Genomic DNA, 57671 nt, shown 5'->3' with positions numbered 1-57671 from the left:
TTTTCATGATATTTTCACTAGCATCCATTTCTTCTAAACTTTTTTTAAACGCAGAATCGTCAGGTAATAATTCTTTTATTTCGTCAGTTGTTAAAAGATTTATTCCATCTACTTTTTCAGCTATATATCCCATGTAATTATCTCTTGATAATTCTCCACTTACAACTATATCAATTCCTACTTTGTCTAAAAGTTTAATAACTTTTTTTGTTTCTTCAAATACTTTTTTTTCAAAATCTTCTTTTAAATTAGGATTAGTTTTTAATTTTTCCTTTAATTCTAACAGTTCTTTACTTCTTGGCATACTACCTACTAAGGTGGTAGCAAAAGGTTTTATATCTTTCATCGTATTTCCTTTCTTAAAAAAAAGAGAGTTTTTTAAAAAACTCTCTTACTAATTTAATAAACTAATTTTATGGTTCTATAATTATATTTCCACTATATAAAATATCAACTACTTCACCCATAGTAGTAACTTTACCAACTTCAAGGTATTCATCTAATTCATAGTAGTCTAAACATATACCGCAAGAAAGAATTTCAACACCTTTTGCTTTTAGTTCTTTAAGGTCAGATAAAACTTGAGAACCTTTAGCTGCAAGTTTTACTCCTTCTCCATAAAAAATTATATGTTCAGGTAAAGTTTCTTTTGTTGTAAGAGTGTGAATAAACCCTTTTAGTAAATTTTCAGATAGTTCTTTTTCTCCTACCCCCATAGATGTGCTTTTAATAACAATTTCATATTTTGACATATTTATTACTCCTTAATATAAATATTATCTCCCTATGAAAATGTTATCAAAAAAAATATTTTTTGTCAATCGCTTACTTAAAGTTGAGGAATATTCTAAATTTTCAAAAAAAAACCTATATTTTTATTAAAGTTTTAAAGTTATAAATAATAAAAATTTATTATATTTTGCTTTATAAATACTTGACCTTAAGGGTGTTAGGTTTTAAAATAACATAAAAAGGAGGGATTTTTTTGTTAATATTAACTAAAGAAGATATAGTAAGTTTTTTTAATATGAAAGATGCTATAGTTGCAAGTGAGAAAGCTTTATCAATGTATTCTAATAATAAAACTTTTATTCCACTTAGAACTAATATAAGAGATGAAAAAAATAATGGAGAAGTCTTATATATGAGTGGTAACACTTTTGGTGAAGTAGAAAGTAGTGGTTTAAAAATAGTTTCTGTATATCCTGATAATGCTAAAAATAATTTACCAGTAGTTCCTGCAACTATGGTTTTGGTAGATAGTAAAACGGGAGTAGTGTGTTCTATATTGGATGGAACTTATTTGACTGCTTTGAGGACTGCTGCTCTTCAAGGTCTTGCGACTAAAATGCTTTCTAATGAGGACGCTAAAGTAGCAACAATTATTGGAGCAGGAGGTCAATCCTTTATGCAAGTAGTTGCTATGATAGAAGTTAGAAAGTTAGAAAAGTTATATATTTTTAATTTTAATAAAGAAAGAGCAAATAAGTTAAAAGAAAAAATTGAAAATTATTTAAAAGAATATAAAGATAATTATAATTTAGAAATTGTTATTTCTAATAATGTGGATGAAGCAGTAAGTAAATCAGATATAGTTACTACTGTAACTACCAGTAAAACTCCAACTTTTAATTTTAACTATGTAAAAAAAGGAACTCATATCAATGGAATAGGGTCATATACAAAGGAAATGATAGAACTTCCAGAAGAATTAATAATTAATGCAGATAAAATTTATTTTGACACAAGTGATGGGGTACTGTCAGAGGCTGGAGATATTATAAATCCATTAAAAAATGGGAAAATGATGAAAGTAAATTTACAGGAGAATTAGGAAGTTTAATTAATAAAAAGATAAGTTCAAGAGAAGATAGGGATGAAATTACAGTTTTTAAAACAGTAGGAAGTGCAGTTCTTGATTTAGTAACAGCCAAATTTATTTATGATAAAGCAAAAAAAGAAAAAATAGGAAAAGAAATTAAATTTTAAGTTATAAAAAATTATTTTAAACTTGAAAAATAGGTTAAAATATAATATAATAATTATTACATTTAATAAATAAATGCGATGAGCCGATAAGTAGAATAATAGCGTACCGAATACAGAAAGGAAATCATTGATGAGAGATTTCTTCTAAGCTATCATTCGAAGTAGCCGGTGAGCATCTAAGATAAAAAATAAGTCTTAGACGTAATAGAGCGATAATCTTAAATGAGCTAATATGTTAATGTTAGAAATAAAGGTGGTACCACGGATATTTTCGTCCTTTAGGGTACTGCATTAAAGTTATTTAGTATCAAGTTAATATATAGTAGTAACCCTAGTTAATAAACTAGGGCTTTTTTTATATTTTATACTAGGAGGTAATTTTATGATAAAAATGGGTGCAAAATATAATCCAAAAGAAGTAGAAAGTAAAAGATATAGCTGGTGGTTAGAAAAAGAAGTATTCAAAGCTAATAATAAAAGTAAAAAACAACCATATACAATTGTAATACCACCACCAAATGTAACAGGTAAATTACATATAGGTCACGCTTGGGATACAACACTTCAAGACATTTTAACAAGATATAAGAGATTAAAAGGATATGATGTGCTTTACTTACCTGGTATGGATCATGCAGGAATTTCTACCCAAGCTAAAGTAGAAAAAAAATTAAGAGAAGAAGGTATTTCTCGTTATGATTTGGGACGAGAAAAATTTTTAAAAAAAGCTTGGGAATGGAAAGAAGAATATGCTTCTTACATCAGAAGTCAGTGGGCTAAACTAGGGTTAGGACTAGACTATTCAAGAGAAAGATTTACACTAGATAAAGGACTTAATGATGCTGTAACTAAAATATTTGTTGACCACTATAAAAAAGGAATAATATATAGAGGAGAGAGAATTATAAATTGGGATCCAGCTCAACGTACAGCTTTATCAAATATAGAAGTTATATATAAAGATGTAGAAGGAGCTTTTTATCACCTTAAATATTTTTTAGCAGATGGAAGTGGTAAATATCTTGAGATAGCTACGACAAGACCGGAAACACTATTTGGAGATACCGCAGTTGCAGTACATCCAGATGATGAGAGATATAAAGATTATGTAGGGAAAAAAGTAATTTTACCAGTATTAAATAAAGAGATTCCCGTAATTGCTGATAAATATGTAGAAAAAGACTTTGGTAGTGGGGTAGTAAAAATAACTCCAGCACACGACCCTAACGATTTTGAAGTAGGAAATAGACACAATCTTGAAAGAATAGTAGTAATGGATGAAGAAGCAATAATGAACGACAAAGCAGGTAAATATAGTGGATTAGATAGATTTACTTGTAGAAAAAAACTTATTGCAGACCTTCAAAAAGAAGGAATTTGTTTTAAAATAAAAAAACATATCCACTCTGTAGGACATTCTGAAAGAAGTGGAGTAATAGTAGAGCCATACCTTTCTAAACAATGGTTTGTTAAAATGAAGCCATTAGCAGAAAAATCATTAGAAAATCAAAAAAATATAGAAAATAAAGTTAATTTTTATCCTAATAGATTTGAATCTACATTCACAACTTGGATGGAAAATGTTCAAGATTGGTGTATTTCTAGACAACTTTGGTGGGGACATAGAATTCCAGCATGGTATCATAAGAAAACTGGTGAAATATATGTTGATGTAAAACCACCAAAAGATATAGAAAATTATGTCCAAGATGAAGACGTACTTGATACTTGGTATTCATCAGCATTGTGGCCATTTTCAACTTTAGGGTGGCCTGATACTAAAAAAGAAGATTTAATTAGATATTATCCTACAGATTGTTTAGTTACAGGGTATGATATAATTTTCTTCTGGGTATCAAGAATGATTTTTCAAGGATTAGAATTCACTCAAAAAAGACCCTTTAAAGATACTCTAATTCATGGTTTAGTACGTGATGAAAAAGGAAGAAAAATGAGTAAATCTTTAGGAAATGGTGTTGATCCTATGGAAGTAATAGAAAAATATGGTGCCGATAGCCTTAGATATTTTTTAGCAACAAATTCTACACCAGGGCAAGACCTACGTTATTCAACTGAAAAAATTGAATCATCATGGAATTATATTAATAAAATATGGAATGCATCTCGTTTTGTAATAATGAATTTAGAGGATTTTAAATTTGATGATTTAGAAATTAATAAAATTAAAAACTTATCACTTGCAGATAAATATATTCTTACTAAATATGAAAAAACAATTAAAGATTATGAAAGATTGCTAGAAAAATATGAATTTGGCGAAGCATCACGTATTCTATATAATTTTATCTGGGAAGAATATTGTTCTTGGTATATAGAAACTGCAAAAATATCACTAAATTCTGAAAATCAAGAAACAAAAAAAACAGCACAATCTGTACTTGTTTATGTACTTGAAGGTTCACTAAAAATGTTACATCCATTTATGCCATTTGTAACAGAAGAAATATATTCTCATCTGCCTCATACAGAAGAAAGTATAGTAACAAGTAAATTTCCAAAAATAGAAGAAAATCTAATTTTCGAAGAAGAAACAGATAAAATGAAGCTTATTCAAGAAGTAATCATAGCTGTACGTAATATAAGAAGTGAAGTAAATGCACCTATGTCCAGAGAAATTCCTATAAAAATAAAATATGAAAATGAGGAAATAAAAAATACACTCCTTGAAGGAAAACTTTATCTAGAAAGATTTGCAAAACCAAGTAAATTAATAATAGAAAAAGAAATAAAAATACTTAAAACGGACATAAGCAGAGTGTTAGATGATTTAGAAATATATGTTTCTTTAGCAGATTTAATAGATATAGAAAAAGAAAAAGAAAGATTAGAAAAAGAATTAGAAAAATATCAAAAAGAAATTGATAGAGTATCTAAAAAACTTAATAATAAAAAATTTGTATCTTCTGCACCTAAAGAAATAGTAGATAAAGAAAAAGATAAGGAAAAAAATTATATTAATAAATATCAAATAGTAAAAGATAGAATAAAAGTTTTGAATAATCTATAAAATAAAAAATAAAGCTAATTTTAAAATTTATATTTTAGTAAATTTCTATTATTTAATTTTAAATATTAGCTTTTTATTTTTGAAAACATAGAATATCAATCTAGGGATAATTTGATATTTTTAGTTTTAATTTCTCATTTTTAATAGTATAATAATAATCAGATAAAGAGGTAATTATGGAAGAAAAAGATTGTTTATACTTATATGAAGATGAAAAAATAAGATTTTCATTTACTAAGAGAGATGTAGATGGTAAGAATATTTTAAAATTGAAAAATATTTTAAAAAAACATGGATATCATGTAGAATATTTATCTTATGTAAAACAAATTCATTCAAATTTAATAAAAGAAGTAACAAAACACAATATTCAAATATTAACAGAAGCTGATGGCATTATTACTAATGATAAGAATATACCAATAGTAATTTTTACGGCTGATTGTGTACCGATTATTTTTTATGATAAAATTAATAAAGTTGTTGCTTTAGCTCACGCAGGCTGGAGAGGTACTTATAGTGAAATAGCAAAAAAAGTGGTAGAAAAAATGCTAAATAAGTATAATTGCAAAAGAGAAAATATTAATGTATTTTTTGCACCACATATCAGACAAGATAACTATGAAGTTTCATTAGAATTAATAGAAAAATTTAGAAAATTTAATATACAAGATTATTTTAAGGTAATTAATAAAAAATATTATTTGAATCTTGAAAAAATAAACAAAGAAAATTTATTGAAATCAGGCATTTTAGAAAAAAATATAAAAAGCAGTAAGCTTTGTACAGTAAGGAATAACGATAAATTTTATTCATATAGAAAAGATAAAAAAACAGATAAAAGAATTGCAACAATAATTGAATTAAAATAAAAAAAAAGGAAAAATAATTTATGAAATATATAGTGTGTAATACAGAACAATCAGTATTTAATAGAGTATATGATGAATTAGAAAAATATATAGAACCAGGAGCAGTTTTTTCATTTTCAGAAAAAATATTAGATACTCAATTTTCTAAAAGAATAATAGAAGAACATAAAAATGGTAAATATAGTTACAAACACATTATTTTCCTTGGACAAAAAGAAATATCTGGTATAGAAAAAGAAGAAGATGTTGGTTTTTATAGAATTATGAAGAGAAATTTTTATAAACCTTTGGATGTAGATTATAAAAATATTTTCTCGCCAGAATATATAAACGAAAAAGATATCAATAAATATAAGGAAATAATAGATGATAATAAAATAGATGTAGCACTTATTTTTTTAGATAAAAACGGTTATATTTTAAATTATAATGAGGTTACAAAAGAAAATGAGGATGTGCATTTATTTAAAATTTCTAAAGAAAAAAAACAAGAGATAAAAAGAAAATATAATATTGATGCTAAAAGTGATAAGATAATTACTATAGGTTATGATTGTATTATGAAAGCTAATAATATATTTCTAATAGCTATAGGAGAAGACAAAAAAGATTATGTAAAAAAATTATTTGATGAAGAAGAAGATAAAAGTATTTTAACTTTAATAAAAAAACATAAAAATTTAGTTATTTTTACTGACAAAAATGCTTCTTATAAAACAGAAATAGAAGTAGATAAAATGATGAAAGAAAGAAAAAGAAAAAAAGAATTAGAAGAAAAAAGGAAATCAGAGCTAAGGTTAAAAGAAAATTATGGAAATTAATGATTATAGACATATAAAAGATTATGATTTTTCAGATAAGATATTTAAAAATTTTATAGCAGTTAGTTTTAAAATAGAGAAAATAGTTGAACCTTATGATTTCTTAACACTATTTCATAAGAATATTGGAGAGAGATTTGCTTTAAAAACTCCAGATAAGAAAAATGTTATAGTAGGTATAGGAAATTGTTATAATTTTAGTTTAGATACTAATGATTTTTTAACAAATTATAACAATAATAGCGTTGTTTTAGAATTTCAAAATGTAATGTCACAAACTACTCAAATAAAGATAGATGATTTTACAAATGATTACTTTGGAATTTATGGTGGAGTTTCAAGTGGAGATAATAAAAATTATCAAGAGTGGATAGATTTTAGTGATACAACTTTTAAAATACCAAATATTTTAGCTGTTTTTGAAGAAAAAGAAATACTTTTTACTTTATTTTTTAAAAAAGAAGTAGAAAAAGATTTTTCTGAAATTTGGCATGAAAGAATATCTTTTTTAGAAAGAATAAAAAATAAAGAATATTTGCCTTTAGAAGAAACAAAACTTGATCAAGTTAGAGAAATTTATCCAGAAATTTTAGAAGATAACATTAAATCAGCATTAGAAAAAATAAAAAATAAAAATTTTAAAAGAATAGCTTTATCAAGGAAAGATCAACTTGTAGTAGAAAGTAAAGTTTTTTTACCAGCTATTATGAAGTATTTTATGGAAAAAAACTTATATTTCATAGCATATGAATCTAAAAAAAGTATGTTCATTACTAGTAATCCATTGCTTTCGTTTTCTTCAGATTTGGAATTTTTGAAATTATATTTGTATCTCCAAAAAGAAAATTTATTTAATGGTTTTAATTATATAGATTTCAAAGAAGATGATATAGAAAAAGATTTTAAATTACGTCTTGAAGAAAAAACAGAATCATTTTTCACATTAGAAAAAGAAAAAATTTTAATAGGAAAAAACTTAGATATATATTCTGTATTTAAAACAAAAACAAAAGGAATAAATGAAGATATTAAAAAATTAAGTCTTTTATATCCTATAACTATAATAAAGGGACATCCTATTAAAGAAACAGAAGAATTTTTAAAAGAAAAGGAAAATATTGGTTATGGTTTTTGGTACTATCCTTTTGGATTTATAAATCATAAATTTGAATCTAATTTTTATACTTGTGGTAACATGATGGTGGCTTTCGACAAAATAATCACTTTATTTTCTTCTGTATTTGTAGATGAAGATGAAAATTACGAAAAGATAAAAGAAACAAGTGATAAAATAGTTGATAAAAATTTGAAATTATTTAAATAAAAACAGAGGCTATAATGAAAAAATTATTAACAAATAATGTTTTGGGAATTACTTATACATTTATCGGAGCTTCATTATGGGGACTTAGTGGAGTTTTAGGAGAATACTTACTTAATATTTCTAAGATTAATTCAAGTTGGGTAATAACAAACAGAATATTTTTTTCTGGGCTGATTATGATTTTTTATTTGTATTTAAAAAATAAAAATAAAATTTTTTTAATATACAAAAATAAGAGAGATGTATTTTCTTTATTAAAATTTTCTTTTTTAGGTCTTTTAGTATGTCAAGCTACATATTTTTTATCAGTAAAATATACAAATGCTCCTACAGCAACCATTTTACAATATATAGGTCCAACTATAATAATGTGTTATTATTGTATTTTTAAAAAAAGATTTCCATCATTTAATGAGATTATAGCAATATTGTTTTCTTTTTTAGGAACTATAATAATAGCGACACATTGTGATATTAAGAATATTCAAGTGTCCTTAATAGGAATATTTTGGGGCATTTTTTCAGCTTTTGGACTAGCATTATATAGCGTGCTATCTTTAGGACTTATAAAAAAATATGGAGCAATATTAGTTGTAGCATGGGGATTTTTTATAGCTGGAATAGTTAGCGAATTTGGAACTTTTAATTTTTATTTACCAAAAAATTTTACATTATTAGATTTTTTTGCTTTTTTAGGAGTTGTTATTTTTGGTACTATTTTATCTTTTTCATTTTATCTTGAAGGTGTGCAAAAAATAGGGGCAATAAAGGGAAGTATAATAGCTTGTTTTGAACCAATAGCTGCTATTATTTTTTCATATTTATTATTAGAAGCAAATTTAACTGTTTACGATTTTATAGGTGTATTATTTATTTTAGCATCAGTTTTTATACTGAATATAAGAGCAAGTAGGAGAAAAAATGATTTATAAAAGTTTTGATGATTTATATAATAGTATGACGACCAAGGAGTTGACATTACAAGCAAAAAAGTTGGGTGTTAGTAGATATTCAACATTAAATAAAAAAGAATTAGTTTTATCTATATTAGAAAAAGAAATGGAAAATGAGGGGAATTATTTTTTAACAGGAGTTTTAGATGATATTCATCCGGAACAAGGATATGGATTTTTGAGGACTGTTAATTTTAGTAAAGGAGAAGTTGATATTTATATATCAAGTTCACAAATAAGAAGGTTTGAATTAAAAAAGGGCGATAAGGTAACAGGGAAAGTAAGAAAACCTAAAGAAAATGAAAGATATTATGGTTTGCTACAAGTAGATTTTATAAATGGAGTGAACGCTGAAGAAGTAAAATCCCGTACTCATTTTCAAGCACTAACACCAATATATCCAAATAAAAAAATAGTTTTAGAAACTACAAAAGAAAAGCTTTCTACTAGACTTATAGATCTTTTATCCCCAATAGGATTCGGGCAAAGAGGTCTTATAGTAGCACCACCAAAAGTGGGGAAAACAACTCTTATTAAAGAAATTGCTAATGCAATTTCTAAAAATTATCCAGATAAAAAATTAATAATACTGTTGATTGATGAACGACCAGAAGAGGTGACTGATATGGAAAGATCAGTAGCAGGAGCAGAAGTTGTAAGTTCTACCTTTGATAAGAAACCAGAAAATCACGTAAAAGTAGCAGAATTAGTTATAGAGTACGCAAAAAGATGTGTTGAGTTAGGTCAAGATGTAATTATTCTCATGGATAGTATAACTAGACTTGCAAGAGCATATAATATAATATCTCCTAGCAGTGGAAAAGTATTATCTGGGGGGATTGACCCTTACAGCCTTCATAAACCAAAATCATTTTTTGGAGCTGCAAGAAATGTAGAAGGAGGAGGAAGTTTGACTATTATAGCAACAGCACTTATAGAAACTGGGTCAAGAATGGATGATTTAATATTTGAAGAGTTTAAAGGAACAGGAAATATGGAACTTGTATTGTCTCCTGAATTATCAAAAAAAAGAATATATCCAGCTATAGATTTTTTGAAAACTTCAACAAGAAAAGAAGAATTACTTTTAACAAAAGATGAATTAGAAGTTATGCAACAAACAAGAGATAAACTTTCAGATATAAGTGATCCAATTATTGGAATATCAAAATATTTAAGAAAGTATGATTCTAATAGAGAATATGTAATAGAGATGAAAAAAAATATAAGAAAATAGAGGTTATATGAAATTATTATACGAAATATTAGATTATAATAAAAAATTTGTAAATAATAAATACTATGAAAAGTATCAAACAGAAGATAAATATCCAAGTAAAGAGGTTGTTATTTTGACCTGTATGGACACCCGTTTGGTAGAATTAGCCACAAAAGCACTTAATTTTTCAACAGGCGATGTAAAAATCATAAAAAATGCAGGGGCAATACTAAGTCATCCTTATGATTCTGTTATGAGAAGTTTGATTATAGCGGTATATTCTTTAAAAGCTAAAGAAATAATAGTTATGGGGCATAAGGATTGTGGAATGCAAAATATAAACACAAATGATTTGATAAAAGCTATAAGGGAAAGAGGAGTGTCTGAAGACACTTTAAATGTTTTAAAATATTCAGGAATAAATTTAAATGAATGGCTTCATGGTTTTGATAATGTAAATGATAGTGTAGAACACGATGTTAAGTTAATAAAAAATCATCCTTTATTACCAAACGAAGTTAGCGTTCATGGATTGGTAATTGATCCAACAAACGGTGAACTGACAGTTATAAAAAATGGTTATGATGATAATCAATAGGATATAAAAAATATATTTTATATTTTTAAAAAAAATTTCAAAAAATACTTGACAAAATAAATTATAAGTAGTAAACTCTTAAACATAAAAATAATATAAACGTTGAAGAAGAAAAGTAATATATAATTTAATTATAGCGAGTCGACGACGGTGCAAGGTTGATATTAATTATATACGAACGTACTTTGGAGTTAATTTTAAAAAAATTGGTATTTCTGCCTTAAAGAATTTGAGTGGATATATTATTATATCAATAAGAGTGGTAACGCGGATATTTCGTCTCTTTAAATCTTTAAGATTTAACGAAGTATCGGTGTTTTTTTTATAGTTATAATTATTATTTATTGCATTTATAATTATTGTATAAAAATATATCAATAAGAGTGGTAACGCGGATATTTCGTCTCTTTGAAAATTTCATTTCAAAGAGGCGTTATTTTTTTTATAAATTACAAATTTTCAACGAGGATCAGGAGGTATAAATGAAAAAAATATGTATAATATTGATATCTTTTTTACTATTACTAACTACAACAGGTTGTGGAAACAAAAAAGATGTAAATCAATTAGATAGTATTAAAGAAAGAGGGAAAATTAGTTTAGGAGTCGCTCCAGACTACGCACCATATGAATTTTATTTAGCAAAAGATGGAAAAGTAGAAGTGGTTGGAGCAGATATTCAACTAGCAGAAGAAATAGCAAAAGAGTTAGGAGTAAAACTAGAGATAGTTCAATTGTCATTTGATGCCCTATTACCAGCTTTATCGTCAGGTAGAGTAGACATGGTTATATCAGGTATGAACCCTAATGAAAAGAGAAGAAAAGTAGTAGATTTTTCTGATATATATTTTGCAGGTGGTAGTGCATTTTTAATAAATAATGATAGAGAAGATATTAAATCAATAGAAGACGTAAAAAAAATGAAAATAGGAGTTCAAAAAGGAGCTGTTCAAGAAAAATTTTTACTAGAAGAAATTAATATTCCAAGAGAAAATCTTCAATCATTAGCAGATGTACCTAGTGTAATACAAGATTTAAAAAATAAAAATATAGATGCAGCATTTTTAGCTGAAGATGTTAGTAAAATAGCTTTACACAAAGAAAAAAGCTTAATATTTAGTAATTTTAAATTTGAAAAAGATGCTGAAGCAGAAGGAATGGCAGTTGCATTTAGAAAAGGAAACAACAAAGATTTAATAGAAAAAATAAATAAAGTAGTAAATAAACAATATTCAGAAAAAATATTTGAAAATGAATTAGAGAAATATGCTACATTAGCAGCTGAATATCAAGAATTAAAATAAAGGAGAATAATAAAATGTTTAATTTTTTATCAGAATATAATGGAATGTTTATAGATGCTACAAAGGTAACTTTATCGGTTTCATTAATAGCATTATTAATAGGATTAATTTTTGGAATAATTTTATGTGTTTGTAAGATTGGAACTATAAAAATATTTAAATGGTTAGCTACTATATATGTAGAAATTATAAGAAATACACCAATATTAGTACAAATCATGATTATATATTTTGCTTTACCAGAAATAGGTATATTATTATCTCCTTTTGTTGCAGCAGTAGTAGCTTTATCTATAAACTCTGCAGCTTATGTAAGTGAGATTTTTAGAGCTGGAGTTAACGCTATAGATAAAGGACAAATGGAAGCGGGACGTTCATTGGGACTAAGTTATGGTCAAACTATGAAATTGATAGTATTACCACAAGCCTTTAAAAATTGTTTACCAGCATTAGGAAATGAATTTATATCTTTAGTAAAAGAATCATCAATAGTATATTTTGTAGGTGTAGCTGATATAATGTTTGCAGCAAATGCAATAAAAAATGCCACATATGAAACGTTTGGACCATATTTAGTTGCAGCAGCAATATACTTTATAATAACAACAGTTTTATCACAAATTATAAAAACATTAGAGAGAAAATTAGAAAAATAGGGGGATAATTATGCTAATAGAAGTAAAAAATTTGAAAAAAAATTTTAAAGATAATGAAGTTCTGAAAGGTATAAATTTTACTGTAAATAAAGGAGAAAAAGTTGTAATAGTAGGTTCTAGTGGTAGTGGTAAATCTACAGCATTAAGATGTATCAATTTATTAGAACATCCGACATCAGGAGAAATATTATATCATGGAAAAAATATAATGGATGCCAGTTATGATGTGAATAAATTAAGAAGTAAAGTAGGAATGGTATTTCAAAATTTTAATTTATTTAATAATATGTCAGTTTTAGAAAATATTATATTAGCTCCGAAAACATTAAAATTAGATACAGAAGAGAATTTGAGAAAAAAAGCTATTAAATTACTAAAAAGAGTAGGTTTATCTGATAAAAAAGATGCGTACCCTAATTCTCTATCAGGAGGGCAAAAACAACGTGTAGCTATAGCTAGAGCATTAGCAAATGAACCAGAAGTCTTACTATTTGACGAACCTACCAGTGCGTTAGATCCTGAGATGGTAAATGAGGTATTAGATGTTATAAAAGAATTATCATTAGAAGGATTAACAATGATTATAGTAACTCATGAGATGGGATTTGCAAAAGAAGTAGCTGATAAAGTTTTATTTATGGATTCTGGAATTATCCTTGAAGAAGGCAAACCAGAAGAATTATTTAATAATCCAAAAGAAGAAAGAACAAAAATATTTTTAAGCAAAGTATTATAAAAAAAATTAAATTGTTTTAAAGTTAAAAAACTTATGTATATTTTATTTTATTCCAAATAAAAGATAAATTTAAAATACACATAAGTTTTTTTATTATTTAGAATAAATATAAAATATAATAGTAAAAAATAATTTAGTTTGAAAAATAATAAAATTTATAGTATAATTTGTTAAAAGTCAATTTTAGTCAGTATGAGGAGGTGATATTAGTGAAAGAAAATAATATGACTGATATAATCGAAGAATATATAAAAAAATTACTATCTGAATCAAAAGAAGATTTTATAATAATAAAAAGAAGTAATTTAGCAGAAAAATTTGATTGTGTCCCTTCTCAATTAAATTATGTTATAAAAACAAGATTTTCAAAAGCACATGGATTTATAATAGAAAGTAAAAGAGGAGGGGGAGGTTTCGTAAGAATAACTAAAATCACTCTAAATGACGATTATGGCTATATAGATTTTCTAATTGAAGAAATCAAGCAGTTAAATGCGAAAGAAATAGATTATGAAAAGATTATAAAAATTTTAAAAACAAAAAAATATATTAACTATTTTGATTATTTAATAATTAATAATTCATTATTAACAATAAAGAAAAATTTTATAGAAACAGTAAAAGAGCTTAAAAATAATGAAAAAGAAATTCTCTTTTTGGAAAAAATAATGACAAATAATATAAAAGAGTTTTTTCTTAATTTTTTATCTAATATTAAATATGCTAAGGAGAAAAAGTAATGTATATAAGATTTAGTGAATCTGCATTAATTGTCTTAACTAACGCAAAAGAAGAATCAAAAAATTTAGGGTTAAAGGCAGTAGGAACAGAACATTTATTATTGGGAATTTTAAATATTAAAAATAATTTGGCTATAAAAATTTTAAATAAACACAACATAACCTATAATAACTTTAAAGAAGAAGTTAAAAAATTCTATGAAGTAGAATTAAAAGGTACAGATTTTTTTAACAATATAATGAAAAGAATAGACTATACAACAGGAGCAATAAATGTTATAGAAAAAAGTCAGTCTTATGCTGACAAAAACAGAAGTTTTGCAGTCGCAAGTGAACATCTTTTGTTATCGTTATTAAATCAACAAGAAACAACAGCAGTAAAAATTTTAAAAAATATTTTGAATGTAGATATACAGCTTATAATAGATGAATTAGAAGTAACATTAAAAGAAAATCAAGGTTTATTTTCTAAATTATACGATTCATTCAGAAACATAGAAGAAGAACAAGAAGTTTTACCTAGAACAGATCTTTTAGATTCACTAGCGAAAGATTTAACAAAAGAAGCATCAAATAATAAACTAGATCCTGTATTATCTAGAGATAAAGAAATAACAAGAATGATTGAGATATTAAATAGAAGAACAAAAAATAATCCTGTTTTAGTCGGTTCTCCCGGAGTAGGGAAAACAGCAATAGTAGAGGGTCTTGCAGAAAGAATAGTATCTAAAAATGTTCCTTCTAATTTAATAGGTAAAAGAATACTGGTTCTTGATATGGGATCTTTATTAGCTGGGACAAAATATAGAGGAGAATTTGAAGAAAGATTAAAAAATATATTAAAAGAAATAAAAGAAGCAGGAAATGTAATCTTATTTATTGATGAAATTCATACTATAATAGGAGCGGGTTCAAGTGAAGGAAGTGCAGATGCATCTAATATTTTGAAACCAGCATTATCAAGAGGAGAAATCCAATTGATAGGGGCTACTACTACAGATGAATATAGAAAATATTTTGAAAAAGATCCAGCATTAGAAAGAAGATTTCAACCTATAAAAGTAGAAGAACCTACTATAGAAGATACAATAAATATTTTAGAAGGTTTAAAACACAAATATGAAGAACATCACAATGTAGAAATAACAGATGAAGCAGTAGAAGCAAGTGTTAAATTAAGTAGCGTTTATATAACAGATAGATTTTTACCTGATAAAGCTATTGATTTGATAGATGAGGCTAGCTCAAAAGTTAAATTGCGTCACTACAAATCCCCAGAAAAATTAAAAGAATATGAAAATAAACTAAGTAAGCTTAATATAGAAAAAGATAAAGCAGTACAAAATCAAGAATTTGAAATAGCAGCCAAAAAACGTGATGAAATAAATGAAACTATAAACAAAATAGAAAAATTTAAAATAATTTGGCAAGATAGTTTATCAAAAGAAAAAATAAAAATAAAAAAAGATCATATAGCAGAAGTTATAGGAGCATGGACAGGTATTCCTATAACAAAAATCACTCAATCAGAGGGAGAAAAACTACTTAATTTAGAAAAAATTCTTCATAAAAGGGTAATAGGACAAGAAAAAGCTGTAATAAGCTTGGCTAAATCTGTAAGAAGAGCAAGAAGCGGATTTAAGGATAAAAACAGACCTATAGGTAGCTTTATATTCTTAGGCCCTACTGGTGTAGGTAAGACAGAACTTGCAAAAAGTTTATCTGAAGCTTTATTCGGCTCTGAAGATAATATGATAAGAATTGATATGAGCGAATATATGGAATCTCATTCTATAAGTAGACTAATAGGAGCACCTCCTGGATATGTAGGATATGACGATGCTGGACAATTATCAGAAAAAGTTAGACAAAAACCATATTCTATAATATTATTTGATGAAATAGAAAAAGCTCATCCATCAATATTTAATATTCTATTACAAGTTTTAGATGATGGAAGATTAACAGATAGTAATGGAAGACATATTGATTTTAGAAATACAATAATAATAATGACTTCTAATGTAGGAGTAAATGAATTAAAAGATCAGAAATTTGTAGGATTCGCAGCAAGTGAATCTATAAAAAATGACTATAAGAATATTCAAAAAACAATGATGGAAGCATTAAAAAAACAATATAGACCAGAATTTTTAAATCGTATAGATGATATAGTAGTATTTAAGACACTAGAAAAAGAAGATTTAGAAAAAATTTCTTTACTTATGATAGATTCATTATCAAAAAGATTAAAAGATAGAAATATAACAATAAAATTGTCTAAAAAAGCTATGGATAAAATAATAGAAGATGGTAATGTCAAAGAATACGGAGCTAGACCACTTAAAAGAAGTATTCAAAAAAATATAGAAGATTTGCTTAGTGAAGAAGTGTTAAAAAATCCTGAATTGTCAGGAGTTATAAATATTGACTATAAAAAAGATAAATTTTTTATAAAGGAAAAATAATTTATGCCAAGTAAAATTTCAATCAAATTTGAATGTATGTCATGTGGATATCAAACTATTAAGTATTTAGGAAAATGTCCTAACTGTGGTAAATGGAATAGTTTTGAAGAAATTAAAGAAGTAAAAACAAGAAAAAAAGATTTAAATATTGAAAATGAAATACTTCTAAAAAAAGATAATGTGAATGTAGCAAAATTAAAAGATATATCAACAACAGATGTTCCTAGAGAAGACACAGGTAGTAAAGAATTTAATAGAGTTTTAGGTGGAGGAATAGTTCTAGGATCATTGGTACTAATAGGAGGAGATCCCGGTATAGGAAAATCTACAATTTTGTTGCAAACAATGCATTATTTATCTGAAAAATCTAATGTATTATATGTATCAGGTGAAGAATCAGCAAAACAGATAAAAATAAGAGCTGATAGAATGGGTAATAGTACGGATGATTTGTATGTTTACTCACAAACAGATTTAAATATGATATATGAAATTATAAAAAAAATAAATCCTAAATTTTTAGTTATAGATTCTATTCAAACTATGTATAATCCAAATCTTGAAAATTCTCCAGGAAGCGTCACACAAGTAAGAGAATGTACCCATCAACTTATGAAAATAGCAAAAAATATGGGAATAGCTATTTTTATAGTGGGTCATGTTACAAAAGAAGGATCTATAGCTGGGCCAAGAATGTTAGAACATATGGTGGATACTGTTTTATACTTTGAAGGGGAAGAAAATCATAGTTATAGAATACTAAGAAGTGTTAAAAATAGATTTGGGTCTACTAATGAACTAGGGATTTTTGAAATGCAAAGTAAGGGACTTGTTGACGTTGTTAATCCATCTCAAATATTTTTAGAAGAAAGAAGCAAAAATTTATCTGGAGCAACAATAGTATCAACTATGGAAGGTACAAGACCTTTATTAGTAGAGATACAGTCACTTACAACCCCTACTGCATTTAATAATCCAAGAAGAATTTCATTAGGATTAGAGTATAATAAATTAGTTTTACTCATGGCAGTATTAGAGAAAAAAGCAGGATATCTCTTGCAACAACAAGATATTTATGCAAAAGTTGCAGGAGGGCTTAAAATACAAGATCCAGCAGTAGATTTAGGTATAATTATTGCAGTAGCATCTAGCTTTAAAGACAAAGCAATAAATATGTATGACTGTTTTGTTGGAGAAGTGGGTCTTACAGGAGAAATAAGAAGAGTTAGTAGAATAGAAAAAAGAATAAAAGAAGCTAGGAAACATGGTTTTAAAAGAATATTTATACCTTATAGTAACAAAAATATAATAGAAGAAGAAAAAGGTATAGAAGTTGTTACAGTAAAAAATGTAACAGAATGTTTAGATAAAGTTTTTAGTGATATATTTTAGATTAGCTTAATTTTAACTAAAATAATAGAAAATTCTATTATTTTAGTTTTTATTAAATTTTTTTAAAAAAAAATAAAAAAACATGATATACTAATTGTAATGAAAAAAATATTTAAGAAAAGAGGTGAAGATATGCTAAAAAAAATAATAATCATTATTTTTGCTTTAATAGGAATAACTATAGGAACAATATCTTCAAATATGGTTTTTAATAATTTATCAGAACAAAGCTTAATTAGTGAAACAAAGCTTAAAGCAATAATTATAATTTCTATTACGCTTATTTTTGTATTGATGTCTTTATTATTCTCTGGTAAAATGATATCTTTTTTAAAAACTGTAGAAGATAAAATAGTAAAAATACCTATATCAAAAGTACTTTTTACAACTATTGGATTAATATTAGGGTTATTAATAGCTACACTTTTGACAACGGCAATAGATTCAATCTTGACAATAAGATGGTTAGAATCTATAATTTCTGCACTTTTTTATATAGTATTTGGATATTTAGGATTTATTATAGGATTTAGAAGGAGCACAGAAACATTAAATATATTTTTAAATAAATTTAATATGCAGAAAATAAAAAATGATAAAAAATTAAATATTCAAAAAAAAGTTTCAAATAAAGTAATAGACAGTAGTGCTTTAATAGATTCTAGAATACAAGATATATCTAATACAGGTTTTTTAGAAGGAAAGTTGATAATACCAGAATTTGTATTAAAAGAATTACAACTAATTTCTGATTCTGAAGATCCTTTGAAACGAGCAAAGGGAAGATTAGGACTTGAGTGTATAGAAAATTTACAAAAAAATAATGATATAGATGTAATTATAGACAGTAATTATAAATACAAAGAACATATGCTTGTTGATGATTTAATAATAAATTATGCAAAAACAAATAAATGTTCGATAATAACAACAGATTATAATTTAAATAGGATAGCTACGGTACAATCAATAAAAGTTTTAAATGTTAATGATCTTTCAAATGCTGTAAAACCTATGTTGTCATCAGGAGAAAGAATTACTGTAAATATAAAAAGAGAAGGGAAAGAGTCAAACCAAGGTGTAGCCTATACAGAAGATGGAACAATGATAGTAGTAGAAAATGGGAAAAAATATGTAGGCGAAAACAAAGAAGTAGAGGTTCAAAGCGTACTTCAGACATCATCTGGAAGAATTATTTTTACAAAATTAGTGTAAAGTTTGATTTTTGATAATACATATGTTATTATAAACATTGTCTAAGTTATAGGAGGATATTATGCATACTTTTTTAATGACATTAACAATAATAAGTAGCATTTTAATTATAGTAGTTGTGATGTTACAAGAAAGTAAATCAGGTGGTTTATCTGGTCTTACTGGTGGAGCAGAAGAATTATTTGGTAAACAGAAAGTAAGAGGAGCGGAATTAGTATTACAAAGAATAACAATATTTTTAGGAATAATATTTTTCTTATCATTACTATCTCTTACATGGTTTAATATATAAAGATAATTAAAGCCCAAAATGTAATTTTATCATTTTGGGCTTTAATTTTATTAAGGAGCGGTTAAATGGAAGAAAAGTTAAAAAAAATATTTTATGAATTTAAAATTCTAAATATTGAAAAGATAAAAGAATATTTAGATATAAAAACAGGAAAAGAATTTGTAAAATTAATAAAAATTTTAGAAAAATTAACAAGAGAAAATTTTATTATCCAATTAAAAAATGAAAAATTTGTTTATTTTGATAATTTTTTAAAATTAGAAGGAATAATAAAAATAAATAAAAAAGGCTTTGGTTTTGTCTATTGTGATGATATTTCAGAAGAAGTTTATATAGCAAAAGAAAATTTAAATTCTGCATTACCTCAAGATAAAGTAAAAATAATAATAGAAAAAAATTATAGTAAAAAAGGCAGTTTAGAAGGAAAAGTAATAGAAATATTAGAAAGAGGATTAAAATATACAGTAGGTACATTAACTAAGGCCAAGCTATTTTCTTTTGTAAAAAGTGATGATAATAGCATTGATAGGCATATAAAAATAGAAAAAAAATATACTAAAAATTTAATAGATGGAAGCAAGGTTATAGTAGAGATAACAGATTTTGCTAATTCTGATGATAGTTTACATAAAGGGATAATAATAAAAACAATAGGACATAAAGATGACCCGGGAATTGATATATTATCTACAGCTTATAAACATAAAATTCCTGTAGAGTTTAAAAAAGAAGTAATAGATGAAATAAATAAAATATCCGAAAAAGTAGAAAATTATGATTCATATGTAGATTTGAGAAGTGAACATGTTGTTACTATAGATGGAGAAGATTCTAAAGATTTAGATGATGCAATTTCTGTAATAAAAAAAAGCGATGGATATAACTTAAAAGTATTTATAGCTGATGTAAGTAGATATGTTAAAGAAAATTCATATATTGATAAAGAAGCAATAAACAGGGGATGTAGTGTTTATTTGTTAAATACTGTAATTCCAATGCTGCCAAGAAAATTATCTAATGATTTATGCTCATTAAATCCAAATAAAGAAAGATATACTATTTGCTGCGAAATAGATTTTGATAAAAATGCTATAATAAAAGATTATGAAATATATCCAGCAATAATAGAATCAAAAGGAAAATTAACGTATAGCAAAGTTAATTCTGTTTATAGTAACGATAAAGATATATTAATTGAATATAAAAATCACTTAGAAATGCTAAAAACTGCAAAAAAATTATCTGAAAAAATAAGAAAAAATAGAGAAAAAAGAGGAGCGATAGAATTTTTAAAATCTGAATCTAAAATAATTTTAAATGATAAAAATGAAGTTGAAGATATAAGATTAAGAGAAAGAGGAATAGCAGAAAAATTAATTGAAGATTTTATGATAAGTGCAAATGAAGTAGTAGCAGAACACTTTTATTGGTTAGATTTACCTTTTATATATAGAGTGCATGAAAAACCTAAAATAGAAAAATTAAGAGATTTTTTTGATATTTCTGCTAGTTTAGGATATAGAAGTAATGTTAATATTAAAGAAATAAAACCTTACATGTTGGCTAATATGTTGTTAAAATTTAAAGATACCAAAGTAGAAACTATGCTATCAACAGTACTATTAAGAACAATGAACCAAGCAAAATATACAAATAATAATATTGGACACTTTGCACTGTCATCAAAATATTATACTCATTTCACATCTCCAATAAGAAGATATCCAGATTTATTAGTTCATAGAATGATAAGAGAATTTATTTTTAATAAAAAAATTATTAAAAACAAAGATGAATTATATGAGTCTATAGGAGAATTAGCAAAATTAAGCACAATGTGTGAAAAAAGAGCAGTAGATTGTGAAAGAGAAGTAGAACAAATAAAAAAATGTGAATATATGATACAATACCAGAATTGCATATTTGAAGGTATAATATCTTCTGTCACAAAATTCGGTCTTTTTATATCCCTAGAAAACACAATAGAAGGTCTTTGTCACATAAAAAACATTACAGATGACTACTACGAATTTGATGAAAAAAAACTGTTGCTAATAGGAAAAAGAAAAGGTAAAATATATAAAATAGGAGATAAAGTTAAAGTTAAGGTTATTGATGTTGACATAGAAGAAAAAAATATAGATTTTAAAATTATAAAAAATAAAGAAAAATTCATCAATAGGACGAAAAAAATAAAGAAAAGAAAGAGAAAATAGCTATGGATGATTTAAAAATAATTTCTAATAATAAAAAAGCAAAACATGATTATTTTATAGAGGATACGATTGAAGCAGGTATAGTTTTGACAGGAACAGAAATAAAATCTATAAGACAAGGTAAAATAAATTTAAAAGATTCATATTGTCAAGTGAGAAAAGGAGAAGTTTTTGCTTACAACATACATATATCTCATTTCACAGAAGGAAATAGATATAATCATGACCCCCTTAGAGTTAGAAAATTGTTGTTAAAGAAAAAACAAATAAAAATTATAGCAGAAAAGCTATCAGAAAGAGGTATAAGTATAATACCACTGAAGGTATATATAAAAAGAGGGTATGCCAAAATACTTATATCTATAGCTAAAGGTAAAAAAAATTATGATAAAAGAAATACTCTTAAAAAGAAAGAAGCAAACAGAGAAATAAAAAGAATTTTGAAAGAGAAACAAAAGTATTAGATAGAAAAATTTAAATTTCTATCTTTTTTTTTACATATTTATCTGTATTATTTGTTATAGTCCACTTTTAGAAAAATAATTAAATAAACATAACAATATAAATGAGTCCTGTTGTTATACACCAAAGTTTTAAAAAATGAAAAAGCTTTAAATATTGTAAAAACACAAAAGAAAGGCTTTACAAAATGTAAAAAAAAATGTAAAATATAACAAGACAATAAAAAAGGGAAATAGAGGAGGATAATTTATGGAAAAATTTACACAAATGTTACAGCCAGTAGCAGATAATATATATATTTCAGCACTAGTTGCACTTATCCCTATTGTTTATTATTTAGTTGCCTTGGCTGTATTTAAATTAAAAGGATGGCTAACGGGTCTTACAACATTGATTGTAGCAGCTATTGTAGCCGTAATCTTTTTCAAAATGCCAGCAACGTTTGCAGTTATGTCGTCACTGCAAGGGATTGTTTATGGTATTTTACCTATAGGATGGATAATATTAGCATCTGTCTTTCTTTATAAAATGACAGTAAAAACAGGACATTTTAATATAATAAGAGACAGTGTTACATCATTAACAGATGATAGACGTATCCAAGCTATACTTATAGCATTTTCATTTGGTGCATTTTTGGAAGGTGCAGCAGGATTTGGAGCACCAGTTGCTATAACTGCATCTCTGTTGGTTGGATTAGGTTTTCAACCACTTTATGCCGCTGGAATATGTTTATTAGCTAATACAGCACCGGTTGCATTTGGAGCTGTAGGGGTACCGGTTTCAGTTATGGGTAATTTAGCAACATATGTTGATGGAACACCTATACCAGCAACTGATATAGCAAGAATGATAGGGCATCAATTACCTGTGGTTTCTATATTTATTCCATTTTATTTAATAATAGTAATGGCAGGATTTAAAAAAGCTATGGAAGTATGGCCAGCACTATTGGTAGCAGGTGGATCTTTTGCTATTGCTCAATATGCAAGTGCTAGTTTCTTAGGCCCTGAACTTCCAGATATAATATCAGCGTTATTTTCATTATTATGTACTGTAATATTACTACAATTTTGGAAACCAAAAACAACATGGAAATTTAAAAATGAGCCAAAACAAACTATAGAAACAGTTAAACATTCTTCTAAAGAAATAGCTACAGCTTGGGCACCATTCATTGTTTTGGTAGTTGCAATATTTATTTGGACATTAGCACCGGTAAAAGCATTCTTTAAAAAATTATCTATAGTTATAGATGTACCTTTTATACATAATAACATTGTAAACTCAGTATCAGGAAAAGTAGTAGCAGCACAATATAAATTTGATATACTTGGAGCTGTTGGTACTTCAATATTGGTAGCGGCGTTAATAAGTAAGTTTATAATAAAAATTTCTTGGAAAGATACTTTTGAAACTTTTATAGAAACATTTAATGAAATAAAAATGGCATTACTAACTATTTGTTTTGTTGTAGGATTTGCTTATGTAATGAATGCATCTGGTATGACTAATACTATAGGAAGTGCTTTAGCAGCAACTGGAAAAGCATTCGCATTCTTCTCAGCAGGTTTAGGCTGGATAGGAGTATTTATAACTGGTTCAGATACTTCAGCAAACTTATTATTTGCAAAATTACAACAGGTTACAGCACAACAAACGGGTATGGATTCATTGCTAGCACTAGCAGCTAACTCTTCTGGTGGGGTAACAGGAAAAATGATATCACCACAATCAATAGCTGTAGCAGCAGCATCAGTTGGGCTTGTTGGAAAAGAACCAGAGTTATTAAGATTTACAGTAAAACACAGTTTATTCTTACTATTGTTAGTATGTATTTTGGTATACTTACAATCAACAGGAATATTAGGATGGATGATTCCAACACATCCGTAAATATTTTTAGAAAAATAAAAAAGAAAAAATATCTTAATTATTTTAAGATATTTTTTTTAATTTTTTCAAAAAAAATATCTGTATATATACATATAAGTAATAATTATGTTAAAATAAGATGATTGCATAAAATAATATAAGGAGAGATAGCAGTGAAGGAAAAAACATTTTATATAACAACACCTATTTATTATCCTAGTGGTAATTTACATATAGGACACGCATATACTACAGTTGCGTGTGATGCTTTAGCTAGATATAAAAAAAGTCAAGGGTTTGATACTTTTTTTCTAACAGGAACTGATGAACATGGACAAAAAATTCAAACAAAAGCAAAAGAAAAGGGAATAACTGAAAAAGAATATGTGGACTATATGATAAAAAATATAAAAAAATTATGGTCTGCTATGGATATTAAATATGATAAATTTATAAGAACAACAGATGTATATCATGAAAAAGCTGTAGCAAATATTTTTGAAAAATTATTAAAAAAAGGTGACATTTATCTAGGTGAGTATGAAGGATGGTACTCAGTAAGCGATGAAGAATACTTTACCGAAACACAGTTAAAAGAAGTCTTTAGAGATAAAAAAGGGAAAATGATAGGAGGTATTGCTCCTAGTGGCAATGAAGTAAAATTAGTAAAAGAAGAATGCTATTTTTTCAAAATGAGTAAATATGCAGAAAAATTAGTAAAATATTATGAAGAACATGGTGATTTTATTTTACCAGAAACCAGAAAAAACGAAATGCTAAATAATTTCATAAAACCTGGATTAGAAGACCTTGCAGTCACTAGAACATCTTTTGACTGGGGAGTGAAAGTAAAATCTAATCCAAAACATGTTATATATGTATGGATAGATGCTTTAGTAAATTATATAACTGCCTTAGGTTACGAAACAGGAGATAGTGAAGAATTATTTAAAAAATACTGGCCATGTAATGTTCATGTTGTAGGAAAAGAAATTGTAAGATTTCATGTTATTTATTGGCCAATATTACTTATGGCATTAGATTTACCTTTGCCAAAAAAAATATTTGCTCATGGATGGCTTTTAATGAAAGACGGAAAAATGTCTAAATCAAAAGGTAATGTCGTAGATCCGTATATGTTAATAGATAAATATGGGCTTGACAGTGTTAGATATTACTTAATGAGAGAAGTTCCATTTGGTCAAGATGGAATTTTCACTCCTGAAAGTTTTATAGAAAGAATAAATTCAGATTTATCTAATGACCTTGGAAATCTTTTAAACAGAACAATAGCGATGATAAATAAATATTGTGATGGAGTGATTCCAGCATTTATTAAAACAGATAACGAAATAGATAAAAGCTTGATTTCAGCCTCAAAAGAAGTAGTTGAATCATATGAAAAATACATGGAAAACATGCAATTTTCAAAAGCTTTAGAAGAACTTTGGAAATTTATATCTAAAACTAATAAATATATAGATCAAACTACTCCATGGATATTAGCAAAAGATGAATCTAAAAAACAAGATTTAGATAAAGTTATGAACTATTTAGCTGAAAGTTTAAGAATAATTAATATTTTAATAGAACCATTTTTAACAAATGCTACAAAAAAAATAAAATATCAATTAAACATACCTGAAAAATTGTGTGAATATTCTTCAGTTAAAAGATTTGGCCAATTTGATGGAACAGATAAAGTTATAGAAAAAGCAAGTCCGATATTTCCACGTTGGGAAAAAGAAAAAGAAGTAACATATATAAAACAAAATATGTCTAAAAAAGCATTGGAAAATTTAGAAAAAAAACAAGAACAAAAAGAAATATCAATAGATCAATTTTTTGAAACTTCATTAAAAGTAGCAGAAGTACTAGAATGTGAAAAAATAGAAAAAAGTTCTAAATTACTTAAATTCAAGTTGAATTTAGGAGACCATAATAGACAAATAGTTTCAGGTATAGCAAAATACTATTCGCCAGAGGACTTAATAGGTAAAAAATTAGCGGTTGTAACTAATTTAAAACCAGTTAAACTTTGTGGTGAGATAAGTGAGGGAATGATACTTTCGGCAGAAAAAGATGGAATTTTAAAAGTAGTAGAGATAAGTAAAGAAGTTCCCAACGGAGCAACTATAAAATAATTTTTTAATAATATAATATAGCCCTAAAAAAGAATTTAGTATTCAGTATTTTTAGGGTTTTTTTAGAATTTAGTAAATTTTAAAAAGTAATAAGTTCGTTGATAAAATAGTCTTTTTATGCTATTATAGTAGATAAATATTTTAGTGGAGGAATATATGACAAAAATAACAAAAGAGCAAGTTGAACATATAGCAGAACTTGCTAGACTTGAAATAAAAGATGATGAAATAGAAATGTATACAAAACAACTAGAAAAAATAGTCGGATTAGTAGAAAATCTATCAGATGTAGACACAGAAAATATAAAACCAACTTATCATGTGCTAGATTTAGTTAATGTTTTTAGAGAAGATGTTGCTAAAAAAGGACTAGCTAGAGAAGAAGTACTAAAAAATGCTTATGAAACAGAAGCAGGACAATTTAAAGTCCCAACTATAATAGAATAATTATTAAGGAGAAATAAATGAGTTTAATTTACGAAAGTATTGAAAGTTTAGAAAAAAAACTTAAAAATAAAGAAATTAAGCCTACAGAATTATTAAAAGATTCATTAGATAGAATAAAAGAAACTGATGATAAAATAGGTTCATTTTTAAAAGTAACAGAAGATTTAGCAGTAGAAAAAGCTAAACATTTAGACAATTTACAAGAAAAAGGGGAAATAAGTGGGTCACTATTTGCTATACCAATGGGTATAAAAGATAATATTGTGACAAAAGATATAGAAACAACTTGTGCATCAAAAATATTGGAGGGATTTATTCCTATATATGATGCTACAGTCATGAATAAATTAAAAAAAGAAAACCCGATATTAATGGGAAAATTAAATATGGATGAATTTGCAATGGGTGGTTCTACAGAAACATCTTATTATAAAAAATGTAGAAATCCTCATGATTTACAAGCAGTACCTGGAGGCTCATCAGGAGGTAGTGCTGCATCTGTAGCATCTGGACAAGTATCATTTGCACTAGGAAGTGATACAGGAGGTTCGGTAAGACAACCATCATCATATTGTGGAATTATAGGATTAAAACCTACATATGGTAGGGTTTCACGATTTGGGCTTGTAGCATTTGCATCATCATTAGATCAAATAGGGCCAATGACAAGAACAGTTAAAGATAATGCTAGAGTGCTAGAAATAATATCAGGAGTAGATGAAAATGATATGACAAGTGCTCCAGTAGATGTACCAAAATTTAGTAAAATAATAACAGGTAATATAAAAGGATTAAAAATTGCTTTACCAAAAGAATATTTTTCTTCTGGGATTGATGAAGATGTAAAAGCTAGTGTATTAAATGCTGTGAAATATTTAGAAAGTCAAGGAGCAATTGTAGAGGAAGTATCATTACCAAACACACATTATGCTATCGAAACATACTATGTTATAGCTTCCGCAGAGGCAAGTTCTAACCTTTCACGATTTGATGGGATAAGATATGGATATAGAAGTGAAAATGCTAAAAATCTTTCTGAAGTTTATAGAAAAACAAGAGGAGAAGGTTTTGGTGATGAAGTAAAAAGACGTATAATGTTAGGAACTTATGTTTTATCTTCTGGTTATTATGATGCGTATTATAAAAAAGCACAAAAAATAAGAACATTAATAAAAGAAGATTTTGATAAAGTATTTAAAAACTATGATGTAGTAATAGGTCCAACAGCACCAACTGTAGCTTTCAATATAGGTGAAGAAATAAAAGATCAATTGACTATGTATGCTAATGATATATTAACTATTCCAGTGAATATGGCGGGTCTTCCAGCAATGAGCATACCTTGTGGATTTAAAGGAAAAAGACCTATAGGAATGCAAATAATAGCAAAACCGTTTGCTGAAAAAACAATATACGATGTAGCTTATAATTATGAACAACATTATAGTTTAAGTAATAAAAAAATAGAACTTTAGCGTTAGGAGAAAATTATGAATTTTGAAACAGTAATAGGACTAGAAGTCCATGTAGAATTAAAAACAAATTCTAAAATATTTTCTTCTTCACCAGCAAATTTTGGTTCAGAACCTAACACTAATACAAGTGTTGTAGATTTAGGTTATCCTGGAGTGTTACCAGTAGTAAATAAAAAAGTTGTTGAGTGGGGAATGAAAGCAGCTATGGCACTTAATATGACCGTAGCAAAAGAGTCAAAATTTGATAGGAAAAATTATTTTTATCCAGATAATCCAAAAGCATATCAAATTTCTCAATTTGATCAACCTATTGGAGAACATGGTTGGATAGACATAGAAGTAAATGGTGAAACAAAACGAATTGGAATAACAAGAGCACATTTGGAAGAAGATGCAGGGAAACTTACTCATAAAAACGGATATTCACTAGTAGATTTAAATAGACAAGGAGTTCCATTAATAGAGATAGTTTCAGAACCAGATATTAGAACACCAGAAGAAGCATATGCATATCTTGAAAAATTACGTTCAATTATTCAGTATATAGATGTATCAGATGTAAAAATGGAAGAAGGATCAATGAGATGTGATGCTAATATTTCATTAAGACCTTATGGACAAGAAAAGTTTGGAACAAAAACAGAACTTAAAAATTTAAATTCATTTACATTTGTTAAAAAAGGATTAGAATATGAACAAAAAAGACAAGAACAAGTGATATTATCAGGTGGTAAAATAGATCAAGAAACAAGAAGATTTGATGAAACTACTGGTTCTACAAAACTTATGAGAGTAAAAGAAGGTTCAGACGATTATAGATATTTCCCAGAACCTGATATAGTACCTATGGTTATATCAGATGAATGGATAGAAAAAGTAAGAGAAGAAATACCAGTTCTTCCTGATGAAAGAAGAAAAATTTATCAAGAAAAATTAGGACTACCTAAATATGATGCTCATGTTCTTACACTAACAAAAGATATGTCAGATATGTTCGAAGAAGCAGTAAAAAATGGGGCAGATCCTAAATTAGCATCTAATTACTTAATGGTAGATGTAAATGCTTATTTAAATAAAGAACAAAAAGAACTTAAAGATACAAAATTAACTGGTGAAAATTTATCAGAGATGATTAAATTAATTACAGATGGAACTATATCATCTAAATTAGCAAAAAAAGTTTTTCAAGAATTAATAGAAAATGGTGGAAGTGCTAAAAAAATAGTAAAAGAAAAAGGATTAATTCAAGTATCAGATGAAACTACTTTAAAAAATTGGATAAAAGAAGTATTGGATTTAAATCCTAAATCAATAGAAGACTATAAAAATGGTAAAGATAGAGCAATTGGATTCTTAGTTGGACAAATAATGAAAAAATCAAAAGGACAAGCAAATCCAAAAATAACAAATAAACTTCTTTTAGAAGAAATAAATAAACGATAATTATAAAAATAAAATCAAATAAAATTTTGATTTTTACAATTTAAAAATATTAATAATAATATATAATATTTAAAAAAATTAAAATAAATGTCAATATAAATTTGACTATATAAAAAAAAAAATGATATAATTTCAAACAGTGTAAAATAATAGCAGCTTAATATTTGTTATTGCCTCTATGTTATACATTTTTATGTGGCGATGTGTAGCCTAGCTGCAAGGCGAAGTTCCAGAGATATAACATATACAACAACGATATTTTGCTTTTTGTTTTACAAAAACAAAAAGAATAAGGAGGAGCAAAATGGCTCGTTTTACAGGATCAACATGGAAAAAATCAAGACGATTAGGAATTTCATTAAGTGGAACAGGAAAAGAATTAACTAAGCGTCCTTATGCACCGGGACAACATGGACCAGGTCAAAGAAAAAAATTATCTGAATATGGATTACAATTACAAGAAAAACAAAAATTACGTTATCTTTATGGAATGAATGAAAAACAATTTCATAAATTATTTAACAAAGCAGGGAAGTTACCAGGTTTACATGGTGCAAACTTTATGGCTTTATTAGCTACTCGTCTAGACTCTGTAGTATACAAATTAGGTTTAGCAAGAACAAACCGTCAATCAAGACAATTGGTAAATCATGGACATATATTAGTAGATGGAAGAAAAGTAGATATACCTTCTTATCAAGTAAAAGCTGGGCAAGTCATTACAGTTAGAGAAAAATCACGCAATCTTGAAATAATAAAAGAAGCCGTTGAAATAACAAATTACGTACCAGAATATTTAACTTTTGATGCAGATAAATTAGAAGGATCTCTTGTTAGAGTTCCTGAAAGAGGAGAGTTAAATCCAGAAATTAATGAACAATTAATAGTAGAGTACTATTCACGTTAATAAAAATCAAAACCCAGACTTGTTTCAAGTTGGGTTTTATTTTTATTATTAATAGTAAAAATAAAATTTTTAAAGGTATCAACTTTTTATGTTGACATCATATAAAATATAAGGTATAATAAATCTTGTGTTTATGAGGTGATATTTAATGAAATGGTTAAGATCTTCTTTATTTAAAAATGGAGAGCAATTTATTTTTGAAAAGAAGTTAGATATCAATATAAAAAATTTACCAAAATCTGTTTATGATATAAAAGATATTAGTATAAAAGCTATTCTTACCAAAAATGGAGAAAATAAAATATTAGTTGATATAAATATTAAGGGAACTTATTATGTATATTCTAGTAGGACTCTCAATATAATACCTTTTGATTTTAATATTGATGAAAAGGAAGAATTTGTAGATAAAAAATTCCTACAAGATGATAATTATTTTTCTGATATAAGCGAAATGGATATGTATATAGATATATCTGATTTAATCAGGGAAATCTTAATAGTAAATGTGCCTAATAATTATTTTTTAGAAGAAGAGAAATTATATAATATAAAAGGTAAAGATTGGAAATTAATGACAGAAGAAGAACACGTTAATAAAGATATAGAAAATAACCCTTTTTCAACTTTAAAAGATGTGTTTAAGAGTGATATTTAAATAAAAAATATTTGGAGGAAATTAACTATGGCAGTTCCTTTTAGAAGAACTTCAAAAACGGCTAAAAGAAAAAGAAGAACACATAAAAAATTATCTGTACCAGCTATTACATTAGATGAAAAAAGTGGAAATTATGTAATGGGACATCGTATCGATAAAAAAACTGGTATGTATAAAGGAAAACAAGTTCTAGACGTAAAATAAGATATTAGATATTACTAAAAGGCAACTCTCTAAAAAGAGTTGCCTTTTTATTTTTCGTAATATTTTATTATAGATTGAGTTCCTTCATTATATTTTATTTCATTAGATAAAGAGTTATACATATTGTAAACAAGTTCTAATCCTGGTAATTTTATGTTTAATTTTTCACATTCTATTAAAGCTAATTTCATATCTTTTATAAAATGATGAACAAAAAATCCTGGTTTAAAATCTTTTTCTAGTATTCTAGGAGAATAAGATGACATTGAAAAACTTCCTGCAGAGCCCGTAGAGATTGTTTCTAAAAATAATTTTAAGTTTAATCCTGCTTTTTGAGCAAATTTGTAGCTTTCAGCAACAGAAATCATCGTAGTGGCGATAGCTATCTGATTACCAAGTTTTGCATATTGGCCATTACCAGCATCTCCAAAATATTTTATATTTTTAGAAAAGATTTTTAATAAATTACGTAATTTATTTTCAAAAATAATTTCATTTCCTCCAACAAAAACAGTTAGTGTTCCATTTTTTGCACCTATATCTCCTCCTGTGACAGGGATATCAAATGTATTTACATTTTTTTTATAAAATTCTTTATTGATTTTTTTTGCAAGTTCTGGAGAAGAAGTAGTCATATCTATTAATATTTGATTTTCTTTTACGGTTTTTATAAGACCATCTTTACCGAAGTAAACTTCTTCTACATCACTAGGATATCCAACCATTGTAAATATAATATCTGCTTTTTTTGGAGCATCACTCACCTTTTCTAATTGAATAGCTCCCATTTTAACAACATTATTACACTTAGACTTTGTTCTATTGTAAACATAAACTTCATTATTATTTTTTAATAAATGCTTAACTAGATTTTCTCCCATTACTCCTATACCAATCCATGCTATTTTCATATGTACCTCCTTAAATATTTCTTTTTCTTTTATTTTATAATAAATTGATAGGTGTGTAAATTATATTTAGATTTTATTTGATAAAATATATTAGTGAAAAAAGAAGAATTTATGATATAATATAAAAAAAACAATAGGAGATAAAAATGACTAATATATACGATAAAGCAAATGAATTAGAAAAAGTATTAAGAGAAGATGAAAATTTTAAGTCTTTAGAAAAAGCATTTAAAGATTTAGCAGAAAAAGAAGAATCAAAAAATATATATGATAATTTTTTAAAAAAACAACAGGAATACATGGCCTTGTTACAATCTGGGAAAAAACCTTCTGATGAAGAAATAAAAAATTTACAAGAATTACAAAAACAAGTATTTGAAGATAAAACTGTTTCTAATCTAATACAAATACAACAACGTTTGCAAGTTACATTAGAAGATATAAATAAAATAATATTTAAACCTATTGAAGAATTATTCAATAATTTTAAATAATAAATAAAAAAAGAGAGTTTTAGCTAAAATTTTAGTTAATTTTATGTTTTAAAATTTTCTTTTTTTAGTTTAGCATAAAATGTAATTTTATAAATTTTTCAAGAAAGTTTGTATAATAAATTTTATAATATAAATTTATAATTATATTTTATATATATGAGGAGATAATATGTTTATTAAAGATTTGGAAAATGCAGTAAGTATAAGTGAATTTTTTTTAGTAGATAGCGTTAAAAATGGTATTTCTTCTAATGGAAAACCTTATATTACTGTTGTACTAAAAGATAAAACGGGAAGTATTGATGCTAAAATTTGGGAAGTGAAAAATGAAGATTATGAAAATTTGAAGTCAGGAAGAATTATTTTCGTTGAAGCTATTGCTAATGAATATAGAAATAAAATGCAATTGAAAATAAATAGTTATCGTCTAAAAAATGATGAGGATAAAGTATCTATAGATAATTTAATTAAAATTGCTCCTATTCCTAAAGAAATAATGATTTCTGAATTAAATGATTTTTTAAAAATTATAGAAAATAAAAAACTTAAAGCTATAACAATAGAGTTATTAAATAAATATAAAAATAAATTTATTAGCTATCCAGCTGCAAAATCTATGCATCATGATTTTTATTCTGGGTTAATATATCATACTACGACAATGTTAAAAGTTGCACAGAAACTTATGGAAATATATCCTATTCTCAATAAAGACTTGTTATATTGTGGTATTATTTTACACGATTTAGGGAAAACTGTTGAATTTGATGGACCTATTGCAACAAATTATACAGTAGAAGGAGAACTGATAGGGCATATATCTATAATGTGTAGTGAGATATCTGTTATTTCACATAAATTAGGTATTGAAGGAGAGGAAATAATATTATTGAAACATATGGTTTTAGCACATCATGGTAAATACGAATTTGGTTCTCCAAAATTACCAATGCTAAAAGAAGCAGAAATTTTGAACTTTATAGATAACATAGATGCCCGTATGCAGATGTTTGAAAAAAATCTATCAGATGTTAATCCTGGAGAATTTTCAGATAAAATATATGGCTTGGAAAATAGACATTTCTATGTTCCAAAATTTGACAAAAAACAATAATAGTTAGTAAAATAAACATTCTCTTGATTTTTTTAAAAAAAAGGTGTATCATTTAATAGTAAATCACGAATTATCTTTATAAAAAAGGAGAATATTTAATGTTAAATCGAATATTTAAGTTAAACGATAATAAAACTAATATTAGCACAGAAATCTCATCAGGAATGATAACATTTTTTTCTATGAGTTATATACTTGTTGTTAATCCAGCCATTTTATCTAGTGTGGGAGTTCCTTTGGAAAGAGTATTTACAGCAACTATATTAGCTATTTTAGTTGGTACATTAATTATGGCTTTAGCAGCAAATTATCCTATAGTTGTTGCACCAGGTATGGGTCTAAATTCATATTTTGCTAGTGTAGTAGCTATGACAGGAATAAATTATAAAACTATATTAGCCACTTGTTTTATAGGTGGGGTAATTTTTGTTTTTCTTTCTGCTACAAAGTTTAGAGAAGCATTAATTGACGCTATCCCTAGTAATCTTAAATATGGAATATCAGTAGCAATAGGTTTATTTATCACTTTTATAGGATTGAAAAATTCTGGTATTATTGTATCGAATAAAGCAACTATATTAGCTTTAGGAAAATTAGGGCAACCTATGGCATATTTAACAATTTTAGGAATAATTATAATATTAATTCTGTTAGTTTTAGAAGTAAAAGGGGCTATATTTATTGGAATGGTAATAATAGCTGTAATAAGCTATTTTATGGGACTTTTAAAGATAAATAAAATATTTGGAATGCCAAAATTTGATTTTAGTTTTGTATATAATCCTATTACAGAAAGTATGAATGTCTTTCAATTAGGGTTGTATGGTATTGTATTTGCGTTTTTAATGGTAACATTATTTGATACAACAGGTACAATGATAGCAGTAGCAAATCAAGCTGGATTAATAAAAAATGATAAGATAGTTAGAGCTAAGAATGTTCTTTTAGCAGACTCAATAGCTACTACAGTTGGTGCGTTATTTGGGACTTCTCCAACAACAGCGTTTATAGAATCATCTTCAGGAGTAGCAAATGGAGGAAAAACAGGGTTAACCTCATTAACAACAGCGTTCTTAGTGTTTATTTCAATATTTATTTATCCTCTTGCTAGTAGTTTGGTTTCTGTATCAGCAATAACATCTCCTGCACTTATAATAATAGGATCATTTATGATGGTTAATATATCAAAAATGGAATGGAATGATATAACAGAATCATTTCCAGCTTTTTCAACAATAATAGGTATACCTCTTACAGGTTCTATAAATGATGGGATAGCTTTTGGATTTATATTTTATGTTATTTTAAAAATAACAAAACGTCAATGGAAAGATATTCATCCGTTAATGTATTTATTTTCGATATTATTTTTGATTCAATTAATATGGTTACATTCTTAATTTGATAATATTATATAATTTTCAAAAAAAAAGAAATGAAAAATAATATTTTAATTTTTCATTTCTTTTTTTATATTATCTATTAGATACATTGTTATATCCAATGATTTTAAATATTGTTCAATTTTATTTATTTTATCGAAGTCTATAAATTTATCTCTTTTATAAGCCCTTATGAGAATGTTTTTAGGAGTGTTTTCTTCTGAAATAAATTCTACAATATCAGATTTATACGAACAGGCATCTAAAATTTCACTTCTTATAGAGTCTGTAAAAAGAGTAGAAAATTTTTCTTTTATAATATTATGTTTTAACATAATAGGTAAATAATTTCTATTTATTTGCTTATTGACTTCCTTATGACAACATGGAACTGCAAGAATAGAATTTGCTTTCCATTTAATAGCTTTTAATATGGCTATATCAGTCGCTATGTCACAAGCGTGTAAACTAATTACTATATCTATTTTTTGACTAATATTAAAATTAGATATGTCACTATAAATAAATTTCAGATTATTATAATTTAACTTTTTGGCTATATTGTTACAATTATCTATAACTTCTTTTTTCAAATCTATTCCAAAAATATCAACATCAAGATTTAATATATCAGTTAGATAATAATAAAGAGAAAAAGTAAGATAACTTTTACCACACCCAAAATCTATTATAGTTATCTTATTTTTTTTATCTATGTGCTTTATGCTATCATTTATAAATTCTAAATATTTATTTATTTGTTTAAATTTGTTGTATTTATCTTTTTTTATTATTCCATTATAAGTTTGAATTGATAATTCTATTAGAAAAGGATAAATTTTTTCAGCTGAAAGAATATATTTTTTTTCATTGTTATGCTGTTTAACTATTATTTTGTTATTTTTAAATTTTGTATTAACATTAATTTTAAATTTTTTAGACACTTTTATAGATATTTCTTCATTTGATGTTTTAAAATTTATATCTTTAGATATAAGAAATAAAGATTCAAGTTCTTGAATTAGAATGTCATTTTCCAATATATATATATATTTTTATGTTTAATAATTCTCTTATATATATATTCAAATTGTATATGTGGCTTATTTCTAATTAATATTATTTTCCCAATAACTTTTTTAAGCTCCATATTTTTTTCTCTAATATTAGAGAAAGTAATTTTTGAAATATCTTGTTTTTTTATTTTTTCTATTATTTTTAAAATAATTTCTTCTTTATTCATAATTTCTCCTAAAATTCTTATAAATTAATAATATCACAAAATTAATATAATAATAAATCAAATTCTATCAATTAAATATAAAAAAATTTGACGATAATATGTAATTTATTATATAAATAAAAAAATATTAGAAGTAATAAGTATGATTTTTATGATGCTTCCTTGTTTCAAATAAGAAAAAGTTTTGAAAATATTTTTCGAAAATATAATAAAAGCATCGGAAAATATGAATGAAAATTTTGGATATATTGTCGTTAAGAGTGGTTTTAGTTAAAAAACTTTATTTTCCTTGCTAAGTTTTTTGTTTTTGAGAAAAAAATTATATTATATATTCATAATGTATAAAAAATAAATTTTGTAAATTTTTAGTAATATTGAGTAATATCATTTAAAGTGGTATAATAAAATTTGGTAATTTTTGTAAAGGTAAGAGTTATGAATATAGAAGATATAATAAAAAATATAAAAATAAAAAAAATTTATGGAATAGTCCCAAATGATATTAAAGGAATAACAAATGATTCACGTAAGGTTGGCAAAAATTTTTGTTTTGTTGCACAAGTAGGATATACAGTAGACGGACATGATTTTATAGAAAATTCTATTTCAAAAGGTGCTACACTAATCATAGCAAGTGAAGATAAATGTTATTCATATAAAAATACTTGTGTTGTAGTTGTAAAAGAAAAAGAAGTAAATAAAGTAGCTAGTAAGATTAGTTTTTTAATAAATAATCTATCTTACGATATAAATACAGTTGCTGTTACAGGAACAAATGGAAAAACAAGTATTACTACTTTAATTCATAATATACTGAGAGAACTTGGAGAAAAAAGTTCTTATATGGGGACAAATGGATTTTGTATGAATGATGAAAAACCAAAATATTTGGGTAATACTACTCCTGATGTCCTTATTCTTCATGAAAAAATAAGAGAAATAAAGAAAAATAGAATAAATAACTTTGCATTTGAAGCATCTTCACACGCTTTAGTTTTAGGAAGAATTTATAATGTGCCAATAGATATAGCAATATTTACTAATCTAACACATGAGCATCTTGATTTTCATAAAACAATGGAAAATTACGCTCATGATAAATCTCTACTTTTTTCAACTTTGGGTAACAATTTATTAGAAAAAAAATATGGTGTTTTAAATCTAGATGATAAATATTATGGAAAAATGTCTAAATCTTTGTATCATGAAGAGATAACATATTCTATAAAAGATAAAAATGCAGACTTTTTTGCTTATAATATAAAAATGGTATCTGAAAACAATAAGTTTTATACTAACTTTGAATTAAAAACTCCAGAAGGCGATTTTGTATGTAAGATGCCTTTTATAGGCGATTTTATGGTTAGTAACATGATGGCTAGCATCATAGCTGTTTGGCTAAAAGGAATTGATTTGAATAAAATAATAAAAACCATAGAAGTTTTACCACCTTTATTGGGAAGAATGGAAATAATTTCTGGTGAATTACCTATTGATATAATAAGTGATTTTGCACATACTCCTGATGGATATAAAAAGTTATTAGAGGCTACAAGAGAAATAAGAAAAAATAGAAGAACTCTTCTTCTTACAGGTATGGGAGGAGGAAGAGATTTATCAAAAGGACCTTTAATAGGCAATATAATATCAGAAGCAGATTATGTAATAATAACTACTGATAGTCCTAGAGATGAAGATGTAAATGTTCTAATGAATAGCATTGAAAAAGGAATGAAACATAATAATTACGAAAAAGTTTGGTTTAGAACAGATGCAGTTAAAAGAATAGTAGAAATTTCAAGACCTGGAGATGTTATTATTTTAGCATCGAAAGGCAGAGAGGATTATGAAATACTAGCAGGAGGAAAAAAAGTTTGGCACTGTGATCCAGAAGTTTGTATTCAAGAGGCTAGAAAAAAATATAATAAAGAAAGGTAAAAATTATTTGTGAATAATATTAAAGAAGAAGTACTAAAAAGAAGAACATTTGCAATAATATCCCACCCAGATGCTGGTAAAACAACACTAACAGAAAAATTACTTTTATTTGGTGGAGCTATAAGAGAAGCGGGGACTGTAAAAGGAAAAAAAACTGGAAAATTTGCCAAAAGTGACTGGATGGATATAGAGAAAAAAAGAGGTATTTCTGTAACTTCATCAGTAATGCAATTCGATTATGATGGGAAAATTATAAATATATTAGATACACCAGGACACGAAGATTTTTCAGAGGATACATATAGAACTTTGATGGCAGTAGATAGTGCAGTTATGGTTATAGATGGTGCAAAAGGGATAGAAACACAAACTCTAAAACTCTTTAAAGTATGTAAGATGAGAGGAATACCTATATTTACATTTATTAATAAACTTGATAGAGAGATAAAAGATCCTTTAGATTTATTACAAGAAATAGAAGAAAAATTACAAATAGAAACATATCCTATGAATTTACCAGTAGGAATGGGAAAAAATTTTTTTGGAATAATGGATAGAAAAAATCATTATATAGAACCATTTAGAGAAGAAAGTTTTATAGAATTAGATAAAAATTATAATATAGTAAAGGACCATACAATATCAAATGATTCTATGTATAAAAAATGTGTAGAAGATATGATATTAGTAGCAGAAGCAGGTTATGAGTATGATTATAATAAACAAATGATAGGAGAGCAAACTCCGGTATTTTTTGGGTCCGCACTTTCTTCATTTGGAGTTGAAAGCTTTTTAAACTATTATATAGACACTGCACCAACACCAAAAGAAAGAAAAACGATAGATGGTGATAATACTAGCCCATTATCAGAAGATTTTTCTGGATTTATTTTTAAAATACAAGCAAATATGGATCCAAAACATAGAGATAGGATAGCTTTTTTAAGAATATGTTCAGGAATTTTTGAAAGAGGAATGGATGTTTTTTTAGCAAGAAATAACAAAAAAATAAAAATATCTAGATCTACAAATTTTATGGCAGATGATAAATCAACTATAGATGTAGCTTATCCAGGAGATATAGTAGGTCTTTATGATACAGGAAATTATCAAATAGGAGATACCTTATATAAGAATAAAAAATTAGAATATGAAAAATTACCTTCATTTACTCCAGAAATATTTGTTAAAGTTTCGGCTAAAAACGTTTTAAAACAAAAACATTTTCATAAAGGAATAGAACAATTAGTTCAAGAAGGAGCAATACAATATTATAAAACTTTATATACAAATCAAATTATTTTAGGAGCTGTAGGTCAATTACAATTTGAAGTATTTGAGCACAGAATGAAACATGAATATAATACAGAAGTTGTTATGGAGTATATAGGTAAAAAAACAGCTCGTTTCGTAGAAAATGAAAAAGAAATTGATGAAAGTATGTCATCATCAAGAAGTATTTTAGTAAAAGATCTACAAGATAATTATGTTTTCCTTTTTGAAAATGAGTTTGCTTTAAGATGGTTTGAAGAAAAACATAAAGATATAAAATTATACAGTTTATTATAAAAATTATAAAAAAACAAAAAAATATTAAGATTATTTAATAAAAAAGGAATACACAGCAATATTTAATTATATATTTTTTGGTATAATGACAACTTTTGTAAATATTATAATATATTACATTTTAACCAAAGTAGGGGTAGAAAGAGTTATATCTAATTTAATATCAATAACAATATCAATAATATTTGCATACTTTACAAATGCAAAATATGTATTTTTATCAAACTTAAAAAAAATGAAAGAAATTATCAAAGAATTAATTAAATTTTTTTCATCAAGGTTAATAACCATGTTAATAGAGATATTAGGTTTAGAATTATTTGTATTTATAGGGATTGAGGATTTTAATTCAAAAATTATAATGCAAGTAGTTGTTATAGTAGGAAATTATATTATAAGTAAATATTTTGTTTTTAAAAAGGAGAAATTATGACAAAATGGTTTGTTACAGATATGGATGGAACTTTTTTAGATGATGATAAAAAGATAAGTCCTCATTCTAAATCAGTAATAAAAAGATTAAAAGACAAAGGTATAAAATTTATAATAGCTACCGGAAGGGCAGATATAGCTGTTAAGAATTATTATAATGAAATGGGCTTAGAAGATTTAACTATTTCTTGTAATGGTAGTTTTATAAGAAATCAAAAAACAGGAGAAATAATCTATGAAAAACATTTAAATATGAATGAAATTGAAATAATACATGACACATATTTAAAAAATACAGATGGGACAGTAGAATTTCATTTATATACTCCTAATTATATATATTGTGACAAATATTCTAACAATATTAAAAGAATAAGAAAGTATGAAAAAATAAATAATGCCAAGTATAAAACACCTGTAATAATAGAAAAAGATGTTATATCATCTATTGAAAAGAATAATGATAAATGTTATAAAGTCATGATATATTCTGACAATAAAAGAATTTTGGAAGAAATTTTTGATAAAATAAAAGAAAAAATAGATGTAGAAGGAAGATTTTCAGCAGATAATTTTTTTGATATAAGCTCTAAAGGCACAAGTAAATCAAATGGAATACAAAAAGTTGCAGATTATTATAACTTGAAGATAGATGATGCTATAGCTTTTGGTGACGGATTTAATGATATAGATATGCTTGAGATGGTAGGAAAAGGGATTTGTCCTATCAACGCAAAAAAAGAAATTAGAGATATATGTGATGAAGTCATAGGAAGTAATAATGATTATTCAATTTTAAAATATATAGAAGATTATTTAAATAAAATAGGAGAAGAATATGAGAAATAGAAGATATGAAAAGAAAATTGGTAGAGTTTTTTCATGTATAATATTAATAGCCATAATATTAACAAGTATATTATTAACATACAAGCCTAATTTAAATAAAGTTAATTTAGGACTAGATTTACAAGGAGGATTTGAAGTTTTATATCAAGTAGATCCTTTAAAAGATAGAGATCAAATAAATGAAGCTGCTGTAAAAGCTACTTCAGATACTATAGGAAGACGTATAAATATTTTAGGAGTAAGTGAGCCAGTAATTACTGTAGAGTCAGGTAATAGGATAAGAGTAGAACTTGCTGGAATAAAAGATCAGGAAACTGCAAGAAAAGTGTTATCAACACAAGCTAATTTAACAATAAGAGATGTAGACGATAATATATTATTAGATGGTTCTGATTTAGAAGAAAATGGAGCAACGCAAAGTTTTGATCAACAATCAAAACCAATGGTATCGTTAAAATTAAAAGATGCAGAAAAATTTGGGAAAATAACTTCTGAGATAAGCAAAAAACCCGCTGGTCAAAATTTAATGGTAATTTGGATGGATTTTGCTGATGGAGATAGCTATAAAAAAGAAATTCAAAAAAAAGGACAACCTAAATTTGTATCAGCACCACAAGTTACTCAAACAATTAATTCAAAAGATGTTCAAATTACAGGGCATTTCACAGTTAAGGAAGCTAAAGAGTTAGCTGCATTGCTAAATTCAGGAGCATTACCAGTAAAATTAACAGAAATTTATTCAAATTCAGTAGGGGCACAATTTGGTGTAGACGCATTAAATAAAACAGTGTTTGCAGGTGTTATATCTTTAGCTATTATATGCTTATTTATGCTAGTTCTTTATAAATTACCAGGAATTATAGCAAGTATAATGTTAATTTTATATGTATATATAGTTATAGTATTTTTCAATTTAATTTCAGGAGTTTTGACACTACCTGGGATAGCAGCTTTAATATTAGGAGTTGGTATGGCTGTCGATGCCAATATAATAATGTATGAGCGTATAAAAGAAGAGTTGAGAGCGGGATATTCGTTAAAAAAATCTTATTTAGATGGGGCTAAACAGTCATTGTGGACAATTTTTGACTCTCAATTAACTACAGTTATAGCAGCTATAGTGTTATTTATTTTTGGAACAAGTAGTGTAAAAGGATTTGCCACTATGTTATTACTAACAATAGTTGTAAGTTTTATAACTGCAGTTTTTGGAACTAGAATATTGTTAAGCTTGTTAGTAAATTCAAATATATTTAATGAAAAAACATGGCTATTTGGGGTTAATAAAAAACATATAATTAAAACAAAAGTACCTGTAAATTCGTTAAGTTTGACAACAAAATTTGATAAATTAAATTTTACAAAAAACATGAAAAAATTCTTTGCTTTTAGTACAATAATAATGTTAGCAGGTATTATATCTCTTTCAGTATTTAGATTAAATCTAGGTATAGACTTTTCAAGTGGGACAAGAATAGACGTTATGAGTAACTCTCAATTAGAAACTGAGCAAATAAAAAAAGATTTAGATAATCTAAAAATAAAAGAAGAAAAAATGGTATTATCTCCCGATAAAAAACAAGTTACTATACATGTAAAACAAAGTTTCGAACAAGATAAATCTATTGAAATAAAAGACTACTTTAATAAAAAATATCAAAAAGGGACTAATTTAAGTGTAGTATCTCCAGTAATAGGTAAAGAATTAGCAAAAAATGCTATGTTTGCTTTAATTTATGCTTCTATAGGAATTATAATATATGTAGCATTAAGGTTTGAGTGGAGAATGGGAGTTACAAGTATAATAGCTTTATTACATGATGTCGCTGTTATAATATTTATATCTAGTATATTGAGATTAGAAATAGACATTACATTTATTGCAGCAGTTCTTACAATAGTAGGTTATTCAATAAATGATACAATAGTTACATTTGACAGAATAAGAGAACATTTGAAATATGAAAAAATAATAAAAACAAAAGAGCAAATTTATAAAATAGTAGATGTTTCTCTTAGACAAACATTATCAAGATCTATAAATACAGTAATAACCGTACTAATAACAGTTATTATAATGTTATTATTAGGAAGTAAAGCTATATTTACATTTAACATTGCATTACTAATAGGTTTGATATTTGGATTATACTCTTCTTTATTTATAGCTGCACAGTTATGGGCAGTCCTTAAAGTGAAAGAGTTAAGAAAAAAAGGAAAAATAGAAATAAAAGAAAAAAAACAGTATAAAGAACGAGCAGAAAATCATAAAGTATTAGTATAATATAATAAGACCATGTTTATAGAAAATTATTTTTAGATTTTTTATAAATGTGGTTTTTTATCAAGGTTGTTTTTAAAAAATAAATATTATATAATATAAATATTCAAAATTATCAAGAAAAGGATCTTATAATGGAAGAAACTTTATTTAAACTATTAACTAATCATGTTTATCTAATATTATTTTTTTCACTTATATTAGAATTTGTAGCATTACCAATACCCGGAGAAACTATGATGGTTTTAGCAGGTGTAATGGGGTATTATGGTCACTCTAATTACATATTAATGGTATTATCGGCTTCATTAGGAACAATAATAGGAATGCAAATGTCTTATGAAGTAGGAAGAAGATTAGGTACTAAAGCTATAGATAAATATGGCAGTTATATAGGTTTAACTAAAATAAGAATGGAAAAAGCATCAAAATTTTTTAATAAATATGGAAATGTAGTTATATTTATAGCTTATTATTTACCAGGAGTAAGACATATTCTAGGATATTTTTCAGGAATAACAAAAATTAATAGTAAAAAATTTCATATTTATTCTACTATAGGAGGAATTTTATGGGTAACAACATTTATAACAGTAGGTGTTGTTTTGGGACCTAGCTGGGAATATATATTTAAATTACTACATAAATATGGAATAATTTTTGTTATAATAGTTATATTAGCAGTGATTTTCTATTTTATATATAAAAAAAATAGAAAAACAGTTAGATAATTTATTAGCTATTTGATAAAATATAGGTATAAAAATATATTTAATAAATATAGCTAATATATTTTCAATTAGAACTTTAAATAAAATATAGTATTGACATTTTAATGCAAAAAATATATAATGTTAATGTTGTATTTTGGCGATTGTGGCGAAGTGGTTAACGCATCGGATTGTGGTTCCGACACACGTGGGTTCGATTCCCATCAATCGCCCCATGGCGAATTAGCCAAGTGGTAAGGCACGGGTCTGCAAAACCTTGATCACCGGTTCAAATCCGGTATTCGCCTTTTTGAAAAAAGTGTCTTTTTTTATTATAAAAAAATAATAAGGAGAAAAATATGAAAAAAATTAAAAAAATATTATTTTTATTGTTAGCTATAACATTTATTATAAGTATAACAGGTTGTGGAAATAAACACGAAAAGGAAAAAACATTGAAATTAGGCTTTGTTCCTTTAAAAAACAATGAAAAATTAGTGGAAGATACTGAACCTATTGCTAAAAAGTTATCAGAAAAGTTAGGAAGAAAAGTAGAAATATTCACAGCAAGTAGTTATATTGGAGTTGTTGAAGGTTTGAATAGCGGTAGTGTTGATTTTGCATTTATACCTCCATTTTCTTCTTTACTTGCAACTAACAAGGGTACAGCAAAAAATATCTTAACAGCAAAGGGGAAAACAGGAGTACCAGGGTATAAATCTGTTATATTGGCAAAAAAATCTTCTAATATAAATAATATTGCTGATTTAAAAGGAAAAACTTTAGGTTTTGTTGATGAATCATCAACATCAGGATATATTTATCCGGCATCTATGATTAAAAATAAAGGAATAGATTTAGATAAAGATGTTAAAGTTTTATTTACAGGTGGTCATGATAAAAGTGTTCAACTTTTAGAATTAGGAGATGTGGATGCTATAGGTACATTTGAAGGAGTACTTGATAAATATTCAAAAGATTTTCCAAATATAAAAGAGGATTTAAAAGTCATAGCAACAAGTGAATTAATACCAGGAGTGACTGTTACTGTATCAAATAGTTTAGATAATGAAATGCAGAAAAAAATAAAAGAAACTTTGATATCAATGCAAGACGATAAAGAAATCATGGACTTGTTTACAAAATTATTTTCCATTACAGGATTTGAAGAAGTTAATGAGCAGTCATATAATAATGTTATAGAAGTAGCTAAAACAATGAATGTAGATTTAGAAAAAGTAAAATAAAAAAAATTTATATTACCTATTTACTTAATAATGATTATCAGTTATAATTACAATGTAAAGATAAAATTCTTTATAATTAATTCAGGAGGAAGATGATGAACAAAAAATTTTTATCAATATTATCTATATTGTTGGTATTTGTATTAATTTTTACTGGATGTAGTAAAAAAACTGATAATGCTTCTACGACAAAAAGTGGTAATAAAATACATATAGTAACAACAACTACTATGCTTAAAGATATGATACAAAATATTGGAGGCGAAAAAGTAGAGGTAGAAGGATTAATGGGAGAAGGAGTTGATCCACATTTATATACTGCAACAGCTTCAGATATAGAAAAATTAAAAAAAGCAGATGTAGTAGTATATCAAGGTTTACACTTAGAAGGAAAAATGGGAGAAGTATTTGCTGATTTAAAAGGTAAAAAAGTAATAGAAGCAGGTAAATCTGTCCCTAAAGATAAGTTGAAAACAGAAGAAGATGGAAATCCAGATCCACATATTTGGTTTGATACAGATATCTGGAGTGGGGTAGGAAAATACATTTCAGAAGAATTAGGAAAATTTTATCCAGAAGATAAAAATACATTTACTCAAAATTTTGATAATTACAAAATTCAATTAGATGAATTAGATAAATATATTATGGATAAAGCTAATGAAATTCCTAAATCTCAAAGAGCTTTAGTGACAGCACACGACGCTTTTAGCTACTTTGCAGATAGATATGGTTTTGATGTTTTATCTATTCAAGGAGTTAGTACAGAAACAGAGGCAACAACAGCTGATATAGAAAATCTGTCTAAAAAAATAGTGGAAAGAAACATTAAAGCAATTTTTGTGGAATCATCAGTTCCTGAAAAAACAATTAAATCTTTACAAAGTGCGGTAAAATCTAAGGGACATGAGATATCAATAGGTGGAGAATTATATTCAGATTCACTTGGGGATAAAGAACATGATTCTGAAGATTACATAAAAACTGCTAAAGCTAATATTGATACAATAGTAAAAGCTTTAAAATAATATCCTTTTAAAAAAATCCTTTAAAATTTTAGAAAGTAAGAATATGATTTCTTACTTTCTTTTTTCTTTGTTAAAAGTTATACTTGATTAAAAAATTATAAATAAAATTTCAAAAATAATAAGCATGTATAAGATAATATATAGAAAATAAAAAGTAAAACTAATTAAAGTGATTTAAAAAACGTTTTATTATAATAAGTTTTAAATTTTGGGTAGCTTTTTCCTTTTTAAGTACAGGAGCTTATCAACTTTATAAATATTTTAAAAATAAAAAATAGTAAAAGGGGGGCGATATAGTGGAATATAGAAAATTAAATGAAAAAATAGAAGATAGTGGATATAAGAAAAGTTTTATCGCAAAAGAGTTAGGATGTTGTGATGTTACATTTCCTAATAAGATAAAAGGACGTACACCGTGGTAGATAACAGAAATTTATAAAATAAAAAATTTATTAAATTTAAAAAAAGAAGATATTATCAACATTTTTTTAAAACATTAAGTAGACTTTAAATATAGAATCTAATAAATATAATAGTAAAGAAACATATTATATTAATTATATTAGGATATTTGAAATTATACTAATTACTACTATTATTGCTTTTAGTAATTTGTCTGTTGTATTATTGTCTTTTTTCATGTATAATACCGACGAGTAGGCAAGGCTTATTTAAAAGTCTCTATCATAATCGATTAATCTAGAGATAAACTCTATTATTTTATTTAACAATTCAAGAATACTTATTGTTAAAATTATATATAGTAGTTTATTTTTTTTTATTTTGCTTATATTTTTTTTCTGTATAAATAGTTTTTTGTTATTTTTAACAAAAAAATAACCTTATTAAGAAATAAAACTTTATATATTTTTTAATATTTGTTAGATATTAGTATATTTAATTAGTTTTTTTAATTTATTAAAATATTTTTTAAAGAATTTTAATTTTATGTAATATTTATGCAATTTACTAGATTTTTATGTTCTTTTAAAAATAAAAAAATCTTGTTATATAAGCTTTTGATAAGTCATGAACTTTTCTTGAATAGTTAACGCTGATTATGTTATAATAATAGAATTTAGTAGTATTTATTGAGAGGTAAAAAAATGTTTATAGATGAAGTAAGTATATATATTCGTTCAGGTGATGGCGGTAATGGAATAGTAGCTTTTAGAAGAGAGAAATATGTTCCTAAAGGAGGACCAGCAGGTGGAGATGGAGGAAAAGGTTCTGATGTAATATTTAAAGCTGACGAAGGAATCAGAACTTTTATGGATTATAGATATCAAAAAAAATTCATTGCTAAAAGTGGCGAAAATGGAATGAGTAAAGGAATGCACGGAAGAAAATCTAAAGATTTAATTCTAAAAGTTCCGGTAGGTACTATTATAAGAGATAAAGAATCAAAAGAAATTCTTGCAGATTTGGTTGAAAATAATCAGGAAGTAGTAGTTGCTAAAGGAGGAAGAGGAGGAAGAGGTAATTGCAGATTTGCAACACCATCAAATCCAGCACCAGAAATAGCAGAGAATGGAGAACCTGGAGAAGAAAGAAATCTAATATTAGAACTTAAATTAATGGCTGATGTAGGACTAGTAGGCTTTCCTTCAGTAGGAAAATCAACAATATTATCTGTAACATCAAAAGCAAAACCAAAAATAGCTTCATACCATTTTACTACTTTGGCACCTAATTTAGGAGTAGTAGAAACAAAAGACAATAGAAGTTTTGTGATGGCAGACTTGCCAGGACTTATAGAAGGAGCAAGTACAGGAAGCGGTTTAGGACATAAATTTTTAAGACATATAGAAAGAACGAAAGTTATAGTGCATGTTTTAGATATGTCATCTTCTGAAGGACGTGACCCATATGAAGATTATAAGATAATTAATAACGAACTAAAAAAATATAATATTAATTTGATGAAAAGAAAACAAATAGTTGTAGCAAATAAAATGGACATTGCACAATCAAATGAAAATCTCTTGAAATTCAAAGAAAAAATATTGAAAGAAGAAAAAAATATAGAAATCATAGAAATTTCAGCGTACACAAAATCTAATATTGATAAATTATTATATAAAATAGCAGATACTTTAGATGAAATAGAAAACAATAATGAAGAAAAATCTGAAAAAGAAAATATAACAGAAAATCGAGTAATTTATAAGCATACTAAAAGCGATGAAACATTCACAATAACAAGAGATGATAAAGGTGCATATGTAATAAAAGGATCTAGAATAGAAAGAGCATTTAAAATGACTGATTTTAATAGAGATTCGTCAATTAGAAGATTTGCAAAACAAATGAGATCAATGGGAGTAGATGAGGCTCTTAGAAAAAAAGGATGCAAAAATGGGGATATAGTTAAAATATTAAAAGGTGAATTTGAATTTATAGAATAAGTATGAATATGAAAAATAAAAAATATTACATAATAAGAGAAGATGTTTTACCAGAAGCTGTGCAAAAAACTATTATAATTAAAAATGAATTAGAAAAAAATCCAAAATTATCAATTCAAGAAGTTTCTAAAAAATACGGATTAAGTAGAAGTGCATTTTATAAATATAAAGACACAATTTATCCATTAAAAGATTTTAAAAAAGAATCTATACTATCTTTATCGATACATGTAGATGATATACCAGGAATATTAGGGAAAATATTGAAAATAATTCATTGTGAAAATGGAAATATAATAACTATACATCAAACTGTTCCTATAAATGAAAGAGCAACAATTATAATTTCACTTAATATAAATTTAGAAATAACCGATATTGAAAAAATTAAGCATTTATTATCTAATTTAAAACATGTAAATAAAGTAAAGGTTATTGGAGTTAGTATATAAATAAGGAGGAATATGGAAAAAAATGATGAATTTATATCTACAGTAGTAGATTATACACATGATGGTTTTGGAATTGTAAAAAAAGAAAATTTTCCTTTTTTTGTTGAAAACGTAATAGTCGGTGAAAAAGTAAAAATTAAGGTAGTTAAAATAAAAAAAAATTTTGGATATGCAATATTAGAAGAAGTTATTAATCCATCAAAAAAAAGATTAGAAGTAAAAGAAAAAACTTCAGGTGCTAGTATTATGCATATGAATTACGAAGAACAGTTGAATTTTAAAACACAAAAAGTAAAAAATATAATAAAAAAAACCTTAAAAGATGAAAAAATAAAAATATTAAATACTATTGGAATGGAAAATCCTATATATTATAGAAACAAATCTGTTTTACCAGTAAAAAGGTATAAAGATATAGTTAAGATGGGTTATTATAAAAGTAGAACACATGACGTAGAAGATATTTATGATTGTAAAATTCAATTTCAAGAACATAATTATTTGACAAATAAAATTAGGAAAATAATAAACGACATGAATATATCTATTTATGATGAGGATACAAAAGAAGGTTCTCTACGGCACATAATGTTTAGAACAAATAAGTCTAAAAGCGAAATAATGGTAGTTTTAATATCAAAAAACAAGTTTAAAAAACTTGATAAATTCGTATCTAATATAAAAAAAATTAGTGACAAAATAGTAGGGATAATATTGAACATAAATGATAAAAATACTAATGTTATTTTAGGAGAAAAAAGTTATTTATTATATGGAGAAGATTTTATAATAGATGAAATAGAAGATTTAAAACTTAAAATTTCTCCAAAATCATTTTATCAAATAAATCCAATTCAAACTCAAAAACTATATAATAAAATTATAGACGTTGCAAGACTAGATAGTAATGATATTATTTTAGATGCATATTGTGGAATAGGAACTATAAGTTTATTTTTAGCAAAAAAAGCAAAAAAAGTATATGGAATAGAGGTTGTTGAATCTGCGATAAGAGATGCAAAAGAAAATGCCAAATTGAATAATATTAGTAACGTAACTTTTATATTAGGAAAAGCAGAAGAAAAAATTTCAACATTATTAAAATCAGAAAAAATAAACGTAGTTGTAGTAGACCCTCCACGAAAAGGATGTGAAGAAATATTTTTACAAAATTTAGTTGATATGAATATAGAAAAAATAGTTTATGTAAGCTGCAACCCTGCAACATTAGCAAGGGATATGAAATTTCTTAAAACAAAAGGATATTATGCAAGGGAAATACAACCAGTAGATATGTTTCCACAAACACCTCACGTGGAGAGTGTAGTATTGATGACAAGAAAATAGAATAAGAGGCTATAAAAGTGCTGAAATCAATGGCTTTTAGGGTTTTAGAAGAAATCTTAAAAGCCATTTTTCTATTTGAAAAATACCTTGTGGGAACATTTCAAGTGTTGATTATTGCAGGGTGTGTAGACACTATGGATATTTTAGGTGGAGTGAACAGAATGGATAATATTAGGCTACTTATCATATAATAAAAATGATATACTAGTAATTAGGTTGAATTAAGGAGTTCAATATGAATAAAAAAATAAATCTGATATTACCTAAAAAACAATTCCAAATCCAGCGAGTAGGAATCTATGCGCGAGTCAGCACGACAGATAAAGACCAGTTAAATAGTTTGATGGCACAAATATCTGCTTTAACTAGACTTACATCACATTACTCTAATTGGAAACTTGTAGATATTTACATTGATATTGCATCAGGAAAAACTAAATCAAGTAGAAAAGAATTCTTAAGAATGCTTGAAGACATAAAGAAAGAAGACGTTAATATAATTGTTACAAAGAGCGTGAGTCGATTTGGTAGAGATACAGTAGATGCTTTAGAAGCATTAAAAGTAATTAAGCAAGCCAGTGCAAGGATTATCTTTGAACAAGAAAACTTAGATAGCCAAGAAGATGATACAGATATAATCATATCCATTATGGAATCTTTGGCACAATCAGAAAACGAACAGCGAAGTGAAAATATAAAATGGGGTCTAAAGCAAAGAGCAGCACAAGGCACATCAAAGCTTTATAACCGAAAGTGCTATGGCTATGATCATGATGAGAATTGAGAACTAATTATAAACTTCCAACAAGCAAAAGTAGTCAGGAAAATATTTAATTGGTACTTAGATGGGAAAAGTGTCATAGGCATTGTCAAAGAACTTGAAAAGGAAAAGATTAAATCCCCAAAAGGGAAAAACAAATGGCCAAAAAGAAGTATTGAGACCATGTTAGAAAATGAAAAGTATACAGGTTCTGTGAAACTCTTAGATTCAGTAAGTAAAGAAAATTATTACCTTCTAAAAGACAATCATGAAGCAATTATTACAGAGGAAGTATTTAATAAAGTTCAAGAAGAAAAATCAAGTAGGAGTAACCTTGATGAGGACAATGTTAGGAAGAGTAGAAAATATAGCTCTAGATTAAAGGAGGACAATAAAAATGTTTAAATTTACAGCTTTAGAATCTCTGCATAATAATATGAAACTAAATGACATGGAAAGAGTGGTTTTTCCATTTAGATATAATGAAAAAGGATTTAGTTGCATATTTATAACTGATATTTTACCTTACAGACTTTATTTATCAACGTTAGGAGACAAACCCATTACATTTGAGTTGAAAATAAACAATAAATATGAAACTTCAAGCTATATGGAAGATTATAATAAATTAATAGAATATTTAGAATTAAAATATGACCCGAATCATAAATTTAAACCAAATGACTTTTTTAGATCTTTAAATAATAATATTCCAGAAAATTGTAATAACACCCCAAACTATAAAGACGTAATTGTGATAGCAGCTTCACATAGAGAAATTGAAAAACCCAATAAAATATATTTTTGTGGTTGGAAAAACAATATAGTGAACAATGTAACAGATGGGAATTTGGAAAAAACGAGAAGTGCTTTTGGAGATGAACTAGCAGAACTTTGTAAGAAGAAAAATATCAGTTCACGATGGACTGCTATTGATAAAGACGAGGAAATTAATAAAATAAATGACATATACACAATGTAAAAATAGTCTAATCAAAATAATTGCTAGAGGAGATAATTATAATACAAAATGGCTATAAATTGCTATATTCTATTATAAAAAACAGATAGGATATAACCTAACTATCACATGTCGAGAGTGTCGTCTTGATGTCAAAAGTGGGCATAGCAAAGGCATAAAAACCTTTATTTCAAAGGCTTATTTAGGTTCTATCGTTAAATGCTCAGATTAGGTCCGAATATGACATTAATTTTTATCTTTGAATTTGACTTTGTGAGAACTGGTCTATTTGATAGGGTTGACACTAAGGTTTTGATGTCAGATAAAAGTGAACCCTACTGCAAGGGTGGGTTCACTTTTAATGCTAAGAATTACAAAGAACTACGATGTTCTAGTAATACGGTTAAGGGGATATACTAAAATATAAGATAAGCTAAGTTGCTGAAAGAAAGTTATTATTCTTTATAGTTTAGAGCTTGTGCTTTTATACTACATAGTACAAAGGCTTTTTTAGATATTAGAGGAGGAAAAAGATGAATTTTAAAGCAGACTGGAGTTTTCTGGAAAAAATAAGTATGGGGGCTGTTTCGTCTAAAGAGGTTGTACGCCAGCTCAATAGCTGTGGACATAATGTTATTGAGCTTGAGAGATACAGTACATCTAATAAGATTTGGTCAACAAAAATTAAAAGATTAAGATTACCAGATCTTATCTGTCTAAAATGCGGTTGTCGTATTGAATCAAGAGCAAAATCGAAACTGGATGTGAGAATGTCTGATAACGAAAATAATCCTGACAGAAGATGGGATGCGGGCTTGGGTGACCACGATGTTGTTGCATTTATACAGTGTTCTCATGAAGGTGATAATTGGTTCCCTGGAAGCGAAACAAATTATTTCGAAGCAAGAAACATGAGAGCAAGTGTAGGATTTAGTAAATTAGGACCAGCAAAATCTGCCGGAGAAGGTGCCGAAAGGGATCGAATTTGGCCAACTTGCATACCTAAAAAGAATGGTACTGTTAAGGACATTATTGAATCAGATGAAAAATATCAAATTAAGTTAGAGTATGAAGATGGATCAAAATATACATATTCATTGAAAAAAGAAAAGGGCTATCACGTTTATTGTAGTGTAGGGGATATCTTTAAGGCAAACGAGTACATGATAGCTGGTGCTCCAGATGAAAAAAAGGATATGCACACTTGTAGCATTACTTATAATTTTTTGAATGATTTAAGTAGTGATTCGAAAGAAGTTCGTTATGCAGGCGTTAAAGCATTGGGTTATCTTGAAAAGAAGCAAGAATATGTTGATGCATTGTATGATTTAAAAAACCATGAGCAAGATGACAGAATTAAACTGGAAATTTATTCTTCTTTAATTCGATTGGGGGAAGATTTATGGGATGAATTCTATAATTATGCAATGAATTTGGAAGAGCAGATGTATCGATTTGAATATGTCTTAATTTTAGGTGAATTATCCGATGCAGATGTTGCTTCAGATATGTTATGCCGATTGGCATTAGATTCAAGTCTGGATACAGAATTAAGATCTGCTGCTGCATGGGGGATAGCAGTAAAAAACGATTATGTAAAAAAGATAATTGAAATCTCGTCTTGTGACGATGACAATGTGGCGGCTCATGCAATGGCTCATATAATTGAAAATTATGATAACGATCTGATGGAATATTTAGTAGAGAGTATCACTGATGATATTTCTGGTGGTATTGTCTTAAAGATATTAACAGAATCTGAGATGGTAGCTCCGGATAAACTCGTAAATCTATATTCTAATTGTACATCAGAAGATCAAAAAAAATGGTGTTCGATGATTATAGGCTTGCGAGGAAAAGATATGTTTGCCAGTCTGGAGAATGCAATAGAATTGGTTTCAACTGAACGATTTTTGATGATAAAAGACTTGTGGAATTATAGTGAATCATCAGTGGATCAATATAGGAGTGGAGCTATAGATTTTTTGAGAAAACAAAGCTTATAAAGTTGACTTTAGACTAATGTTAGACTATAATTAGTCTAGGAGGTGAAGCTATGCAGAATAGAATATACTTAGATAGTTATGTCCTACAGCAAGATATGAGAGTAAGAATGCCTAAGGCAATACTTGAAAATGTAAAAGCTGAGAAAGGAAAAACTATTTTTGATGTTTTTTATGATTCTGAAGCGGATGAAATTATATTAAAAAAGAAAAAGGAAGGTAATCAGTGATGAGTGGATATTCTACGAATCTTGGTCAGTGCATATGCGGAGATTCATTAGATGAACTCGCAAAGTTTGAAGATGAAAGTATTAACTTAGTAGTAACAAGTCCGCCGTTTGCACTACAAAGAAAAAAAGCATACGGTAATGAGGAACAAGAGAAATATGTTGATTGGCTATGCCAGTTTGCAAGTTTGGTATATAAAAAGCTACGAGAAGACGGAAGTTTTGTTATTGACATAGGTGGTGCGTATGAAAAAGGGGAGCCATCATATAGCTTGTATCAATTTAGAACTCTCATCAAAATGGTTGATGAAATTGGATTCAAATTGGCTCAACCGTTTTATTGGCATAATCCATCGGCTTTACCAGCACCGATTGAATGGGTAAATAAAAGAAAACTTAGAGCAAAGACATCTGTTAATACAGTGTGGTGGCTTTGTAAGAATCCTAGAGAATGTAAGGCGGATGTAAGAAAGGTTTTAACCCCTTATTCAAGCAGGATGCAAAACCTCATAGATCATCCAGAAAATTATATAAAGGGTTCAAGTGTTGAACGTCCATCAGGGCATGTTTTAACTATTGATTCTTGGGCTAAGGATAATGGTGGAGCTATTCCGCCTAATATGCTGCAGTTTCCTAATAGTGAGAGTAATAGCCAATATCTTAGATATTGTAAAAAGTGTGGTGTAAAAGGACACCCAGCAAGATTTCCTATGGCATTACCTGAATTTTTTATAAAATTTTTAACTGACGAGGGTGACTTAGTTGTAGATATATTTGGGGGAAGCAATACAACAGGAATGACAGCTCAGGGATTAGGAAGACGCTGGATGAGTTTTGAATTATCACAAGAATATGTTGCTGCATCGGTGTTTAGATTTGCTCAGAATGAAGATGAAGCAAAGAGAATGTATGATGAAATTTTAAATGGAAATGATGTATCCATATAAAAAAACTCGGTTCAAGATATTTATTTTGAACCGAGGCTTTTTTTATGAGTTAATTGAATCAGGATCAAAGGGATTATTTTCGTTGATTGGAAACACCTTTATTCCGTTTTCGCGCACGTATTTTACAGGGATTTTTGGATTATTTAGGTGTGCCATTGTTTGTAGCTTTTCTTCCCAATGCTGATATAATGGTTCAAGCATAGATGGAGTCATGACATACATTTCAGTAAGTGTTATGCCATGATAGATCGCAAAAGTCCAAGGAACTTGTCTATATTTAGCAATAATGTAGTGTGTGGTATGATGGTTTGTACTAAAGCCGGAGGCTGAAGTCTCTAAATTTATAGATTTCATTTCCCATTCTGTACCGCTTGCTGAAATACAGTCATTACCTTCTCTACCTGGAAGTATAGACATGTTTAGATAAATTAATTGTTGCAGAACTTTTGCTCCATTATCCTGAAATATGTCAGGAATACCATAGGTTTTTGCAAGCTTATTTAGCTCTGTTAAATTCGCCCATAATCTGTTGATTTTGGCTATTTCGTTTTTGTGATTATCATCGTAAAATGACATAATCGTCCGCCTTATATCTTTATATTAGTTTTGATACAGTATTACTTTTCATCTATCGTTTCAAGAATATCTTCTATATGACAATCTAGGGTTTTACAAATTTTCAGAAGAATATCTGTGGTAATATTGCTGCCGTTTCCAAGTTTGGCAATAGAAGCTGAGTTGATTCCGGCAAATTCCTGTAAATCTTTGCGATACATATTCTTGTCAATTAATAACTTCCATAACTTGTTATAGCTGATGTGATTTTTTCATTCATTGCATACCTCCATTAATTTATTCTGTAATTCTTCCTTTTCGAACCCATTCATCTACTTCAGAAATTTTAAACTTATACATTTTCCCAGCTTTATAAAAGGGGAGTTTACCATCTTTTATCCAGATTCTTATAGTATCTTTGCTGACACTTAAATGGTCAGCAATATCTTCAAGGTTTACCCATTTTTCTATTTCTTGATTTAATTCTGCCATGCTAACCTCCGTTTATTATATGGATGGAATTAATAGGCTAATACCTTTTAATTTCAGTTCTTCTACAATATTTACATTTTTTATCGACCAGTGTGTTCGATCAAGTTCGTTTACTTTTTCATTTCCCTGTAAATCTAATTCAGAAACCATTGTGTTTAGTAAATCTTGTGGAATAGAGCACATAGCTAATGATTGGAAATATATTTTCAAATCTCCATTATGCAATTGTTGTATTTTGGTGATAAAGCCATACTGGGCCATTTGAGGTCCACTAGGTGGTATTTCTGGTGGGCTATATCTGTAGTTCTCATTAGCAAATATACAAGGGTATGACATAATTTCGGCTTTCGCTTCTTCAGAAAAGGAAGCCAGTTTATCATGAATGGATTTTGCCGTACCCTCCGTAATTGTTAATTCTCTTTTTATATCTACAATAAAGTATGACTTATCATATTGTTCACCTAAAATGACAAATAAATTGAAATACTCCATATTGATTGTTTTTTGAATAAAGGTAGGGGTAGCGATTGTACCATTGCTTACCGGAAGCATAATATTTACAGTTGTATTATGAACATTTTTTGCTAACCCTATATTAGTTCCTTGTCCAGATTGTTCGAAGTTATATATGTTTGTTTTCTCTGATGGAAGATTGGATTCGGTTTTAGCAATATCTAAATCGTTGTTCATTTAGCATCGACCACCTTTCCATTTTTTATAATTACGTTAGTAGCTTGCCCTATGTTTACGCCACTGCCAGATTGATTGAAAATAAACTGATTGTTAATTGTAGGTTGTTTATTTTCTTGGTGTTGTGATGTTTCATTTGCATCAACAGAATCCAAAATTTCTATTTCAGGTTCTTCGAAAAAATCTTTATTAA

The 57671-nt window shown here is 26.6% G+C and carries 59 protein-coding genes, 2 tRNA genes and 2 other annotated features (2 of these 63 cut by a window edge); of the genes, 51 read left to right on the top strand and 10 right to left on the bottom strand.

The window, feature by feature from the left end; translation table 11 throughout:
* Positions 1-346: the beginning of a cobalamin-independent methionine synthase II family protein gene (locus HMPREF1871_RS06460; RefSeq protein ID WP_269746048.1), read on the bottom strand. Its footprint begins 842 nt before the window's first position; only the first 346 of its 1188 coding nucleotides appear in the window; it begins with the start codon at positions 344-346; its stop codon lies beyond the left edge, outside the window.
* A gap of 67 nt (positions 347-413) precedes the next feature.
* Complete coding sequence (gene yedF / locus HMPREF1871_RS04905; RefSeq protein WP_066130669.1) at positions 414-752, bottom strand: sulfurtransferase-like selenium metabolism protein YedF; 339 nt, start codon at positions 750-752, stop codon at positions 414-416.
* A 233-nt stretch (positions 753-985) separates the two neighbouring features.
* Between yedF and HMPREF1871_RS04900 the strand changes: the two genes are divergently transcribed.
* The 27 genes from HMPREF1871_RS04900 (at position 986) to rpmF (ending at position 31438) form a co-directional block, all read left to right on the top strand.
* Positions 986-1834, top strand: coding sequence for an ornithine cyclodeaminase family protein (locus HMPREF1871_RS04900; protein WP_269746047.1), 849 nt, complete (start codon positions 986-988; stop codon positions 1832-1834).
* The gene (locus HMPREF1871_RS06520; protein WP_407919984.1) at positions 1789-1989 is read left to right on the top strand and encodes a hypothetical protein; all 201 of its coding nucleotides are present in this window, start codon (positions 1789-1791) and stop codon (positions 1987-1989) included. The genes HMPREF1871_RS04900 and HMPREF1871_RS06520 overlap by 46 nt, the downstream gene beginning before the upstream one ends.
* A 69-nt stretch (positions 1990-2058) precedes the next feature.
* Positions 2059-2271: a binding site (T-box leader), on the top strand.
* A 100-nt stretch (positions 2272-2371) separates the two neighbouring features.
* Entirely contained in the window at positions 2372-5017 is a 2646-nt protein-coding gene (locus HMPREF1871_RS04895; RefSeq protein WP_066130667.1) for a valine--tRNA ligase, read from the top strand.
* 176 nt (positions 5018-5193) lie between these two features.
* Positions 5194-5889, top strand: coding sequence for a peptidoglycan editing factor PgeF (gene pgeF / locus HMPREF1871_RS04890; protein WP_066130665.1), 696 nt, complete (start codon positions 5194-5196; stop codon positions 5887-5889).
* Positions 5890-5909: 20 nt separating this feature from the next.
* Positions 5910-6710, top strand: coding sequence for a 6-phosphogluconolactonase (locus HMPREF1871_RS04885; protein ID WP_066130663.1), 801 nt, complete (start codon positions 5910-5912; stop codon positions 6708-6710).
* A complete protein-coding gene (locus HMPREF1871_RS04880; RefSeq protein ID WP_066130661.1) occupies positions 6700-8034 on the top strand; it encodes a hypothetical protein in 1335 nt (444 codons plus the stop codon). The genes HMPREF1871_RS04885 and HMPREF1871_RS04880 overlap by 11 nt, the downstream gene beginning before the upstream one ends.
* A 14-nt stretch (positions 8035-8048) precedes the next feature.
* Positions 8049-8966, top strand: coding sequence for a DMT family transporter (locus tag HMPREF1871_RS04875; RefSeq protein WP_066130659.1), 918 nt, complete (start codon positions 8049-8051; stop codon positions 8964-8966).
* Positions 8956-10224, top strand: a complete 1269-nt coding sequence (gene rho, locus HMPREF1871_RS04870; protein WP_066130657.1) for a transcription termination factor Rho — start codon at positions 8956-8958, stop codon at positions 10222-10224. The genes HMPREF1871_RS04875 and rho overlap by 11 nt, the downstream gene beginning before the upstream one ends.
* A 7-nt stretch (positions 10225-10231) precedes the next feature.
* Positions 10232-10804, top strand: coding sequence for a beta-class carbonic anhydrase (locus HMPREF1871_RS04865; protein ID WP_066130655.1), 573 nt, complete (start codon positions 10232-10234; stop codon positions 10802-10804).
* A 93-nt stretch (positions 10805-10897) separates the two neighbouring features.
* Positions 10898-11091, top strand: a binding site (T-box leader).
* 195 nt (positions 11092-11286) lie between these two features.
* Positions 11287-12108: a transporter substrate-binding domain-containing protein gene (locus HMPREF1871_RS04860; RefSeq protein ID WP_066130652.1), complete on the top strand. Its 822-nt coding sequence runs from the start codon at positions 11287-11289 to the stop codon at positions 12106-12108.
* A gap of 14 nt (positions 12109-12122) precedes the next feature.
* On the top strand, positions 12123-12764 hold the full coding sequence (locus HMPREF1871_RS04855; protein ID WP_066130650.1) for an amino acid ABC transporter permease: 642 nt from the start codon (positions 12123-12125) through the stop codon (positions 12762-12764).
* A gap of 10 nt (positions 12765-12774) precedes the next feature.
* Positions 12775-13500, top strand: coding sequence for an amino acid ABC transporter ATP-binding protein (locus HMPREF1871_RS04850; RefSeq protein WP_066130647.1), 726 nt, complete (start codon positions 12775-12777; stop codon positions 13498-13500).
* Between the two features lie 224 nt (positions 13501-13724).
* Complete coding sequence (locus HMPREF1871_RS06475; RefSeq protein ID WP_066130701.1) at positions 13725-14240, top strand: CtsR family transcriptional regulator; 516 nt, start codon at positions 13725-13727, stop codon at positions 14238-14240.
* Complete coding sequence (locus HMPREF1871_RS04840) at positions 14240-16708, top strand: ATP-dependent Clp protease ATP-binding subunit (protein ID WP_066130644.1); 2469 nt, start codon at positions 14240-14242, stop codon at positions 16706-16708. The genes HMPREF1871_RS06475 and HMPREF1871_RS04840 overlap by 1 nt, the downstream gene beginning before the upstream one ends.
* A 3-nt stretch (positions 16709-16711) precedes the next feature.
* Positions 16712-18100, top strand: a complete 1389-nt coding sequence (gene radA / locus HMPREF1871_RS04835) for a DNA repair protein RadA (protein WP_066130642.1) — start codon at positions 16712-16714, stop codon at positions 18098-18100.
* Positions 18101-18232: 132 nt separating this feature from the next.
* Positions 18233-19315: a PIN/TRAM domain-containing protein gene (locus HMPREF1871_RS04830; RefSeq protein ID WP_066130640.1), complete on the top strand. Its 1083-nt coding sequence runs from the start codon at positions 18233-18235 to the stop codon at positions 19313-19315.
* Between the two features lie 61 nt (positions 19316-19376).
* Positions 19377-19607, top strand: a complete 231-nt coding sequence (gene secG / locus HMPREF1871_RS04825; protein ID WP_066130638.1) for a preprotein translocase subunit SecG — start codon at positions 19377-19379, stop codon at positions 19605-19607.
* Positions 19608-19672: 65 nt separating this feature from the next.
* A complete protein-coding gene (rnr, locus tag HMPREF1871_RS04820) occupies positions 19673-21823 on the top strand; it encodes a ribonuclease R (RefSeq protein WP_066130636.1) in 2151 nt (716 codons plus the stop codon).
* A gap of 2 nt (positions 21824-21825) precedes the next feature.
* The gene (gene smpB / locus HMPREF1871_RS04815; RefSeq protein ID WP_066130633.1) at positions 21826-22287 is read left to right on the top strand and encodes an SsrA-binding protein SmpB; all 462 of its coding nucleotides are present in this window, start codon (positions 21826-21828) and stop codon (positions 22285-22287) included.
* 247 nt (positions 22288-22534) lie between these two features.
* Positions 22535-24181, top strand: a complete 1647-nt coding sequence (locus HMPREF1871_RS04810) for an L-lactate permease (protein ID WP_066130630.1) — start codon at positions 22535-22537, stop codon at positions 24179-24181.
* Between the two features lie 146 nt (positions 24182-24327).
* Complete coding sequence (gene metG, locus HMPREF1871_RS04805; protein ID WP_232297376.1) at positions 24328-26304, top strand: methionine--tRNA ligase; 1977 nt, start codon at positions 24328-24330, stop codon at positions 26302-26304.
* A gap of 156 nt (positions 26305-26460) precedes the next feature.
* The gene (gene gatC, locus HMPREF1871_RS04800; protein WP_066130622.1) at positions 26461-26751 is read left to right on the top strand and encodes an Asp-tRNA(Asn)/Glu-tRNA(Gln) amidotransferase subunit GatC; all 291 of its coding nucleotides are present in this window, start codon (positions 26461-26463) and stop codon (positions 26749-26751) included.
* Positions 26752-26768: 17 nt separating this feature from the next.
* Positions 26769-28226, top strand: coding sequence for an Asp-tRNA(Asn)/Glu-tRNA(Gln) amidotransferase subunit GatA (gene gatA, locus HMPREF1871_RS04795; protein WP_066130620.1), 1458 nt, complete (start codon positions 26769-26771; stop codon positions 28224-28226).
* A gap of 15 nt (positions 28227-28241) precedes the next feature.
* Positions 28242-29669 (top strand): Asp-tRNA(Asn)/Glu-tRNA(Gln) amidotransferase subunit GatB, encoded by a 1428-nt coding sequence (gene gatB / locus HMPREF1871_RS04790; RefSeq protein ID WP_066130617.1) that lies wholly within the window; start codon positions 28242-28244, stop codon positions 29667-29669.
* A 304-nt stretch (positions 29670-29973) separates the two neighbouring features.
* Positions 29974-30576: a 30S ribosomal protein S4 gene (rpsD, locus tag HMPREF1871_RS04785; protein ID WP_066130615.1), complete on the top strand. Its 603-nt coding sequence runs from the start codon at positions 29974-29976 to the stop codon at positions 30574-30576.
* A 148-nt stretch (positions 30577-30724) separates the two neighbouring features.
* Positions 30725-31234: a YceD family protein gene (locus HMPREF1871_RS04780; protein ID WP_066130614.1), complete on the top strand. Its 510-nt coding sequence runs from the start codon at positions 30725-30727 to the stop codon at positions 31232-31234.
* Positions 31235-31261: 27 nt separating this feature from the next.
* Positions 31262-31438 carry a 50S ribosomal protein L32 gene (gene rpmF, locus HMPREF1871_RS04775; RefSeq protein WP_066130613.1) on the top strand — a complete coding sequence of 59 codons (177 nt, stop codon included), beginning with the start codon at positions 31262-31264 and terminating at the stop codon, positions 31436-31438.
* A gap of 47 nt (positions 31439-31485) precedes the next feature.
* Here rpmF and HMPREF1871_RS04770 read toward each other — a convergent pair whose 3' ends face one another.
* Positions 31486-32382 (bottom strand): NAD(P)-dependent oxidoreductase, encoded by an 897-nt coding sequence (locus tag HMPREF1871_RS04770; protein WP_407919983.1) that lies wholly within the window; start codon positions 32380-32382, stop codon positions 31486-31488.
* 113 nt (positions 32383-32495) lie between these two features.
* On the opposite strand from HMPREF1871_RS04770, the gene HMPREF1871_RS04765 reads away from it, so the two are divergent.
* The 3 genes from HMPREF1871_RS04765 (at position 32496) to HMPREF1871_RS04755 (ending at position 35357) form a co-directional block, all read left to right on the top strand.
* The gene (locus tag HMPREF1871_RS04765) at positions 32496-32843 is read left to right on the top strand and encodes a YlbF family regulator (RefSeq protein WP_066130611.1); all 348 of its coding nucleotides are present in this window, start codon (positions 32496-32498) and stop codon (positions 32841-32843) included.
* 169 nt (positions 32844-33012) lie between these two features.
* Positions 33013-33957 (top strand): HD domain-containing protein, encoded by a 945-nt coding sequence (locus tag HMPREF1871_RS04760; protein ID WP_066130610.1) that lies wholly within the window; start codon positions 33013-33015, stop codon positions 33955-33957.
* Between the two features lie 98 nt (positions 33958-34055).
* Positions 34056-35357 carry an NCS2 family permease gene (locus HMPREF1871_RS04755; protein WP_066130608.1) on the top strand — a complete coding sequence of 434 codons (1302 nt, stop codon included), beginning with the start codon at positions 34056-34058 and terminating at the stop codon, positions 35355-35357.
* 50 nt (positions 35358-35407) lie between these two features.
* Here the strand turns inward: HMPREF1871_RS04755 and HMPREF1871_RS04750 are convergent, their stop codons facing one another.
* Positions 35408-36379, bottom strand: a complete 972-nt coding sequence (locus HMPREF1871_RS04750) for a class I SAM-dependent methyltransferase (protein WP_232297373.1) — start codon at positions 36377-36379, stop codon at positions 35408-35410.
* Positions 36361-36582, bottom strand: a complete 222-nt coding sequence (locus tag HMPREF1871_RS06395; RefSeq protein ID WP_232297372.1) for a hypothetical protein — start codon at positions 36580-36582, stop codon at positions 36361-36363. Before HMPREF1871_RS06395 ends, HMPREF1871_RS04750 begins: the two co-directional genes overlap by 19 nt.
* Positions 36583-37017: 435 nt before the next feature.
* On the opposite strand from HMPREF1871_RS06395, the gene HMPREF1871_RS04745 reads away from it, so the two are divergent.
* The 21 genes from HMPREF1871_RS04745 to HMPREF1871_RS04655 all read left to right on the top strand — a co-directional run bounded on the left by HMPREF1871_RS04745 (position 37018) and on the right by HMPREF1871_RS04655 (position 55741).
* The gene (locus tag HMPREF1871_RS04745) at positions 37018-38520 is read left to right on the top strand and encodes a UDP-N-acetylmuramoyl-L-alanyl-D-glutamate--2,6-diaminopimelate ligase (protein ID WP_066130606.1); all 1503 of its coding nucleotides are present in this window, start codon (positions 37018-37020) and stop codon (positions 38518-38520) included.
* Between the two features lie 9 nt (positions 38521-38529).
* Positions 38530-40089, top strand: coding sequence for a peptide chain release factor 3 (locus HMPREF1871_RS04740; RefSeq protein WP_066130604.1), 1560 nt, complete (start codon positions 38530-38532; stop codon positions 40087-40089).
* A gap of 37 nt (positions 40090-40126) precedes the next feature.
* Positions 40127-40522 (top strand): GtrA family protein, encoded by a 396-nt coding sequence (locus tag HMPREF1871_RS04735; protein ID WP_066130602.1) that lies wholly within the window; start codon positions 40127-40129, stop codon positions 40520-40522.
* The gene (locus tag HMPREF1871_RS04730; RefSeq protein ID WP_066130600.1) at positions 40519-41370 is read left to right on the top strand and encodes a Cof-type HAD-IIB family hydrolase; all 852 of its coding nucleotides are present in this window, start codon (positions 40519-40521) and stop codon (positions 41368-41370) included. Before HMPREF1871_RS04735 ends, HMPREF1871_RS04730 begins: the two co-directional genes overlap by 4 nt.
* Positions 41360-43654 (top strand): protein translocase subunit SecDF, encoded by a 2295-nt coding sequence (locus HMPREF1871_RS04725; protein ID WP_066130598.1) that lies wholly within the window; start codon positions 41360-41362, stop codon positions 43652-43654. The genes HMPREF1871_RS04730 and HMPREF1871_RS04725 overlap by 11 nt, the downstream gene beginning before the upstream one ends.
* Before the next feature lie 131 nt (positions 43655-43785).
* Entirely contained in the window at positions 43786-44382 is a 597-nt protein-coding gene (locus HMPREF1871_RS04720) for a DedA family protein (RefSeq protein WP_083505644.1), read from the top strand.
* A gap of 139 nt (positions 44383-44521) precedes the next feature.
* Positions 44522-44597: transfer RNA gene (locus tag HMPREF1871_RS04715), tRNA-His, on the top strand.
* Between the two features lies 1 nt (position 44598).
* Positions 44599-44669 (top strand) — tRNA-Cys (locus HMPREF1871_RS04710).
* 51 nt (positions 44670-44720) lie between these two features.
* The gene (locus HMPREF1871_RS04705; RefSeq protein WP_232297371.1) at positions 44721-45608 is read left to right on the top strand and encodes a phosphate/phosphite/phosphonate ABC transporter substrate-binding protein; all 888 of its coding nucleotides are present in this window, start codon (positions 44721-44723) and stop codon (positions 45606-45608) included.
* 95 nt (positions 45609-45703) lie between these two features.
* The gene (locus HMPREF1871_RS04700; protein WP_157058072.1) at positions 45704-46636 is read left to right on the top strand and encodes a metal ABC transporter solute-binding protein, Zn/Mn family; all 933 of its coding nucleotides are present in this window, start codon (positions 45704-45706) and stop codon (positions 46634-46636) included.
* 296 nt (positions 46637-46932) lie between these two features.
* The gene (locus HMPREF1871_RS06455; RefSeq protein ID WP_269746046.1) at positions 46933-47058 is read left to right on the top strand and encodes a hypothetical protein; all 126 of its coding nucleotides are present in this window, start codon (positions 46933-46935) and stop codon (positions 47056-47058) included.
* Between the two features lie 684 nt (positions 47059-47742).
* Positions 47743-49044 (top strand): GTPase ObgE, encoded by a 1302-nt coding sequence (obgE, locus tag HMPREF1871_RS04695; RefSeq protein ID WP_066130594.1) that lies wholly within the window; start codon positions 47743-47745, stop codon positions 49042-49044.
* 8 nt (positions 49045-49052) lie between these two features.
* Positions 49053-49496, top strand: coding sequence for an ACT domain-containing protein (locus HMPREF1871_RS04690; RefSeq protein ID WP_066130697.1), 444 nt, complete (start codon positions 49053-49055; stop codon positions 49494-49496).
* 12 nt (positions 49497-49508) lie between these two features.
* Positions 49509-50843, top strand: a complete 1335-nt coding sequence (gene rlmD, locus HMPREF1871_RS04685; protein ID WP_066130591.1) for a 23S rRNA (uracil(1939)-C(5))-methyltransferase RlmD — start codon at positions 49509-49511, stop codon at positions 50841-50843.
* 17 nt (positions 50844-50860) lie between these two features.
* Positions 50861-51034 carry a hypothetical protein gene (locus HMPREF1871_RS06205; RefSeq protein ID WP_157058071.1) on the top strand — a complete coding sequence of 58 codons (174 nt, stop codon included), beginning with the start codon at positions 50861-50863 and terminating at the stop codon, positions 51032-51034.
* Positions 51035-51078: 44 nt separating this feature from the next.
* The gene (locus HMPREF1871_RS06315; RefSeq protein WP_198145776.1) at positions 51079-51627 is read left to right on the top strand and encodes a recombinase family protein; all 549 of its coding nucleotides are present in this window, start codon (positions 51079-51081) and stop codon (positions 51625-51627) included.
* A 6-nt stretch (positions 51628-51633) separates the two neighbouring features.
* A complete protein-coding gene (locus tag HMPREF1871_RS06310) occupies positions 51634-52008 on the top strand; it encodes a recombinase family protein (RefSeq protein WP_198145777.1) in 375 nt (124 codons plus the stop codon).
* Positions 52001-52585: a DUF6037 family protein gene (locus HMPREF1871_RS04670; RefSeq protein WP_066130589.1), complete on the top strand. Its 585-nt coding sequence runs from the start codon at positions 52001-52003 to the stop codon at positions 52583-52585. The genes HMPREF1871_RS06310 and HMPREF1871_RS04670 overlap by 8 nt, the downstream gene beginning before the upstream one ends.
* A gap of 512 nt (positions 52586-53097) precedes the next feature.
* A complete protein-coding gene (locus HMPREF1871_RS04665; RefSeq protein ID WP_066130587.1) occupies positions 53098-54570 on the top strand; it encodes a HEAT repeat domain-containing protein in 1473 nt (490 codons plus the stop codon).
* A 50-nt stretch (positions 54571-54620) separates the two neighbouring features.
* Positions 54621-54797, top strand: coding sequence for a sucrose-6-phosphate hydrolase (locus tag HMPREF1871_RS04660; RefSeq protein ID WP_066130585.1), 177 nt, complete (start codon positions 54621-54623; stop codon positions 54795-54797).
* Complete coding sequence (locus tag HMPREF1871_RS04655; RefSeq protein ID WP_066130584.1) at positions 54797-55741, top strand: DNA-methyltransferase; 945 nt, start codon at positions 54797-54799, stop codon at positions 55739-55741. Before HMPREF1871_RS04660 ends, HMPREF1871_RS04655 begins: the two co-directional genes overlap by 1 nt.
* A 42-nt stretch (positions 55742-55783) precedes the next feature.
* On the opposite strand, the gene HMPREF1871_RS04650 is transcribed toward HMPREF1871_RS04655, so the two are convergent.
* The 5 genes in view from HMPREF1871_RS04650 to HMPREF1871_RS04630 are tightly spaced (at most 41 nt apart) and all read right to left on the bottom strand, a layout consistent with a single transcriptional unit that may run on beyond the window.
* A complete protein-coding gene (locus HMPREF1871_RS04650) occupies positions 55784-56317 on the bottom strand; it encodes a PDDEXK family nuclease (protein WP_066130582.1) in 534 nt (177 codons plus the stop codon).
* A 41-nt stretch (positions 56318-56358) separates the two neighbouring features.
* A complete protein-coding gene (locus tag HMPREF1871_RS04645; protein WP_269746049.1) occupies positions 56359-56559 on the bottom strand; it encodes a helix-turn-helix domain-containing protein in 201 nt (66 codons plus the stop codon).
* A 34-nt stretch (positions 56560-56593) separates the two neighbouring features.
* Entirely contained in the window at positions 56594-56788 is a 195-nt protein-coding gene (locus HMPREF1871_RS04640; protein ID WP_066130578.1) for a helix-turn-helix domain-containing protein, read from the bottom strand.
* Positions 56789-56803: 15 nt separating this feature from the next.
* Positions 56804-57478, bottom strand: coding sequence for a hypothetical protein (locus HMPREF1871_RS04635; RefSeq protein ID WP_066130576.1), 675 nt, complete (start codon positions 57476-57478; stop codon positions 56804-56806).
* Positions 57475-57671: the final stretch of a hypothetical protein gene (locus HMPREF1871_RS04630; RefSeq protein WP_066130573.1), read on the bottom strand. It continues 718 nt past the right edge of the window; 197 of the gene's 915 nt are visible here — the last part of the coding sequence; its start codon lies beyond the right edge, outside the window; its stop codon occupies positions 57475-57477. Before HMPREF1871_RS04630 ends, HMPREF1871_RS04635 begins: the two co-directional genes overlap by 4 nt.

Origin of the sequence: Gemelliphila asaccharolytica (genome assembly GCF_001553005.1) — a bacterium.
GTDB lineage: Bacteria > Bacillota > Bacilli > Staphylococcales > Gemellaceae > Gemelliphila > Gemelliphila asaccharolytica.
Note: the sequence above shows the minus strand (reverse complement) of the source record. Positions and strands in the feature narration are given on the sequence as shown.

Excerpts from the sequence above, each read along its gene's own strand:
- yedF (WP_066130669.1), bottom strand. The coding sequence starts at position 752 with ATGTCAAAATATGAAATTGTTATTAAAAGCACATCTATGGGGGTAGGA.
- HMPREF1871_RS04895 (WP_066130667.1), top strand. The coding sequence starts at position 2,372 with ATGATAAAAATGGGTGCAAAATATAATCCAAAAGAAGTAGAAAGTAAA.
- pgeF (WP_066130665.1), top strand. The coding sequence starts at position 5,194 with ATGGAAGAAAAAGATTGTTTATACTTATATGAAGATGAAAAAATAAGA.
- HMPREF1871_RS04885 (WP_066130663.1), top strand. The coding sequence starts at position 5,910 with ATGAAATATATAGTGTGTAATACAGAACAATCAGTATTTAATAGAGTA.
- HMPREF1871_RS04880 (WP_066130661.1), top strand. The coding sequence starts at position 6,700 with ATGGAAATTAATGATTATAGACATATAAAAGATTATGATTTTTCAGAT.
- HMPREF1871_RS04875 (WP_066130659.1), top strand. The coding sequence starts at position 8,049 with ATGAAAAAATTATTAACAAATAATGTTTTGGGAATTACTTATACATTT.
- rho (WP_066130657.1), top strand. The coding sequence starts at position 8,956 with ATGATTTATAAAAGTTTTGATGATTTATATAATAGTATGACGACCAAG.
- HMPREF1871_RS04865 (WP_066130655.1), top strand. The coding sequence starts at position 10,232 with ATGAAATTATTATACGAAATATTAGATTATAATAAAAAATTTGTAAAT.
- HMPREF1871_RS04860 (WP_066130652.1), top strand. The coding sequence starts at position 11,287 with ATGAAAAAAATATGTATAATATTGATATCTTTTTTACTATTACTAACT.
- HMPREF1871_RS04855 (WP_066130650.1), top strand. The coding sequence starts at position 12,123 with ATGTTTAATTTTTTATCAGAATATAATGGAATGTTTATAGATGCTACA.
- HMPREF1871_RS04850 (WP_066130647.1), top strand. The coding sequence starts at position 12,775 with ATGCTAATAGAAGTAAAAAATTTGAAAAAAAATTTTAAAGATAATGAA.
- HMPREF1871_RS06475 (WP_066130701.1), top strand. The coding sequence starts at position 13,725 with ATGACTGATATAATCGAAGAATATATAAAAAAATTACTATCTGAATCA.
- HMPREF1871_RS04840 (WP_066130644.1), top strand. The coding sequence starts at position 14,240 with ATGTATATAAGATTTAGTGAATCTGCATTAATTGTCTTAACTAACGCA.
- radA (WP_066130642.1), top strand. The coding sequence starts at position 16,712 with ATGCCAAGTAAAATTTCAATCAAATTTGAATGTATGTCATGTGGATAT.
- HMPREF1871_RS04830 (WP_066130640.1), top strand. The coding sequence starts at position 18,233 with ATGCTAAAAAAAATAATAATCATTATTTTTGCTTTAATAGGAATAACT.
- secG (WP_066130638.1), top strand. The coding sequence starts at position 19,377 with ATGCATACTTTTTTAATGACATTAACAATAATAAGTAGCATTTTAATT.
- rnr (WP_066130636.1), top strand. The coding sequence starts at position 19,673 with ATGGAAGAAAAGTTAAAAAAAATATTTTATGAATTTAAAATTCTAAAT.
- smpB (WP_066130633.1), top strand. The coding sequence starts at position 21,826 with ATGGATGATTTAAAAATAATTTCTAATAATAAAAAAGCAAAACATGAT.
- HMPREF1871_RS04810 (WP_066130630.1), top strand. The coding sequence starts at position 22,535 with ATGGAAAAATTTACACAAATGTTACAGCCAGTAGCAGATAATATATAT.
- gatC (WP_066130622.1), top strand. The coding sequence starts at position 26,461 with ATGACAAAAATAACAAAAGAGCAAGTTGAACATATAGCAGAACTTGCT.
- gatA (WP_066130620.1), top strand. The coding sequence starts at position 26,769 with ATGAGTTTAATTTACGAAAGTATTGAAAGTTTAGAAAAAAAACTTAAA.
- gatB (WP_066130617.1), top strand. The coding sequence starts at position 28,242 with ATGAATTTTGAAACAGTAATAGGACTAGAAGTCCATGTAGAATTAAAA.
- rpsD (WP_066130615.1), top strand. The coding sequence starts at position 29,974 with ATGGCTCGTTTTACAGGATCAACATGGAAAAAATCAAGACGATTAGGA.
- HMPREF1871_RS04780 (WP_066130614.1), top strand. The coding sequence starts at position 30,725 with ATGAAATGGTTAAGATCTTCTTTATTTAAAAATGGAGAGCAATTTATT.
- rpmF (WP_066130613.1), top strand. The coding sequence starts at position 31,262 with ATGGCAGTTCCTTTTAGAAGAACTTCAAAAACGGCTAAAAGAAAAAGA.
- HMPREF1871_RS04765 (WP_066130611.1), top strand. The coding sequence starts at position 32,496 with ATGACTAATATATACGATAAAGCAAATGAATTAGAAAAAGTATTAAGA.
- HMPREF1871_RS04760 (WP_066130610.1), top strand. The coding sequence starts at position 33,013 with ATGTTTATTAAAGATTTGGAAAATGCAGTAAGTATAAGTGAATTTTTT.
- HMPREF1871_RS04755 (WP_066130608.1), top strand. The coding sequence starts at position 34,056 with ATGTTAAATCGAATATTTAAGTTAAACGATAATAAAACTAATATTAGC.
- HMPREF1871_RS06395 (WP_232297372.1), bottom strand. The coding sequence starts at position 36,582 with ATGAATAAAGAAGAAATTATTTTAAAAATAATAGAAAAAATAAAAAAA.
- HMPREF1871_RS04745 (WP_066130606.1), top strand. The coding sequence starts at position 37,018 with ATGAATATAGAAGATATAATAAAAAATATAAAAATAAAAAAAATTTAT.
- HMPREF1871_RS04730 (WP_066130600.1), top strand. The coding sequence starts at position 40,519 with ATGACAAAATGGTTTGTTACAGATATGGATGGAACTTTTTTAGATGAT.
- HMPREF1871_RS04725 (WP_066130598.1), top strand. The coding sequence starts at position 41,360 with ATGAGAAATAGAAGATATGAAAAGAAAATTGGTAGAGTTTTTTCATGT.
- HMPREF1871_RS04720 (WP_083505644.1), top strand. The coding sequence starts at position 43,786 with ATGGAAGAAACTTTATTTAAACTATTAACTAATCATGTTTATCTAATA.
- HMPREF1871_RS04705 (WP_232297371.1), top strand. The coding sequence starts at position 44,721 with ATGAAAAAAATTAAAAAAATATTATTTTTATTGTTAGCTATAACATTT.
- HMPREF1871_RS04700 (WP_157058072.1), top strand. The coding sequence starts at position 45,704 with ATGAACAAAAAATTTTTATCAATATTATCTATATTGTTGGTATTTGTA.
- obgE (WP_066130594.1), top strand. The coding sequence starts at position 47,743 with ATGTTTATAGATGAAGTAAGTATATATATTCGTTCAGGTGATGGCGGT.
- HMPREF1871_RS04690 (WP_066130697.1), top strand. The coding sequence starts at position 49,053 with ATGAAAAATAAAAAATATTACATAATAAGAGAAGATGTTTTACCAGAA.
- rlmD (WP_066130591.1), top strand. The coding sequence starts at position 49,509 with ATGGAAAAAAATGATGAATTTATATCTACAGTAGTAGATTATACACAT.
- HMPREF1871_RS06315 (WP_198145776.1), top strand. The coding sequence starts at position 51,079 with ATGAATAAAAAAATAAATCTGATATTACCTAAAAAACAATTCCAAATC.
- HMPREF1871_RS04670 (WP_066130589.1), top strand. The coding sequence starts at position 52,001 with ATGTTTAAATTTACAGCTTTAGAATCTCTGCATAATAATATGAAACTA.
- HMPREF1871_RS04665 (WP_066130587.1), top strand. The coding sequence starts at position 53,098 with ATGAATTTTAAAGCAGACTGGAGTTTTCTGGAAAAAATAAGTATGGGG.
- HMPREF1871_RS04660 (WP_066130585.1), top strand. The coding sequence starts at position 54,621 with ATGCAGAATAGAATATACTTAGATAGTTATGTCCTACAGCAAGATATG.
- HMPREF1871_RS04655 (WP_066130584.1), top strand. The coding sequence starts at position 54,797 with ATGAGTGGATATTCTACGAATCTTGGTCAGTGCATATGCGGAGATTCA.
- HMPREF1871_RS04650 (WP_066130582.1), bottom strand. The coding sequence starts at position 56,317 with ATGTCATTTTACGATGATAATCACAAAAACGAAATAGCCAAAATCAAC.
- HMPREF1871_RS04640 (WP_066130578.1), bottom strand. The coding sequence starts at position 56,788 with ATGGCAGAATTAAATCAAGAAATAGAAAAATGGGTAAACCTTGAAGAT.
- HMPREF1871_RS04635 (WP_066130576.1), bottom strand. The coding sequence starts at position 57,478 with ATGAACAACGATTTAGATATTGCTAAAACCGAATCCAATCTTCCATCA.